Origin of the sequence: Flavobacterium esculini, assembly GCF_048284325.1 — a bacterium.
Lineage (GTDB): Bacteria > Bacteroidota > Bacteroidia > Flavobacteriales > Flavobacteriaceae > Flavobacterium.
Window position 1 is genome coordinate 173,015 of record NZ_JBLVPI010000002.1, and the last position, 57,671, is coordinate 230,685.

Consider the following 57,671-nt stretch of genomic DNA (forward strand, 5'->3'; position numbering starts at 1 on the left):
ACCATTGTTTTTCTAATGATTCTATTGATAAGCCGAATGGCGTAAAGGCCGACAAATAAAATAATAAAGGCTGAAATTACTTTAGGGGAATAGTCAATCAATTCTTTGATGAAAGTGTCTGCGTAACCAGTTAATTGATTAGGATTAAGGATCATTTTTTAAATAATAAAAAACCCTCTCAAAAGAGAAGGTTTAGGTTTGAAGCGCGAAAATACAAATAAATTATTTTTCTTTAAATTAATCGGCGTCTTCTTCTGTCTTATTTATGGTTTTTTTGGCAATTTCAGTAGCTTCTGAATCGGCATCATTAGCCAATGCGTTTGTTTTTTTAGAAATAGTTTCAGCATTTTCCGAAACTACTGCTTTGGTTTTACTGGCCGCATCTTCAACTTTGTCAGCGGTTACTTCAGTTTTTTCTTTTATGCTTTCTGCTGCTTTTCCTAAAGCATCACTTGTTGTATCTTTAGCATGACCCGTAAAATCTTCTACTTTAGCTATAATTGGCGCAGCAGTTTCTTTTACTTTATCAAAAGTGTCCTCGGCAAATGTCTCTACTTTTTCTAAAATTGGTGCGGCAGCTTCTTTTGCTTTATCAAATTTTTCTTCTGCGAATGTTTCCGCCTTTTCAATGTAAGGTGCTGCGGTTTCTTTAGCATGTTCAAAAGTTGTTTCGGCTTTGTCTGCTAATTCACTGGCTGTTTCTTTGGCTGAGCCAAACAAATTTTTTAAAAATGAAGATAGTCCCATGTTGTTTATATTTGATTAGACTTACAATATTAAGCAATTTTTTCTAAGAACGCTTTATTAAACCGTTAATAATTTGCTGAAAATCAGTGTTTGGCGCTAAATAAGTTTGGTTATGACAAACGAAAAAGGCGTTTCGTTATTTTTATATTGGGAAGCTAAAAAGAGAGGATTTTAAGTTTGTTTATTTTTGTGGAAATAGTAGCAGTGAAAAGATTGGAAGGATATCGGGAATCCTAAAAATAAATTATAAATAAAAAAAGCGTCTCAAATGAAACGCTTAAATTAATTGGGTCAAATTAATCTATTCGAGTTCGAAAGTTAATTTTAAGTTGACTCTATATTCTGTAATTTCTCCTCCACTTACGGCTGCACTATGGTCTTTAATGTATACAGAACGGATGTGTTTTACGGATTTAGCCGCCTTGGCAACTCCTTTTCGAGCTGCATCTTCCCAACTTATATCTGAACTGGAAAGCACTTCAATTACTTTTAATACTGACATAATTTCTATTTGTTAAGTTAAGGATTAAATGTACCTATTTTAATTTAAAATTTCTATTTAAAACGGCAATTATTTTATATAACTATAACATTATCAATTGTATATACGTATTTTTTTATTTTATGCGTTTATTGCTTCCACTTTAATTTCTTCATCGTTTAACATGCTTTTCAACATGTTTTCGATACCGCTTTTTAAAGTAAATGTTGAAGATGGGCAACCGCTGCAAGCTCCTTGAAGGATTACTTTTACGGTTTTGTCAGCTTCGTTATAAGAATCAAATGCAATATTACCTCCGTCAGCTTGTACGGCTGGTTTTACATATTCCTCTAATATATTGATGATTTGTTGTGAAGTGACATCCAGATTGTCAAATTCTTTTGCTTTAGTGTTTTCTTCAGCTGTTACGGCTTCAATGAAATTTTCATCTAAAACAGTTCCTCCATTTTCAATATATTGCTTGATGAAACTTCTTATTTCTAAGGTGATTTCCTGCCATTCATTGATTTCATATTTGGTTACGGAGATGTAGTTTTCGTCAATGAAAATTTCTTTTACGTAAGGAAATTTGAATAGTTCTTTTGCCAATGGCGAAGCGGCAGTTTGATCAATATTTTTGAATTCAATTGCATTTTTGGTCAACATTCGGCTCACTACAAATTTTAAAGCTGCAGGATTAGGAGTTGTTTCTCCATAAACGGTAATAGGTTGTTTTTTTGTTTTGTTTTCGTCTGGGGTAATGATTGTTCCGCCATCGTTTACGAATTTTTCTATTTGTTCTGCCACAGCATCTTTTACATCTTCCCATTCCACAATGCTATATTTTTCGATAGCGATGAAGTTTCCTGAGATGTAAATTGTTTTTACAAATGGTAAGTAAAATAGTTGTTGGGCAAGAGGGGAAGATTTTGCCTCATCTATATTTTTGAATTCAAAACTTTCATTTTGAGTGATAAAATCTGCAAATTCAAATTTTAATATCGCTATGTTTTGTGTTTCTTTTATGCTAACTTTAGTCATGATCTTAGTAAATTTTTACAAATTTAGTAAAGTTATTTTCCACTAATAGCTATATTTGAATTTTAATAAAATAAATTAACAATATTTTAGTTATTAACAAGGTATTTATACCTTTCATTGAGTCAGCAATTCCTTTATATAATAGTATTTCTATGTATAACAAAATTAAATTTTTTGTAATCCTGTTTTTTGTATATCAATATTCTTTTTCACAAGAAGGGGTTGCTGTCTATTCTGATTATCTGTCGGATAATTATTATTTGTTACATCCTTCAATGGCTGGAGCTGCAAACTGTGCAAAAATTAGACTTACTGCACGTAAACAATGGTTTAGCCAGGAGGATGCTCCGGAACTTCAAACACTTAGTTTCAATGGTCGAGTAGGGGAAAAAGCAGGAGCTGGGATTATTCTTTTTAATGATAAAAATGGGTATCATTCTCAAAAAGGAGTTAAGTTCACTTATGCGTATCACCTTATGTTTTCAAGAGATGAGATTGATTTAAATCAATTGTCTTTTGGTATTAGTGCAGGATTGATTCAAAGCCAACTGGACGAAACAGAGTTTTTGCAATCAGGCGATTTTGATCCTATAGTTGATGGAACTGTTGTGCAAAAAGATTCTTATTTCAATTTTGATATTGGAGCATCCTATAATTATTTGGATTTTTATGTTCATGGTACCGTAAAAAATGCCGTTGAGACCAGACGAGATATTTATACGGAATATGAAAGCGATAATTTGAGGAAATATTTGTTGAGTGCCGGTTACGTTTTTGGAGATGCGGATAGAATATTATGGGAACCGTCATTTTTATTTCAACTGGTGGATAAGACAAAAGAAAAATCAATTGACTTTAATATTAAGGCATATAAAAATATGGATTTCGGTAAGCTTTGGGGAGGTTTGTCCTACCGTAGAAGTTTAGACGGAGCAGAATATACTAATGGTTCAGGAGTTTCTAAGCAGAAACTTCAATATATTACTCCTATTGTTGGTGTTAATTTCAATAATTTCATGTTTGCTTACACGTATTCACATGTGTCAGGTCCTGTGAAATTTGATAATGGTGGCTTTCACCAAATTACTTTGGGAATCAACTTATTTTGTAAGCCTGAAAAATACGAATGTAAATGTCCGGCAATCAATTAATTTATTTTATTTATGTTAATTAAATCTGTTAACGGAAAAACACCTTCCATACCTGAGGATTGTTATGTAGCCGAAAATGCTACTATTGTTGGTGATGTTAGTTTTGGTACTTCATGTAGTGTTTGGTTTAATGCTGTAGTAAGGGGTGATGTAAATTTCATCAAAATAGGAAATAAAGTAAATATTCAGGATGGTGCCATTATCCATTGTACGTATAAAAAGCACCCAACAATTATAGGCAATAATGTTTCTATTGGCCATAATGCCATTGTCCATGGTTGTACTGTTCATGACAATGTATTGATTGGAATGGGCGCAATTGTTATGGATAATTGTGTTATTGAAAGTAATTCTATTATTGGGGCCGGAGCTGTTATTACTCAAAATACGGTTGTTGGTTCCGGTTCGATTTGGGCTGGTATTCCTGCTAAAAAGGTAAAAGACATCGATCAATCTGATTTTGCAGGGGAAATCGAGCGTATTTCGAATAATTACGTAATGTATTCCAATTGGTTCAAGGAAGAAGAGTAATCTATCTCACTTCTTGTCGAAAATACTTTTTAGCTTTAAAGAAAATTCTCTTATTGTCTCTTAATTGGTATAGATGGGATTTGGTTTGTCAAAAGAAAATTTGAATAGATTAAAAATCGTTTTCCTCAACAGCATATTTGTTTTCTAAAATTTCAGCTAAAACCTTTGAATTATTATTGGTATAGAAAATGGGTTCGCTTTTTTCGGCTGACGAAAGCCCTATTTTTTCTTTTAATATTTTTTGAGTCTGTTTGGCAACAGCTTCACCAGAATCGATGATGTGAATATGTTCTGGAAGTATCTTTTTTATTTGAGGAATCAGATACGGATAATGACTACATCCCAATACTAAATAATCGATGTTAGCTTCAATCATTGGAGTGAGATAGGAGTGAAGTAGTTTTGTCATTTCCGGCGAATTGATGTCGCCATTTTCAATCAGTTGCACTAATCCATGGCCTACTTGTTCAATTATTTTGGTATCCTGATACATTTCAGTAGTCTTATTAAAAAGCTCACTGTTTAATGTGCCTTGTGTAGCAAGTATTCCTATGATTTGAGTTTTAGAATGAGTCGCAGCAGGTTTTATGGCTGGTTCAATACCTATGAAAGGGACATCATATTTTTCTCGTAATTCTCGAATGGCATTGGTGGTTGCGGTATTACAAGCTACTACAATCAATTTACAGTTCATTTTTAGAAGAAAATCAGTGTTTTTCATGCTTAAGGCAACAATTTCATCTTTCGACTTTTGACCATAAGGAGCATTCTTGCTATCCGCTAAATAGATTGTTTTTTCATTAGGGAGTAAACCATGAATTGCTCTCCAAATTGAAGTGCCTCCAATGCCTGAGTCAAAAATTCCGATTGGTTTATTGTTGTTCATAGAAACAAAGTTAAGTGGTACCATTTAAATATCCTAAAAATTATTTTAACAAAAAAAACTGCTCGATCCCAAATTTGGGTGAGCAGTTCTAGAACTAGTATCGGTCTTTTAGAAACCTAAATCTTTTTTTACATCAATAGTCAAGTTTGTACCATCAGCAAGTAAAAGAGTAGAACCATCTAACACATATTGAAATCCTTTTGCTTTACCAACTTTTTGGATAGAAGCTCTTACTTTTTCCATTAAAGGTTTTACGATATCAGATTCTTTTTGTTGCAATTCTTTTTGAGCATTGTCTCTAAAATCAACAATTCTTTTTTGCATATCTTGAACTTCTTTAGAACGTTCTCCATTTACAGCTTCAGTTACTGTTGCAGATTCTGCTTCGTATTTTTTTAATTTTGTTTGGTATTCTTCAACCATTTTTTTGTAATCTGCATCATATGTTCCGCTCAATTTTTCCAATTGTTTTTGAGCGTCTAACATTGCTGGCATTTTTGCCATAATCTCACTTACATCAACATGAGCAGTTTTTGCTTGTGCATTAATAGTTTGGTTTGCACCAAAAAAAAGTATTCCGGCAATTAGTAAAGTTTTGATTTGTTTCATCGTTTTTAAAATATTTAGTATTAATTTTTGTTTGTATTTTCTTTTAATTTTTCTGCGGCTGCTTTTTTAAGTGCTTCCCTTTCTTCAAGAGTTTTTTTTCTTTTTTCTTCTAAAGCTTTTTTACGGTCTTCTAAAACTTTTTTACGGTCTTCTAAAATTTTTGTTTTTAGCTCCTCTTGTTTCAGTTTAGCATCTTCTACTGTTGTTGTTGAAGGCACTCCAGTTGAATCAGGGACTATCGTTTTAGTTTTTAAATCTTCTGTTTTAGCAGAGGCAGAAACCGTGCCATTTTTTTTAGCTTCTCTCTCGGCTACTATTTGTTTTCTCTTCTCTTCTAAAGTTTTTTTACGCTCCTCAATCAGTTTTTTACGATCTTCCAGTGTTTTTTCTCGGAGTTCCGCCTGTTTTTGCTTTGCTTCGGCAGCAGTTGTTTTTGCAGCTTCAATTTTTTGACCTTTATCACTTGTTGTTTTAATATCGGTCACAACTCCGGTTTTTTTCGCTTCTCTCTCAGATAGAAGTTGTTGTCTTCTTTCTTCAAATTCTTTTTTCTTTTCTTCTTGAAGTAATTTCCTGTCAGCTATAATTTTATCCCTAGCTGATTTTTTTTCATCCAATGCCTTTTGTCTGTCAGCCAAAAGTGGATTTTCATCCAAGGCGTCCTCTTTGTTTTCTTTTGCTTCCTCTTCTTTAAGTTGTTTTTTGCTTAATTGTTCTCTCTTCTCAGTTCGATTCAATACACGTACAACCTGATCGCTGATGTCAAATCTCTTTGCTGCAAAAAGCATTGTCAAATCAGAAGATTTGTCAAAAATGAAATCATATTTTTTTGCTTCTGCGATATCCTGTACAGCAGTAAAAACTTGATCTTGTATTGGCTTTGCCAGAACTGATTTTTGCTGAATCAAATCTCCGTTGGCTCCAAATCTTTTTTGTTGGTAATCTAAATTCTCGTTTTCAAGGAACTTAATTTCTGTTTCTCTTTCGTTAATAAGTTCTTTTGTCAATAAGGCTTGCTCAGCCCTTAATGCATTTTTCAACTTATCAATTTCATTTTTTTTAATTTCAATCTCTTGTTTCCATTTTTGGGCTTTTTGCTCTAATTGGATTGTTGCTTCGGTATAATCCGGTACATTCTGAAGAATATACTCCATGTCAATATAACCTACTTTGGTCCCCTTAGTTTGCGCATGGACTGAATTTACTACTGTCAGCGCTAAAAATATAAATAAAAATTGTTTTCTCATAACTTTAATGTATTAGAAAAATTTTTAACTAATTTTTTTAAAATTGTTGTCCAATGATAAAATGGGTTTCCCATCCGTTTGGCTTGGCTGTTCCAGGTAAGGCATCAAAACCATATCCGAAATCTATTCCTAATAATCCAAATGCAGGCATGAATACACGTAAACCAGCTCCTGCGGAACGACTTAATGCAAAAGGGTTATAACTTTTGAAATTAGCATAAGATGAACCTGCTTCTAAAAACGTTAATGCATATATTGATGCTGACGATTTTAGTGTTATAGGATAACGCATTTCCAATGAAAATTTATTATAAACTGTTGCTCCAATTTGCTCACCAGCACTGTTTACCGGAGTTAATGAGTTGTTTGGATATCCTCTCAACTGAATGGTTTCTCTACCATCCATAGAGTAATTTGCTAAACCATCACCACCTACATAGAATCTTTCGAACGGTACAACACCTCTGTCTTGGTTGTATGCTCCAAGGAATCCAAATTCAGTTAAAGTTCGGAGTACTAATTTACCATAAATTTTTGTGTACCAATCCGCTTTAAACTTAATTTTATAATATTCTAACCAATTAAATTTCTTCTGATCCACTTTAGCTGGGTCAGCAGCAGCATCTTGGTAATTAGTCACTTTATTTGGAGTAACATTTGTTGAACTAGGAATAGCTTCAACATAATCTCCTTCATTTACTTGTATTCCGTTTGAACCGGTATACGTTGCTCCAGTATACTTGTATTTATATTCTTGTTGGTCCCCTAATGTTGCATAATCAGTTCCATTTATCAAAGAGTATGGGGGAGTCACTTTTGCAGAAATACTAAACTCTGAACCATATGTTGGGAAAATTGGATTTACCCCTTTATTGCTTCTGGTTAAACCTATAGTGTAGGCTAAGTTTCTTGAAGTTCCATTTCCAAATGTAAATAATCCTGTGTTGTAATTATGTAAATCATAATGTTGGTAACTTATAGATTGTGACAAGACAAAGAAATCATCCGGCACCGTTAATCTTTTAGCTAAACCAACTGATAAAGTAAGGATGTTAAAACTTTTAGTTTTATCAACTCTTTGTGTTACGTAATTATTTAAAAACTGTTTGCTATACGATAAGGATGTGCTAAATTGTACTGGTTTTTTTTGTCCAAACCAAGGTTCAGAAAATGACATACTATAGGTTTGAAAGTACGTACTTCCTTGTAATCTCAGCGAAACTTTTTGACCATCTCCCATAGGTAATGGTTTGTAAGCATCTTTATTCAAAAGATTTCTGGCTGAGAAATTGTTAAATGATAATCCCAAAGTACCTATGAAACCACCTCCGCCGTAACCACCTTGCAGTTCTATTTGGCTAGAGCCTTTTTCAACAAGATTGTATTCAATATCAACAGTTCCTGCACTTGAATCTACATTTTTGAATTTTGGATCAATCGCTTCCGGATCAAAAAATCCTAATTGCCCGATTTCACGAATGGTTCTTACTAATTCTTCCTTACTGTATTTTTCTCCAGGCTTAGTTCGTAGTTCTCTATAAATTACACGGTCATTTGTTTTGTCGTTTCCTACAACCGTAATTTTATTAAAATAGGCCAATGGTCCTTCAGTAACTCGTACCTCGAAATCGATAGTATCGTTTGCAGTTTTTACCTCTACCGCATTTATATTTGAAAATAAATACCCGTTGTTTTGATATAAATTGGTAATATCTTCTCCATCTGGTTTAGATTTATCTGCAATTCTTTTTTCGAGAAGCACACCGTTATAGGTTTCTCCTCTTTTAACACCTAAGATTCTACCCAATAATTGATCTGAATAGACCGTGTTTCCTAAAAATTTAATATTTCCAAAATAGTATTTGTTTCCCTCTTCTACATTTATTTTAATTGATAATGCATTTTTGTCTTTGTTGTAAGTAACAGAATCAGAAAGTATTCGGGCATCACGATATCCTTTTTCTTTATAAGCGGCAATTACTTTTTCTAAATCGGTTTTGTATTTTGCTTGTATAAATTTAGATGCCTTCAAGACTCGAATAGGATTTTTCTGTTTCGTATCTTTCATTGCTTTACGCAAAATTTTATCTGATAATTTTGTATTACCAACAAAATCAATAGATTGTATTTTTATTTTTTGCCCTTTATCAATATTTACAAGCATGTTTACTTGATTTATTGTTGTAGTGTCTTTAATGGTATTTATAGTTACTTTGGTATTGTAGTAACCGTCTTTTTTGTATTTATTTTCAATATAATTTTTGGTGGTTGTAATTAAATTTTCGTTGACGATTTTATTTTTAGTAAGGCCATTATCTTTAATTAAGCCTTCAGTTTTGTTTTTCTTAATACCAACAAATTTCACCTCATTTAACTTAGGTAATTCTGCAATGTTTAAGTCAAGATAAATACTGTCATTTTGGATTTTATTAACGTAAAAGGATATCTCATCAAAAAGTCCTAGTTTTCCAAGTTTTTTGATTGCGCTGCTTATTTCTTCACCCGGAATAGTTATTTCCTGTCCTTTTTGAAGTCCTGCAAAAGTTACCACGGTCTGAGAATTGAAACTTATTTTTCCAACAACTGTTACATCGGCTAGAATGTATTTTTTTCCTTGGTCAAAAGGAACTCTTTCTTGAGCTTTAATTTGAGTAAAACTTCCAAAAATTAAAATTGTAAGGACTGTTTTTATGCTTTTATGTAACACTAAAAAATTATTTAATTTGTTCACTTGTTTTTCCAAATCTACGTTCTCTTTTTTGATAACTAATAATAGCCTCATATAAATCTTGTTCTTTAAAGTCTGGCCAAAGGATATCAGTAAAATATAATTCTGAATAGGCTATCTGCCACAACAAAAAATTACTTATTCTATGTTCTCCGCTGGTTCGTATTAATAAATCTACATCAGGTAAATTTTGCGTGTAAAGATGCTCATTTATAATTGAATCGTCAATAGTGTCTATTGAAATTATATTATTTTTAACTTTACTACAAATGTTTTTAACCGCATTGACTAATTCCTCTCTGGAACCATAGCTTAACGCCAGAGTCAATGTCATTTGCGTGTTGTCTTTTGTTTTATTTATTACATCCAGAAGTTCCTTTTGTGCCGATTTTGGTAATTTTTCCAGATTACCAATAGCATTCAGTTTGATGTTGTTCTTTTGTAGTGTTACCAGTTCTTTTTTTAGTGAATTGATCAGCACTCTCATTAAAGTTTCTACTTCCAGTTTAGGTCTGTTCCAGTTTTCAGTAGAAAAAGCATAAAGCGTAAGATATTCTATACCTAATGAAGCACTGGCTTCTATTATTTTTTTAACTGATTTTGTTCCACTTTCATGCCCTAAAGCTCTTAAAAGTCCTTTTTGTTTCGCCCAGCGACCATTGCCATCCATTATAATGGCTAAATGTGTGGGTAAATTTGTAGCGTCTATTGTAGGTAGTAAATCCATTTCTTTAATCTGCACAGTAACAAGGTTTGTTTCCAAAGGTATAAGTAAGGGTCAATCCCGAAAAAACATACCAATCATTATTATTTAAATTTCCAAATCTCAACATTTCTAAATTCTCATTCTTTGGATTGCTCCCGTCCAAATTGTCTGAAAGTGTATATCGTGCTCCAACCTCCGCGGCCAATATAAAATTAGGTGTAATATTTGATTTTATTCCTAAATTAATTGGAATGGCAAAAGAGCCTGAACCTTTGTCTTTCCTAGTTTCACCTGCTAAAATATATAATTCATCATATCTAAAATAGCTTATTCCGGAATATACATAAGGAGAGATTTTATTCCTCAATTCATGAAGATTAAAATCGAAGAAATTGAATTCAAGGCCTAAAGATACTTCTTTTATACTATTTTCAAAACGATATCCTCTTTGGTTTCTGCCAGCTTCTTCAGAATCCAAATCGTTTGAAGAGATTTTTGATTGTGTGTAGGAAAACCTGTAGGAATGTCTTGGGCTTTTATTCCATTTGTAAAGAAGTCCTAAAGCAGGCTCGTTTGGAGAAATATAGGTCGTGGAACCTACATCTCCCACGTAGTTACTACCTCCCACAAAAACACCAATCTCATGAATTTGAGCTTGGATTGCCAAGAAGGGAAATAGGCATAACAATAAATTAAAAACTTTGTTCATTTAGTTAAAATTGCGTGCAAATATAAGAATTATCGATACGATTCAATACCCATCTTGTTAATTGTCTTTTATTTTAAATAATTAACAACAAATAGGCGTTAGATAAATCCAAACGTGAAAAATAGATAGAATCGTATAGTGTTTAACTAAAATGATTTAATTCCTTTTGTCTTCTCCCCAAAGTAATTTGCTGCGAAGTGTTTTTAAAAATGTTTCATCGGGAATTTCAACCATATTGATTTGAAAAGGGGTTTTCTTAATGGTTAGGATAGATTCATTTTTTATGGTGGTTACCCTGGAGTCCAATGAAACTAAATAATTTTCCTCTCTACCGGAAACTTTTAATTTAATTTCGGTTTCATCCGGAACAACAAGTGGTCTTGCGGTAAGATTGTGAGGCGCTATTGGAGTAATAACTAAGCTTTTTACAGTTGGGGTCAAAATGGGACCGCCACAACTTAAGGAATATCCGGTAGATCCAGTTGGTGTAGAAATAATCAGACCGTCAGCCCAGTATGAGTTTAAATATTCATCGTCCAGATAGGTGTCAATGGTAATCATCGCAGTGGTGTCTTTTCGGCTTACCGTAATTTCATTCATTGCAAAATTAATTTCCTGAATCGATTCGTTTTCGGTAGTACAGGTTAAACTGAGTAAAGTTCTCTTGGAAAGCGTGTACTTTCTCTCAATAACAAATTGCATAAATTCTGCGATGTTTTCTTTCTGAACGGTGGCTAGAAATCCTAATCTCCCTGCATTTATGCCTAATATTGGAATCCCTGAATCCCGGACCAATGTAGCAGCTCTCAAAATAGTTCCGTCACCGCCGATGCTGATGAGCAGATCAAAGCTTTGGTCTAATTCAGTGTGGGAAGAAAAAGTTTTGTGTTTTGTTTCTACAATTTTTTTCTCGTTAACCATCGACAAAAAATTAGATTCGATGATCATCTCAACGTTATTCTTGTTAAAAAAATTAAAGATGTCATTTATAATAGGTTCTGTACTATTTTGATAATATTGTCCGTATATGGCTACTTTCATCTTTTTAATCGTTTAATCGCTGATATGTTTATTGAGTACGGCTTAAATGTTTATTTTTTTAAACAAACTGCTAAGCTATATATTAAGGTATTTGTCTAAATAATCAGAGCGTTCCTTTAAGTTGTTGATGTAATTGTCTTCTTGATGCTCTGATATGATTTCATAGTTATACCTTCTGAAAGTTTGGATAATTTCATTCATGGCTCCCAAACTTATTTTCATGGTTACTTGAACGCTTTCAACATCAGCATCAGATATAAATAAACCCAAAAGCTTCCCGTTATTGCTTTCAACAATTTGGGTTATCTGACTCATTGAATAATCCAAAATCGGTTTTTTGACAACAATAATTCCGCCTGGTTCTTTTAAAAATGGAGTTTCATGGAAAAATTTCATGATGTCCTCTATTTCATAATAGCCAACATATTTGTTGTTTTCATCTAAAACAGGTACTAAATTAGTGTGGTTTTTTGCGAAAATTTCTAAAACATCGAGCCAAATAGTATTGGTTCTGGTAAAAAAACCTTCAAGTGTAAATCTATAATCAATTACTTTTTTATCACTCTCAAAGGTTTCTAGATCATCGGATGCGATACTGCCAATATAAATTCCCTCTTCAATCACTGGAAAGTGTGAAAAGTGCAATTCATCAAAAAAGTCTTGAACAACCGCAATTGTATCTTGGCTGTCAATCGCTTTAAAATCATTGGTAATATAGTTTGTAATTTCTGTCATAAATCAATCGGCAATATTTTACGCAAAATAATCAAAAATAAGCAAAAACTCCTACCTTTTACTTTGTATTTTTGCTTCATTAAATAGTATTATCACAATCAAAAAGTGTTCCAATGACAAAGTTAAGTGTAAACATCAATAAAATAGCTACTTTACGAAATGCTCGTGGTGGAAATGTTCCAGATTTATTAAAAGTCGCAACCGACATTCAAAAGTTTGGAGCCGAAGGAATCACCATACATCCACGTCCGGATGAGCGTCACATTCGTTATCAAGACGCCCGCGATTTGAAATCCATTGTTTATACCGAATATAATATTGAAGGAAATCCTGAGAAAACCTTTATCGATCTCGTTCTCGAAATAAAACCGACTCAGGTTACTTTGGTTCCGGATGCTATTGATGCGATAACTTCAAATGCAGGTTGGGATACGATAAAACATGCCGATTATCTCAAAGAAGTGGTTCAGGAATTTCAACGCAACGGAATCAGAACGTCCATTTTTGTTGACCCGGTTCTCGAAATGATCGAAGGAGCGAAAAAAATTGGAACCGAAAGAATCGAATTATACACCGAAGCATTCGCACACGAATACAGTTTGGGTAACCAAAGAGGAATACAGCCGTATATGGAATCAGCGATTCTGGCCAATCAAATCGGATTGGGGGTCAACGCAGGTCATGATTTAAGTTTGGATAACATTCAGTTTTTCAAGGAAAATATTCCGGGATTACTCGAAGTTTCTATTGGTCATGCTTTAATTTCCGAAGCCATTTATCTGGGATTGGAGAATGTAATCAATATGTATTTGCAAAAACTAAAATAAAATAATTGGGGCGTGACCCGCTGAAAAAGCGGGTCGGGCTTTCAGCTTTATCTCTCCGTTTCACTACGAGGATATCGCTTTAATCCCTCACGCGATCAACAGGGTGCCTAACAGCCACCGGATGTTCACCTCTTAATCTCAAATCTCACGCACTCACCAAATCCCTTACGATGCTCTACTCAAAAATAGAAGGCGCTGGCCAACCACTTTTAATTCTTCACGGATTTCTTGGAATGTCTGACAATTGGAAAACATTAGCGGCTCAATTTGCTGCGGATTTTCAAGTTCACATTCTCGATTTACGCAATCACGGACGAAGCCTGCATTCCGAAGAATTCAGTTATGAAATAATGGTTCAGGATGTTTTCGAATATTGTCAAGCCCATACTTTAGAAAACATAAATGTCATCGGGCATTCCATGGGCGGGAAAGTAGCTATGCTTTTGGCAACAAAACATCCCGAATTAGTCGATAAATTAATCGTTGCAGACATTGGACCAAAATTCTATCCGCAACACCATCAGGATATTTTGGCAGGATTGAACGCCGTTGATTTTTCAATAAAACCAAGCCGAAACGAAGTCGAAGAAATCATGGCAAAATACATAACTGATTTTGGAACTCGACAATTCCTGATGAAAAATTTGTATTGGCAAGAGCCGGGACAACTCGCTTTCCGATTTAATTTGGCCGTATTCAATACTAAAATGGACGAAATAGGAGTTCCTTTACCAGAAAATTTAATTTTCGAGAAACCAACTTTGTTCATCCGTGGTGGAAATTCTAATTATATTTTGGACAGCGATTTCGAAAATATAAAACGCCATTTTCCAAATTCAAACATCGAAACAATTCCGAATGTAGGACATTGGCTTCACGCCGAAAATCCTGCCGGTTTTTATCAAATGGTTAGCTCATTTCTAAAATAAAGTTATTGAATTTAAATTTTTCTTACATTTATTAAAATTTTTAAATAAAAAAACCATGAATTTATTGATCAGAATTCTTGTTACTTCAGGATTAGTGTTGCTAATCGCTAATTTTATGCCAGGTGTACATGTGGCTGGATTTACTACAGCCTTAATTGTAGCGGTTGTTTTGGGTTTACTTAATATCTTTATTAAACCAATATTGGTAATACTAACTTTACCGGTTACCATTGTTACATTAGGATTGTTTTTATTGGTTATCAATGCATTGATTATCTTGTTGTGCACTAATATTGTAGGTGGATTTAGTGTTGATTCGTTTTGGACCGCCTTTATTTTTAGTATCATCTTGTCTCTTTCACAATCCATCATGAACGGGATATTAGGCGAAGGGAAATAATCAATTATTTAACAGCTATTTATGAGTGAATAAATTCCCAATGATTGTTGATTTAATACCTTTGTACTATAAATCGCTTGATAAATGTCGAAAAAGTTTTACATAGTGCTATTTGTTGTGTTTGGTTTCTTTATGACGCCAAGCATAGCTTTTGCATGTGGAACTAAATCGGAGAAAGCGTGTTGCAAAAAAGAAATTTCTTCAAAAACGAAAAAGGCTGACTGTTGTAACAAAGAGCATTCTTCAAAAAAGAAATCACATGAGGGTTGTAATGGAGCCTGTAAGAATATTTCTTGCAATGGTTCGACAGTTCATTTGGGATTAACTTCGTTATTTCACACCGATTTAAACAATAAAAACGTTAGTTTTTCTTCAGAAAAACAAAATTACTATTATTCAGAAATCTTTATTTCTTCTGATTTCCGATCCGTTTGGCTTCCACCCAAAATAAGCTAAATTCCTTTTTAGACAGCCATAGATGGGTTTAATTCAAAGCGTTAATGCTTTAAAATCATTAAATTTATAGTCAAATTCAATTTTTAGCAATGCAAACCATTGCTTTGATGTTGTTTGTGACAAACTCACTTCAAATTATTTAAACAATGAACTCAATAAAAAAAATAATGATGGCAATTATAGTATTGCTTTCAGTCACAATCGCTAACGCACAAATTAAAAACGCCAAAACCGAGACGGTGAAAATTTATGGGAATTGCGCAATGTGTAAAACAACAATAGAGAAAGCCGGAAATTTGAAAAAGGTAGTCCAAGTAGATTGGAATAAAGACACCAAAATGGCTGTGCTGACCTATGATTCGCAAAAAACAAACCAAGAGGAAATCTTAAAACGCATTGCTTTGGCAGGTTATGACAACAACAGCTTTCTTGCTCCAGAAGCCGCTTACAATAATCTTCCCGGATGCTGTCAATACGACAGAGAAGCTAAAGTGGCTGTTGCATCCGAAACTAAAACTCATCCGAGCGATAGCGAGCAGGCGAAGCAAATGGGAACTATGACAAATCATGAAAGTCACGATAAAAATTCAGGGACTCTAAATCAAGAACAAAAAACGAATAATCAATTGAAACCAGTTTTTGATAATTACTTTTTGTTGAAAGATGCCTTAGTTAAAACCGATGGTAAAGCGGTTTCTTTGATAGCGAAAGATTTATTAGCCTCATTGAATGGGGTAAAAATGGATGAACTGGCGATGGATGCTCACTTGGTTTGGATGAAAGTGATAAATGAGTTGAAAGAAGATGCCGAACATATTTCGGGAACGCAAGATATAAAACACCAACGGGATCATTTTGCTACTCTTTCAAAAAACATGTATGCTTTAATAAAAGTATCAAAAATGAGCGAGACAATTTATTATAATAATTGTCCAATGTTTAATGATGGAAAAGGCGCCAATTGGTTGAGCAAAGAGGATACGATTAAAAACCCTTATTATGGTTCACAAATGTTGAGTTGTGGTAAAACGGTCGAAACAATTAAGTAACTTGCAGTAGTAAATTACAGCAGTGTCTTTAAAATAGAACTAATCAGTAAACATAAAATATGAAAAATATAATCCTTTCGATTGCATGCGCATTCTTATTTACGGCATGTAATCAAAAAAGTAAGCAAGCCGAAACAATAAATCCTGAAACAGCTAAGAGCTCTTCGGAGTTATATGCCTGTTCCATGCATCCTGAAATTACAGGGAAAAAAGGAGAAGCATGTTCCAAGTGCGGAATGGAATTGACAGAACCTGTTGCTGAAACTCCAAAAACGGAAATAAAAACCACTATAGTTGCATCTGAAACGAAGCCAGTTATATCCTCTTCGTTTACTATTGATGGAATTGTGAGCGGCTATTTAAAACTTAAAAATGCATTGATAAAAGACGATTCTAAAGCTGCGGCCAATACGAGTAAATCAATTGTAGCCACTTTAAATGAGGCTGGCACAAATACATTGGATGCAAAACTAAAAAAGAAATACAATGATATTGCGGCTGATGCTAAAGAACATGCTGGACTTATTGGTAACAATGTAGGGAAAATCGATCAACAAAGAGCGCATTTTGCAATGTTGAGTAAAGACATAAATGATTTGATAAAAACCTTTGGAACAAAACAAAAATTATATCAGGATTATTGTCCAATGTATGACGAAGGGAAAAGTGGTTATTGGATAAGTGAGACCAAAGAAATTAGAAATCCGTATTATGGTTCCGAAATGTTAAGCTGTGGTAGAATAGAAAAAGCGATTCAATAATTATGAAGCTCTATATCAAAAATATGGTATGCGATCGCTGTAAAATGGTTGTGAAATCAGAACTCGAAAAAATTGAAATTTTCCCTGTTTCGGTGGAATTAGGTGAAGTTGAATTTTTAGGCGATTTCATAGGCAATCAGAAGCATGATTTAGAAAAAAAGTTGCTGTCACTTGGATTTGAATTATTAGAGGATAAAACAACGATAACTATTGAGAAGGTTAAATGCCTAATTGTTAATTTGGTTCATCATCAAAATAATGAATTGAAAACTAATTTGTCAAGCTATTTGTCAGAGCAATTAGAGCAAGATTATAATACATTGAGTAATTTATTTTCGGAAGTTCAAGGGACAACTATTGAGCATTATTTTATTGCTCAAAAGATTGAAAAAGTGAAGGAATTATTAATGTATAAAGAATTAACTTTAAGTGAAATTGCAATTAAATTGAATTATAGCGATGTAGCGCATTTGAGTAATCAGTTTAAAAAAATTACGGGCGTTACGCCAACTCATTTTAAACAATTAAAAGAAAATAACAGAGTACAAATTGATGGTTTGTAAAATTTACAAATCATTTCCAAAATTCTACAACGAGTCAAAATAATAGGTCTTGTACCTTTGATTTGTAGAAATGAATCTTTAGTTTAATATTTTAATAATAGAAAAAATGAAAAAATTAATTATCGTACTAAGCGTATTCTTAGCAGTGAATTCAATAGCATCAGCTCAAGAAGCTGTGAAATCTTCTCAAAAGGAAATGCATAAAGAAATGTATACGTGTCCAATGCATCCGGATGAAATGAGCAATAAAGAAGGAGAGTGCAGTAAGTGTGGAATGAAATTGGTAAAAACATTAAAACACGATACCTCGGGTAAAGGGAAAAAAACAGCAATAGTATCAAATTACGTTTGCAAAATGGATGGTACAACTTCTGATAAACCAGGGAAATGTTCTAAATGTGGAATGATAATGACTCATGAAAAAGTTGAAAAATTAGTCTATTCTTGTCCAATGCATCCGAAAGAAATGAGTGATAAATCTGGAAAATGTCCCAAATGTGGAATGCAAATGACTCCCACAGAAAGTGATAAAAAAGAAGAGAATCATCAACATTAAAGTTTTTTCAAATCGGTTCTGTAATTTTTTATAGAACCGATTTTTTTTAATTCAATATTATGAAACATACCTATATAGTCACCGGAATGTCTTGCGACGGTTGTCGTTCCAAAGTCGAAAAAACATTGAATGCTATCGATGGAATCCAAGCGACAGTTACTTTGGATCCGCCAATGGCAACGATAGCAATGGATAAACACATTCCTACAACTCAATTGCAAGAGGCATTGACAGCTGCCGGAAACTATACAATAGCAATGAATAATGGGGTTGATTTTCATGAAACAACTGAAAAGCCAATCGAGAAATCATGTTGCAGTTCGAATAAACAACAAGAGAAACCAACAGTGATTTTACCCAGTAATGCGCAAGGCAAATACTATTGTCCGATGCATTGTGAGGGTGAAAAAGTCTATGATAAGCCCGGAAGTTGCCCCGTTTGCGGAATGGATTTGGTCAAAGAAGCAGCGTTGGCAAATAGTAAAACGTTGTACACTTGTCCCATGCATCCCGAAGTAATCAAAGAAGGTCCAGGTTCTTGCCCTATTTGTGGAATGGATTTAGTGCCAATGGAACCTACCGATTCTGAAGAAAATAAGGTATATAATGACTTGGTGCGTAAAATGAAAATTGCAGTAGTTTTTACAGTTCCAGTGTTCTTAATTGCCATGTCAGAGATGATTCCGAATAATCCATTAATGAAAATGATGGATGCTTCAAAGTGGAATTGGGTACAACTCATTTTATCGCTTCCTGTAGTTTTTTATGCGTGCTGGATGTTTTTTGAGCGCGCTTGGAAATCCATCATTACTTGGAATCTCAATATGTTTACCCTTATCGGAATTAGTACAGGAGTGGCGTTTTTATTTAGTTTAATCGGAATGTTTTTCCCAACTATTTTCCCCAATGAATTTAAAACCCATAACGGAACGGTTTCACTCTATTTTGAAGCAACAACAGTCATATTAACTTTGGTTTTATTAGGTCAGTTATTAGAAGCCAGAGCGCACAGTCGAACCAGTGGCGCGATAAAAGAATTGTTGAAATTAGCACCTACCGAAGCCACTTTGGTTATCGACGGAGCTGATAAAGTAATTTCAATTCACGACATCAAAAAAGGAGATTTATTGCGTGTGAAACCTGGAGATAAAATTCCGGTGGATGGAAAAATTACTGATGGAGAAAGTACGATTGATGAATCGATGATTACAGGCGAACCCATTCCCGTTGACAAAAAAATAGGCGACAGCATTAGTTCAGGAACAATCAACGGAAATAAATCCTTTGTGATGATTGCCGAAAAAGTAGGTTCGGAAACCTTGCTTTCGCAAATTGTACAAATGGTGAATACTGCCAGTAGGTCTAAAGCACCAATCCAAAAACTAGCGGATAAAATCGCTAAATATTTTGTGCCAATTGTTGTTTTTGTATCGGTAATCACCTTTTTTGTTTGGGCACGATTTGGACCGGAACCCGCATTGGTTTATGGATTTATTAATGCGATTGCCGTATTAATTATTGCGTGTCCTTGCGCTTTGGGATTAGCGACGCCTATGTCGGTAATGGTTGGTGTGGGGAAAGGCGCACAATCAGGTGTTTTGATAAAAAACGCAGAAGCATTGGAAAATATGAACAAAGTAAATGTTCTGATTACCGATAAAACAGGAACAATTACCGAAGGAAAACCTTCCGTTGAAAAAGTATTTGCAATAAATAATGACGAGAATTCTTTATTGCAAAGTATTGCTTCCTTAAATCAGTACAGCGAACATCCTTTGGCGCAAGCCGTAGTCAATTTTGCGAAAGCGAAAGAAGTTTCATTAATCGAAGTAAAGGATTTTGAAGCGATTTCCGGTAAAGGAGTCATTGGTACAGTTACCAATAAAAAAGTAGCTCTTGGAAATAAAAAATTGATGGAGCAAGTGAATGTTTCAGTTTCTGAAGAATTAGAAAATAAAATCACAGCCGAACAAAAACTAGGAAAAACAGTTTCTTATATTTCAGTGGACGGAATCGCGGTGGGATTTGTATCGATAACCGATGCCATAAAAGCAACAAGTGTCGAAGCGATCAAAGAATTGATACGTCAGGGAGTTGAAGTAATTATGCTTACCGGAGATAATGAAAACACGGCAAAAGCAGTGGCGACACAATTGAATTTAAGTTCGTTTAAAGCGAGTTGCTTGCCCGAAGACAAGCTGAAAGAAATAAAACGATTGCAATCCGAAGGGAAAATTGTGGCTATGGCTGGTGACGGAATCAACGATGCTCCAGCTTTGGCGCAAGCCGACATCGGAATTGCTATGGGAACCGGAACGGATGTCGCTATTGAAAGTGCTAAAATTACTTTGGTAAAAGGTGATTTACAAGGCATCGTCAAAGCGAAAAACTTAAGTCATGTCGTGATGCGAAATATCAAACAAAATTTATTCTTTGCCTTTTTCTATAATGTGTTGGGAATTCCAATTGCCGCAGGTGTTTTGTATCCTTTTTTTGGGGTGTTGCTTTCGCCAATGATTGCGGCTTTGGCCATGAGTTTCAGTTCGGTTTCCGTAATTGTTAATGCGTTGCGATTGCGTGGGTTAAAACTTTAAATAAAAATATTTAAAGTTTCTTATAAAATTAAAAAACATGAAAAGTACTGTACTACTAATTGTATTCCTGATGTTTATTTCTCCTTTTGCAAAAGCAGAAAATAAAAATAGAATTACCATTTCCAGAAAAGCATCCATTCTTCAAACACAGCCTGTAACATACACTTGTGTGATGCACCCGGAAATTCATGCGAATAAACCCGGGAAATGTCCCAAATGTGGGATGGATTTAATCAAAGAAAAAGTTAAACCAGTAAAAAAAGCAGTTGCCAAAAAACAAGTGCCAAAAGCAATTGTTAAAAAGCAAATGCCGTTGCGAACCAGCGTGAATCAAAACAAAGCGGCAAGTGCGGATGCGCATCAAAATCATGTGGCTACTCCTATAGACAGCATCACAGTGAAAGCGGAGCCCGTTAAAAGAACAGCGAAAAATGCACCGCCTAGAACCGTTCGGTATGATTTATATGTTCGCGATACCATTGTCACTTTTGGCGATACGCCTAAAAGAGCAATAGCGGTAAACGGACAAATTCCGATGCCAACGCTCACCTTTACCGAAGGCGATATTGCCGAAATTTATGTGCATAATGAGTTAAATGAAGATACTTCGTTGCACTGGCACGGATTGTTTTTGCCTAATAAAGAAGATGGTGTACCCAATTTGACTCAAATGCCAATCAAACCACATACTACCCATAAATATACGTTCCCAATTATTCAACACGGAACACATTGGTATCACAGTCATACCGGTTTGCAGGAACAGATTGGAATGTATGGTTTGTTTATTATGAACAAAAGAAATGAAGATACCACTTTTAGAGAAGGAATTGATGATTTGCCAACGGTGCCAATTATTCTGAGCGAATGGACGGATATGAAACCGGAAAATGTACATCGGATGTTGCACAATGCGACGGACTGGTTTGCGATTCAAAAAGGAACTACACAAAGTTATGCAGAAGCTATAAAAGCGGGACATTTCAAGACAAAAGTCACCAACGAATGGAAACGAATGAATGCGATGGATGTAAGCGATGTGTATTACAATACGTTTCTGATTAACGGCAAAAATGAAAGTCAACTCTCGCAGTTTAAAGCGGGAGATAAAGTGCGATTGCGGATTGCCAATGGCGGCGCCTCTACCTATTTTTGGCTAACGTATGCCGGTGGGAAAATTACTGTGGTGGCCAGTGATGGAAACGATGTGGAACCAGTTGAAGTGGATCGTTTGATTGTTGCTGTATCCGAAACCTATGATGTTGTTGTGACTATTCCTGCCGAGAAGACCGCTTTTGAATTTTTAGTAACTTCTGAAGATCGAACAAAATCCGCGTCTTTGTATGTTGGGGACGGTGTGAAACAATTGATTTCGCCTTTGCCAAAATTAAAATATTTTGAAGGGATGAAAATGATGAACGGCATGATGAAAATGAATGGCGATTTAGATGATATGGGGATGAAAATGTCGCTGAATCAAATGGATATGAATGTAGTAATGTATCCTGAAATCACGGGGCCGATAGATTCTAAAGAAGAAGGACAACAAGAAGTTGAAATGGATCATTCGTCTCATGATATGGGAAAAATGAAAATGGAGGAAACCGCACCGAAGATGGATGGCATGAAAATGACGGAGGAGGATTATAATAGTAATGCATTATCTGACATTACTACTTTGAACTATGCGATGCTGAAATCACCCACGAAAACAATATTGCCAAAAGACGCACCGGTAAAAGAATTACGATTTGAATTATCAGGAAACATGAATCGCTACGTGTGGAGTCTGGACAATAAAGTAGTTTCGGAAGCCAATAAAATTCTAATTAAAAAAGGTGAGAACGTTCGAATTGTACTCTTCAATGGCTCCATGATGCGCCACCCGATGCATTTACACGGACATGATTTTAGAGTCCTGAATGGTCAGGAAGAGTTTGCTCCCATGAAAAACATAATTGACATTATGCCGATGGAAACTGATACGATTGAGTTTAATGCAAATGTCAAAGGCGATTGGTTTTTTCATTGTCACATTCTCTATCACATGATGGCGGGAATGGGAAGAGTTTTTAGTTATGAAAATCAAGAGCCTAATCCTTTGATTCCAAATCCAAAATTAGCGCAACGCAAATTGTTTGCTGATGATCGTGCTTTTCATTTGATGGCCGAAAATGATTTTGCCACTAATGGAAACGATGGAATGCTGATGATTCAAAACACGCGTTGGAGTATTGGTACCGAATGGCGTTTGGGTTATACCGATCATCACGGATATGAAACTGAAACACATATAGGACGATACATTGGGAAAATGCAATGGCTGATGCCGTTCATTGGTTTTGACTGGCGGTACCGAAAAATGGAAATGGGAGCAATGGAAGAAAATCTTTTTGGTCAAGCCAATACCAAAGATAATCGTGCTGTTTTCAGTGCCGGAGTCGAATATACCTTACCAATGCTCATCAAAGCACAAGCCGAAGTATTTACCGACGGGAATTTCAGATTGCAATTTGAACGTATGGATATTCCCGTTTCCAAAAGATTGCGCATGAATTTAATGTGGAATACCGATAATGAATACATGGCCGGTTTGCGGTATATTGTCAAGAGAAATTTTGGAATCACAACGCATTATGACAGTGATATGGGATTTGGTTTTGGATTGAGTTTGAATTATTAAAAACGGAATACTTTGTTTTTGTAATTTTGGGAAAAATATAGTGCTATGGTACAACTTTCAGAAATCTGGATTTATCCTGTAAAATCATTAGGTGGAATTAAATTGCAAGAAGCTCAAGTGACCGATCGTGGTTTGGAGCACGACCGCCGTTGGTTGTTGGTTGATGAAAATGGATCGTTTCTGTCGCAAAGGGAACATCCGGAATTAGCTCTTTTTCAACCTGAAATTACAGGGGATTTTCTGAATATTACACATCGCGTACAATTAGAAACGATACAATTTCCGTTGCAGCACTCTTTTTCGGAGACCAAAACTAAAATTGATGTGATGGTTTGGGAGGACTCGATTCAGGCGTATGAAGTCGATTCGGTTATTTCAGATTGGTTTTCCCGAATATTGGGATTTTCGGCTCGTTTGGTCTACATGCCCGAGGAAAGTCATCGAAAAGTAGAGGCTAAATATGCAGTCACGCAGGCTGATATTAATTCTTTTTCGGATGGCTATCCTTTTTTGCTGATTGGTCAATCGTCATTGGATGATTTGAATTCGCGTATGAAGGAAGCATTGCCTATGAATCGGTTTCGACCTAATTTTGTTTGTACAGGCGGTGACGCTTATGAAGAAGAATCTTGGAAAGAATTCACAATTGGTGAGCTGATTTTTTTTGGCGTAAAGCCTTGCGGAAGATGCGTAATGACAACAGTAGACCAAGAAAAGGGTGTAAAATCAGGAAAAGATCCTTTGCTGACTTTGGCAAAATACAGAACAGTAGGAAATAATGTTTTGTTTGGGCAAAATTTGATAGGTTCTGGAACTGGTCTTGTTACTGTTGGTGATGCTATTGCTGTTTTTATTTCTATTTAAATTTCGTTTTCGCGTCGCGAGTGTTTTATCCGTTGATGAAGTTTCTCGACTTCTTACTCAAATTTCTTGCTTATTGAAATAGCTAAAAAGTCGGGAGACGCCGTAGCGCAACCCGACTTTTAATAGTATTCTCGTTTATAGCTTGTATTATAATGTATTTACAAGCAATCAAATCAATCTTTTTTATGTTGTTCCGTGTGATTTTGATTTCGGTTAATAGTATGATCTCCCACGTTCATTCCGTTTGACATCCCAATCATAAAGGCGGTAATAATTAACATAATTTTTCTTTTTGCCCAAAGAACAGGGCGTTTAGATTGCTCTAAACGGGTTTTATTGTTGTGTTTATACATTTTGTAAATGATAAATGATTAGACATTTGGTATCCTCTTTATGCATGGAATTGCATAAATACGCAGAAATAATTTTCTAGGCTGTGTATAAACTTTTATAGGAATTTCGGGAACTAATCATCTCATTTACAAAAAGGTGTTGCGTTGCAAATGAACGTACTTTTTGATAAAGCAGTGTTTGTAATTTTAGAAGAACCGGAATTTGAAGAGTATAACTATCTTGAAATTGGAAATAAATTAAGTGAAAGCGGAATGCCGTTTTTTCAGACGAATTTACATGATGGAACACAAATGATTTCGAACGCTTATTGTTTAATTCTCTTCTTAGAATTACGTTCGAGAATTGATAATAATCTGCCGAATTTGATGGAAAATCTAAAACACCATCATTCACCATCAGGCCAAAAGCCAGAAAGAGTGAAAGGAGATATTTTAAATACTTTGTCAATCTATTTAATTTGAATTATCAATTTTGTGCAAAGCCACTAGATTTTTGTGGCTAAAATACCATTTATTTTGGATTAAGACTATTGTATAAATCCGGCTATCGAGTTGCAAATCCGATTTCATGGTTTTTATGCTTTGCAAAGTCTCCCGACTTTGTGCCAAATTCTATCTGCCATTAGCACTTTATATTCACATTATTATTAGCTCATTACTGTGGGCGCAAAGAGACGATTGCGCAGCTTGTTTATTGGGAATGTGTGAATTATACAATTATTGCCAAAAATTGTATTACATTTTTGCCAATGTATAAGGTTATTTTTGCTTCTCAGTAACAAATTATTTGAACCATCATTTAAAATTATTTTATATGAATAACCCCTCAGCACCAAAGAAAATAACCTGGATTATAGGGTTGATTTGTGGTATACTTGGAATTATTGGACATTTCACACATGTTCAAATTTTAACAGAACATAATTACACACTATTGCTTGTTGGTTTCTTTGTTTTGGCAGTAGGAACAACTGTAAAAGGAGTTTAAATAATTAGAAATTATGTTAGGATGAGAAACAAAGCCCAACAATTAAATGGTTTACAGATTATTGCTTAAAGTGTAAATTAATCTGTCTTCTCAGGGCAGGCTTTTTAGAATTAAATACAAGTATTAATATAAAAAATATATAATAATGTCAGAAAAAAACAAAAAACAATTTGGTGTTTGGATGGATTCACATCATGCAACTATTGTAGGAAGAGAAAATGTAGATTCAGGTGAGTTCGTAATATTAGGTCACGAAAAAGTTGATGGACAAGGTCGTAATTCAAGCGAAAACGCAGCAAACAATGCTGAAAGAGATTTACTTCATAAACTATTCAAAAACATTACGGCTCATATGCAAAATGTTGATGAATTGCATGTGACAGGAACTGGTACTGCTCAAGAACAATTTATTAAATATTTGAATGAGACTCCACAGTATAAAAATGTTGAGACTAAAGAAAGTACTTCTAATAAAATGGATGATGAAAGTTTAATTGAATATGTTGCTGCACAGTTCAACTAATCGCTTTAAAAAAAAGCTATTTTTTATTGGTTAAAATGAAATACCTCCAAAAAAGTCAACGGCTATTTGGAGGCATTTTTATGGAGAGAAAAGTCAGAGACACGAAAAATTTATTCTCAATCAATCAATCAATCAATCAATCAATCAATCAATCAATCAATCAATCAATTTCGTTATTTTTCAAGTAATTTGAACATTTCATTTTTCTTTTTCAAGAACCATTTCTAATTCTAATTTAGTACCCAAACTCCTACGCTGCGCAAAGTCTCCCGACTTTGTGCCAAATCCTACATGCCGTTAACACTTTACACTCAATATATATTTGCTCATTATTGTGGGCGCAAAGTCAGAGACGTTTGCGCAGCGTATACGGAAAATTTATTCTTTGAAAGAACACTTTGCGTAGCTGATTGTTTTGTAACTGTTGGCAGTAGTTATTCTTTTATATGGCATTTAGTTCGGCTTCGACAGTTGTCAATATTGGATGCAATGAATTTAAATAATTGGTCATTGTTGATGGTGCATTAAAAGTTGGCATAACACCGACTATTGAAGTATGTGCAGCAGGATTCCTCAAAGTCGAAAGTGAGCCAAGTTGTGAAACCAAAATTTGAAAAACTTCAAGATTAGTCAAACTATTTTCAAATCTCTCAACATTAGTCAAACCAATTATTTTTATTAGCATTGGTCGAAAATGAGCCTTGTAATCACAACCATAAGTTTTGCCAACAATTTCTTTTTCAAGCATTTCCCCTGCTGCGCAAAGTCTCCCGACTTTGTGCCAAATCCTATATGCAGGCAACACTTTATACTCACTTTATTATTTACTCATTATTGTAGGCGCAAAGTCAGAGACGTTTGCGCAGCGTATACGATAAATTTATTCTTTAAAATAACACTTTGCGGAGCTGGACTGTTGGCAGTAGTGTTTTTCATTTCTGTTGTTCAAGTTTTGCAATAAATTTTACAATTTTTTCAACTTTCTGATTTTCTGTTGCGACTGAATTTATGTTTTCAATTATTTCGTTTTGCTCTTCAATTTTTAGTTTTTCGAATATATTCAGCACTTCTGCGTCTTTAAAACATTCAAAAATTATTTCGTTTTCGTTCTTTTTTTCAAGGTTCGGATTTACGAGATAGAGAGTAACGTTTACAAATTCGCCACCGCTTTTTCCAATAAAATTTCTGATTTCAGAATTCAGGGACATTTTTTTGTCGGAATTTTTTAAAGGTCCTAAATTCTTATTTTCTATTTGGTAGTCATCAATTTTCCCAGAGACTTTTAAATCGCCCCATTTTCCCTTAATGTCTTTAGTATTTGGTATTATGAGTTGATAAGTCCACGCTCCATTTCCTGGAATATATTGAATTTCTAATTTTTCATTTTCAACTATATAATTCATTTTTTACAATTAAAATCGTTGTAAATTCCTTATTTTTCTCTCTTCTGCAGTAACATTACTGCCAACTTGTATATACCCGCTACAAAGTAGCGCTTATACACCTAATTTTGGATGGCTTTGCGCTACTTTGTTTCGTTTTATCTGTTTTCAAATATATAAATAAATTATTACAAATTTTCAAAGCAACTTTATAATGTTGAACACCACGACCCGCGTGAAGGATGGAAGTGGAGCTCTTTTATGGGCTGCCTTTTTTTGGCAGGTGATAAAAAGCGGGAACGTACAGCCTGGCCCGCAGTTTTTACGGAGGGACACGCCCAAATTATTTTCCTTTTCAGACCTCTGGTTTTTTCAAATAACCGCCTAAAATTCAATCCCGTCCCGTCCCGAAGCTTCGGGATTGGGATCGTGAATAAAAAGCTTGTTTGGGTTGGAAAAATTTTATAATTTTGCAGTCCAATTTTATTATGTAAATTAAAGAAGAAGATGGATATTAAAAGAGTAGCAACAGACGCTGTAACTGAGACAATTGTAATGACAGTTGTTCACATGGATTACAAAGGGCAAGTAGCAAAAAGAATAAACGAAAAAATGCCTTTGGCAACTGTTAAAGGATTTAGAAAAGGGGCTGTGCCTAAAGATCTTGTTGAAAAACAATACGGTAAAGGGATCAAGCAAGAAGAAGTTCAGAAAGTTGTGGATTTAGCTTTAGAGCGTTTCGTACAATCGGAAAGATTAAACCTTCTTGGAACGCCACTTGCTAAAGTAAACGAAGATTTCTCTTGGGATACTGAAGAATTGGTTTTTGAATATGAAATTGGTTTAGTGCCAAACTTCGAATTGGATTTAGAAGCTAAAAACGACATCGTTAAATATGTAGTTTCTGCTGATGATAAATTGATCGAAGGTCAAGTAGAACGTATCCAAAAACAATTTGGAAAAGCAATTCCTCAAGATGTGGTTGAAGCAGGTTCAGATATTACCGGAACTTTCACAAACGAAGAAAAAGGAATTAATAACGCCACCACTATTTCTTTGGATCTTTTCAAGGACAAAGCGACTGCTGATAAATTTATCGGTAAAAAAGTAGGTGATGTAGTGACTGTAAACACTAAAGGTTTATTTGAAGACGATCATCAATTGATGGATGTTATGAAAGTAAATCATGATGATGTTCACGGATTAGAAGTTGATGTAGATTTCACAATCGAAGCAATCAATACAGCTGAATTGGCTGAATTGAACCAAGAATTGTTTGATAAACTTTTTGGAGCAGGAACTGTTGCTTCACTTGAAGAATTGAAAGCAAAAATCAAGGAAGATGCTGAAAATCAATTTGCACAACAAGCTGACCAAAAATTATTGGCTGATGTTCAGGATTTCTTGATCGAAAATACAAAATTCGACTTACCATCTGAATTCTTGAAAAAATGGTTGCAAACTGTTGGAGAGAAAAAATTGTCTCCTGAAGAAGCTGAAGTAGAATATGCAAGATCTGAAAGAGGATTGCGTTTTCAGTTGATCGAAGGTAGAGCAATGGCTTCAAGCGACATCAAAATTACTTTTGAAGACTTGAAATCATTTACTACAAGATCAATCAAACAACAAATGGTGCAATTCGGGCAAACAAATCCTACTGACGAAGAAGTTCAAGGAATTGTTGCAAGAGTTTTGTCTAACCAAGACGAAGTAAAAAGACTTTCTGATCAAGTTGTTGCGGAGAAATTATTGGAATTGTTCAAAGAGAAAGCAAATCCTACTACTAAAGAAGTAACTTACGAAGAATTTATTGCCGCTTCATACGGAGAATAATTTCTAAAAAAATAAGTATATTTGAGCGTCAAAAGAATAATTTTTTTGGCGCTCTTTTATTTGAATTAATTTCAGGAGCCAATCCAGCTATACGTTACAAGTTTTTTCATTACTGCCTTTTTTGTAAGGTAAAAAAAGAGCTTCCTTTGGTCGCTTTTTTTTACCAACAAAAAAATGCCAGCCATTTCAAAAGCTTTTCACTGCTATCTGGGCTAAAAATAAGACATATTGACATCATTTGGAAATAGGTATGACCTTTGCATTAAATGGAATTCAAGATAATAAAGTAAAACTTAGAACAAATAAATATGAACTACGGTAAAGAATTTAAAAAATTTGCGACAAAGGACCACGGCGTAAACTCTATGTACTACGATAAAATCGTAGGCGCAATGACTCCTAAAAACATGACTCCCTATATCATCGAAGAGCGTCAGTTGAATATTTCACAATTAGACGTTTTCTCCAGGCTGATGATGGACAGAATTATATTCTTGGGGACAGGAATTGATGACCAAATTGCAAACATCGTTCAGGCACAGTTATTGTTCCTTGAAAGCGCTGATGCTTCAAAAGACATTCAGATTTATTTGAATTCTCCTGGAGGAAGCGTTTATGCAGGATTAGGGATTTATGACACGATGCAATACATCAAGCCAGATGTTGCAACTATTTGTACCGGAATGGCAGCTTCTATGGGAGCGGTGCTATTGTGTGCAGGTGCAGCTGGAAAACGTTCGGCATTGCCACATTCAAGAGTAATGATTCACCAACCGTCAGGTGGAGCTCAAGGAGTTGCAACTGATATGGAAATCAACTTACGTGAAATGTTGAAACTGAAAGATGAGTTGTACAAAATTATCTCTCACCATTCCGGACAAACTTTCGAGAAAGTACACAACGACAGCGAGCGTGATTATTGGATGATTGCCGAAGAAGCAAAAGCATACGGAATGATTGATGAAGTTTTAGTAAGAGGATAAATTTAGTATTCAGTTTGCAGTCGCAGTTTACAATATTGGAACTTCGACTGCAAACTGCGACTGAGAACTAAAAAAAATGGCAAAAGTAGTATTAGAGTGTTCGTTTTGTGGAAGAAAGAAGCCAGAAACCAATTTATTGATTGCTGGTATCAATGCACATATTTGTGATAAATGTATCGAACAAGCACATGGAATTGTTTTAGAAGAATTAAAATCCAGCGGGAGTTCAAAACTGGTTGGAGATTTGATTTTGAAAAAACCAAAAGAAATCAGAGCGTTCTTAGATCAATATGTAATTGGACAAGACCAAACTAAAAAAGTAATGTCGGTTGCAGTTTACAATCACTACAAGCGTTTGATGCAACAGCAATTAGACGATGAGGTTGAGATTGAAAAAAGCAACATCATCATGGTAGGACAAACAGGAACAGGAAAAACATTGGTTGCTAAAACCATTGCAAAAATGTTGGATGTGCCTTTAGCTATTGTTGATGCGACCGTTCTTACAGAAGCAGGTTATGTTGGAGAAGATGTCGAAAGTATTTTGACGCGTCTTTTACAAGCTGCTGATTATGATGTTGCGAAAGCGGAACGTGGAATTGTATTCATTGACGAAATAGATAAAATTGCACGTAAAAGTGATAATCCGTCTATTACGCGTGACGTTTCTGGGGAAGGTGTGCAACAAGCATTATTGAAATTATTGGAAGGAACTGTTGTGAATGTGCCACCAAAAGGAGGACGTAAGCACCCAGACCAAAAATTTGTTGAAGTCAATACACAAAACATTTTGTTTATAGCCGGTGGTGCTTTTGATGGAATCGAAAGAATTATTTCGAAACGATTAAACCGTCAAGCTGTTGGTTATTCTACTTCTAAAAATGTGGATAATATTGACAAAGACAATTTGTTGCAATACATTATTCCAAAAGACATCAAAGATTTTGGATTGATTCCGGAAATTATTGGTCGTTTGCCAGTTTTGACACACATGGATCCTTTAGACAGAGAAACTTTGCGTGCGATTTTGACACAACCTAAAAATGCGTTAATCAAGCAATACGAGAAATTGTTTTTGATGGATGATGTTGAATTTACCATTACAAATGAAGCCTTGGATTTTATTGTTGATAAAGCTTTGGAATACAAATTAGGTGCTCGTGGATTGCGTTCCTTATGTGAAGCCATCTTAACCGATGCAATGTATGAATTGCCAAGTTCTGATGATAAAATATTAGAAATTGACGTGGATTATGCAAAAGAAACGTTGAATAAAAACTTATTGAAACGTTTGGAGATTGCATCTTAAAGTTTTAAGAAAAATAACTTTGTCAAAGTTTTAAACCTTGACAAAGGATAGTACTAAACCTGTTCATTTTATTGAACAGGTTTTTTTATGGATTATTTTCTGCTAATTTTTTAAAGTGATATTTTCGATTATAAAACAGATCTAATTTTAAATAATGTGTAAATTTATAGTTGAAAATTTGGCTCCGAAATAGAAAATCCAGAAGTATTGCAACAACAAGGTTGGCAGGCAATTTTGGATAATTTTTAAAAAATAGGTCTAAGGTTTTAAATCTAAAATATAGAAAAAGATGATAAAAAAAGTCTGGCTTAATCTAGCCGTTAAAAATATTGAAATTTCGAAAAAATTCTTTCTTGAAATTGGTTTTTCATTTAATGGGCAGTACGATACGTCGCATTCTACATGCCTGTTAGTTGGAGAAACTAATTTTGGGGTCATGCTTTTTGAAGAAAATCAATTTGCAAGCTGTATTCAAAATAAGGTTACAGATACTACTGTAAGCTCAGAAATTCTAATTTCTATTGATGCAGAAAGTAAAGAAGAAGTGGATGAATTCGCGAAGAAAGTAGAAGCAGCCGGAGGTACAGTTTTCGCTAAACCAGCCGAAAATCAAGGTTGGATGTATGGTTGTGGTTTTGCAGACCTAGACGGACATCGCTGGAATATGTTATATATGGATTTTAGTAAAGTACCAAAACTATAGTTTTAAGTTAATCTAAAAAAACACAAAATGACAACACTGGAATTTAAAATCGAGATAAAAGCTCCAAAAGAAAAAGTTTGGGACGTTTTATGGAATGAAGAAACATACAAACAATGGACATCTGTTTTTTGTGAAGGGAGTTATGCGGTAAGCGATTGGAAAGAAGGCAGTAAAATTCATTTTTTATCTCCAAATGGGGACGGAATGAATAGCATTATTTACAAGAAAATTGATAATGAATACATCGCTTTTAAACATTTGAGTGAAATCAAAAACTTTAAGGAAATGCCTGTTGATGATGGGACTCAAGAATGGGCCGGCGCTATGGAAATGTATCGTTTGACCGAAGATAAAGGAACTACTGTTTTAGAAGCTAAAATGGATTCAGTCGAAAAGTATATCGATTATTTCAAAACGACATGGCCAAAAGCGTTAGATTTGGTAAAGAAACTTTCTGAAGAAAAATAAAATATTAATCTTAAAATAGCATTATGGCATCAATTAATCCGTATTTAATTTTTAATGGAAATTGCGAAGAAGCATTCCTATTCTATCAATCTGTATTTGGAGGGGAGTTCCCTTATATTGGAAAGTTTAAAGATATGCCGCCAGCAGAAGGTAATCCCGTACTTTCTGAAGCAGATGGAAATAAAATCATGCATGTTACATTGCCAATAGGTGATGGATCTGTATTAATGGGAAGCGACAGCAATTCAGCAAGTGGGGAAGTTGCTTTTGGACAAAACGTTTCACTTTCAATCAATGCTAAAAGTAAAGAAGAAGCTGATAAATTGTTTAACGGACTTTCGGCAGGAGGAACGGTAACGATGCCAATGAATCAAACCTTTTGGGGCGCTTATTTTGGAATGTTTGTAGATAAATTTGGAATCAGTTGGATGGTGAATTTTGATGAAAACGAGAAATAATTAGCATTAAAAAGCTTGAAGATTGCATAGTAAAGATTGCATTTTTCTTATAAATATAAACCTGTTCATTCATTTGGACAGGTTTTTTTATAGGGAATTTAAACTATTTGTTATTGTTTAAAAAAACAAACATTATTCTTTTTTATCACCATTAGAATGCCGATTTTTGTCGATTGTAAATCAATAGTAATAAAAATGGCAATAGAAGATAAAGAGATTATTTTGTTAAAAGTTTCTGGTCAGGATAAACCTGGAGTAACAGCTGGTTTAACATCCATATTAGCGACTTATGATGCCATTATTTTAGATATTGGTCAAGCCGATATCCATGATACGCTATCTTTGGGTATTTTATTTGAAATACAAGCAGGGTCTAGTTCGGCGCCTGTTTTGAAAGATTTATTGTTCAAAGCCTATGAATTGGGGATTAAAGTTAACTTTATTCCAATTTCTATTCCGGATTACGAAATTTGGGTTAAAGCACAGCGCAAACAACGCTACATCATCAATGTTTTGGGAGAAACATTGACAGCTGTACAATTGGCGGCTGTGACCAAAATAATGTCGGACCAAAATTTGAATATAGATTCTATAATAAGATTAACCGGTAGAATTTCTGTGGTTGAAAAAGAAGAATATCCTCGTTCCTGCGTGCAACTATCAGTAACGGGTAATATTGTCGATAAAACGTCGATGACTGCTAGTTTTATGGAAATTTCTAGAACTTTAGATGTGGATATCTCTTTTCAAGAAGACAATATGTATAGAAGAAACAGACGTTTGGTGTGTTTTGATATGGATTCTACCTTAATTCAAACGGAAGTAATTGATGAATTAGCTGAATTAGCGGGTGTAGGCGAACAAGTTAGAGCCATTACTGAATCGGCTATGAATGGCGAAATTGATTTTAGTGAAAGTTTTAAACAACGTATGGCTTTGTTAGAAGGCTTAAGTGAAGACGTACTGCAAACAGTCGCTATAAATCTACCCATAACACAAGGAGCGCATCGCTTGATGAAAGCCTTAAAATATTACGGATATAAAACCGCTATTTTATCGGGTGGATTCACCTACTTTGGTCATTATTTACAAAAGGAATTAGGGATTGATTACGTTCATGCCAATGAATTGGAGATTAAAGACGGTAAATTGACGGGAAAATATTTAGGTGAAATTGTTGATGGACAAAAGAAAGCCGAATATTTAAAAGCAATTGCGGAAAAAGAAGGTATAAATATCAATCAAACCATTGCTGTGGGTGATGGTGCAAATGATTTACCTATGTTGAACTTAGCCGGTTTAGGGATTGCTTTTCATGCCAAACCAACGGTCAAAGAAAATGCAGCTACTTCAATCTCTAGCCTGGGTCTCGACGGTGTTTTATACCTGTTAGGCTACCACGACAGGCATATTGACATGATGGATGAGGAGTAAATAGTGCAATGATAATACAAAAAAGGCTTCTAAAAAGTAATTTTTTAGACAGCCTTTTTTATGCCTTGATGGTAGTTATTTTTTCAGGTTTTTCCAATGTTTGCTTTTCGGGAGATTTACAAATTCCTCTGGCTCCACAACGCATTCTGTGTGGTCCGCAGGAATTTAGAAAAAGTAGCGTTATCAAGATGTAGAAGGTATTTTTCATCTTCCCGTTTTTATGCTGTTTGAAACTGCATGCTTTTCAATTGCTCCAGATAATCTCTTTGGTTTGATAATCTTGGAATTTTATGTTGTCCACCCAGTTTATTTTTTCCTTTTAGCCAGTCGTAAAACAAATTTTTCCGGGCTACATTAATTACTAACGGATTTAAAGTCATGTTATTGTAGCGTTTTGCTTCGTAATCAGAATTTAAGGATTGAATAGATTCGTCCAGTGCTTTCTGAAATTGGGATAAATCAGTAGGATTATCTTTAAATTCAATCATCCATTCATGGGCACCTTTTTCTTTTCCATTCATAAATACAGGAGCAACGGTATATTCAACGACTTCCATTTGCGTTATTTTACAGGCGTTGGCAATAGCCTGATCCGTATTTTCAACCATCAATTCTTCGCCAAAAACATTGATATGATGTTTGGTTCTACCAGTGACCCGAATTCTATAGGGATTTAATGAGGTGAAACGTACGGTGTCGCCTATCAAATAGCGCCATAAACCAGAATTGGTAGTAATCACTAATGCATAGTTTTTGAAAAGTTCCACATCAGCCAAACGAATTACTTTTTGATCTGGTGTGCCAAAAGTATCCATTGGAATAAATTCATAGAAAATTCCGTAATCCAGCATTAATAATAAATCACTGGAATAATTTAAATCCTGAATGGCAAAAAATCCCTCGGAGGCATTGTATATTTCGTAATATTTAAAATCTTTTTTCGGCAGTATTTTTTTATACTGTTCTCGATAGGGCTCAAAATTTACACCGCCGTGAAAGTACACTTCGAGATTGGGCCAGATTTCAAATAAATTTCCTTTCCCGGTTTCTTCCAGCATTTTATTCATTAAAACTAACATCCACGAAGGAACTCCTGCAAAACTGGTTACATTTTCGTTTTTCGTTTCGTTTATAATCGCTGCGATTTTTGTTTCCCATTCACTCATTAGGGAAATTTTGCTGCTTGGCGTGCTGCTAAACTCAGCCCAAATAGGCATATTTTCGATTAATATCGCAGACAAGTCTCCAAAAAACGTATTGTTGTCTTCATAGATTTGTGAGCTTCCGCCAAGGCGCAGACTTTTTCCAAGAAAGAGTTCTGATTCTTCGTTGTTGTTTAAATACAAACACAGCAAATCCTTACTTCCTTTATAATGGCAATCTTCCAGCGCTTCGTTACTTACCGGAATAAATTTACTTTTGGCATTTGTTGTTCCGCTAGATTTCGCGAACCATTTTATTGGGGTTTCCCAAAAAACATTTTGTTCGCCTTTACGAGTTCTTTCAATCAGTGGTTGCAGTTCTTCATAAGTAGCAATAGGAATTCGATCAGCAAAAGTGGCATAGGAATGTATAGAAGCATAATCATACTCTTTGCCTAAAACAGTGTTTTTTGAGGACTGAATTAAATTCATAAGCAATTCTTCCTGAACCTCGTTCGGGTATTTCAAGAAAAGTTCAATCTGATGGATGCGTTGTTTCAGAACCCAAGAGGCAAACGAATTGATTATGGTTAGTGGCATATAGATTTCAGATTGTTGATTAACGATTTTAAATTTCAGATTTTTTCTATTGGAAAAAGGTTGAAATTTAAGATTTGAATATCGATTGACAAATACTAACTTTGTCAAAGTATCAAAAATAGTGTTTTTTTATAAAAAACAATTCTATATTATAGTAAAGATTTTAACTCAGAAATGGGCTTCTGGTAATCAGAATTCTAAAATGGACAGAGTTATCTAAAATTATAAATCGTTAATCAACAATCTAAAATCGCAATGACTTACGAAGGTGTACTTACAAAAATGCAGACTGAATTTGGAAACCCAATTCAATATTATTTAGTTTTTGAGAATAGTTTTTTGAATGTGAATCAGTTGTTGAATAAAAACATCGAAATTAATTTTGTGGGGCACCAATGCTTGAATTGCAGAAAGAAGAAAAAGATATTCCGTCAGGGATTTTGCTATGATTGTTTTTATTCGAGTGCTGCTGTGGGAGATTGGATTATGAAACCGGAGTTAAGTACAGCTCATCTTGGGATTCAGGATAGGGATTTAGCGTATGAAGAAAAAGTACAATTGCAACCACATATTGTGTATTTGGCTTTGTCAAGCGAAGTAAAAGTAGGGGTAACAAGAAAAACTCAAATGCCAACCCGTTGGATTGATCAGGGCGCAACCCAAGCGATTTCGATTGTGGAAGTTCCAAATAGGTATTTGGCAGGCATTACTGAGGTAGCTTTGAAAAACCATTATGCCGATAAAACTAATTGGAGAAAGATGTTAACTAATAATGTCGAACAAATCGATTTAATTGCTGAAAGATTGAAAGTGGAAAATCTAATTCCAACAGAAGTTCAGGAGTATTTTTATTCACAAAAAAATGATTTATACGAAATGGATTATCCTGTTTTGCAATATCCAAATAAAGTAAATAGTCTGAGTTTAGATAAAACACCTCAGTTTCAAGGAAAACTCACCGGAATAAAAGGGCAATACCTTCTTTTTGGCGATGGGACAGTTTTCAATATCCGCGGTTCTGAAGGATATGTGGTGACGATTAATGTATAAAAAGAAAGCCTAAAAGTATTTGAACCTTTTAGACTTTTTTAGTTTAGAAGGAATCTTAAGGTGTTGTCTTAGGTTCTTCTGTTTTTTTCTTTTTATTAAATAATCCATTTAATAAATCGGTTGCTTTTGTTTTGACAGCATTGGTAGTTTCTGCCTTTGTTGCAGGAGTCGCTGTTTTTGTAGTATCGCTTGGTTTCTTATTTTTATTGATATAATCAGTTAAAGCCGAAGTCCCTTGTTTTACCAATCGTTCTTTTTGTTGTTTTACTAATTGAGAAGTCAGATTGTTTACAGCACTTTTTATATCAGTTGAAATTTTTGGATTAGTGAAGTTTCCGGTTAAAATGGCATTTATAGGGAGGTTTTCCAATTTAGCAGCATCAGCTGGAGACAATTTAGCAATTAATGCATTGGCTTCTGAACCCAGATATTTAGCCGGAACATCAAATTTGATATTGTAATTCATACTCTGGTCAAAACCATGAGAACCGCCAATTGTTGCTTTAATGTCTTGGTATTTGATGTTAAATGGTTTTACATTCACTTTTCCGTCTTTGAAAGTGATGGCAGCTTTCAAATCATTCAAATTAATTTTACTTACATCGATGAACTTCAGATTAGATCCTAATGCAGTTAGCAAAGTTGAATTACTCGAATTTATAGTGGTTGAAAGCAACTGGCCCAATAAATCTCCGGTCAGTGTTTTCAAATCAGGCGTTAGTTCTGTAGCATCAAGATTTCCATTCAATTTGATGTTTGAATTTAACTTCCCGTTGATGATTCCGGCAATTGGCGCAATTTTTTTCAACATATCAAGTTGCGTAAAGGATTGTGCAATATCGACTTGATTTAATTTTAAATCCATATTGAAAACTGGCGTTTTTCCTTTTGTGGAAACAGCTCCATTTACGCCAATTGTTCCTCCAAAAATTGAAGTTTTTACGTTTTCCAAAGTTACTTTTTCATCTTTCACTATTAGTTTTCCCGAAACATCTTTCAAGGTCAAATTATCATATAAAACCGTAGTCGCTTTTGCGGTAAGCGTACAATTTAAGAAAGCTGGAATCTTCATCGCTTCCGCTTTTTTTGTTTGCTTCGCCTGTTCGCTGTCGCTTGGGTCAGTTTTAGTTTTCTCACCGGTTGTCATAAAATCATCTACGGCTAATTGCTTGGAATTCATGTTGAAGTTTCCTTTCAATTCTTGGTTTTTAAAAACAAATCCGTAAAAATTTTCTAAAACTCCCGTTACGCTAATGTCGCTTTTTCCAGTTGTCGCATTAAGTTCTTTCAAATTGACCTGACTCGGGTTAAACTGAACTAAGGCATTGCTAATGTTCATTGTTTTGCCGTTTTCATCCACATAGTTGAAACCAGACAAACTCATCGTTCCTGCATTATTAATATTTTGATATTGACTTTTCTCTACAGATTGCATATCAAATTTTGTAGTTACATCTGCTTTTAAAATTCCAGATAATGGTTTGTCTAACTTTATAGGATATGCTTTGGAAAGATTTGCCAAGTTGATGGTTCCTTTTAAAGCCGCATCGACAATTGCATTTTGTGTGATGTTTTTGATATTGGCTTTAGCATTGAAAACATCTTGATCTATTTTGAAAGAAAGTTTGTCAAGGTTGACATACGTATCGTTCAGAATTCCTGTTTCATTAATGATTTTAGTGTCAATAATTATATTTTGAACCGATTTCGGTAAATTTGGATATTTAAATGAAGCATTGTTTGATGCAATTTTAATGTTGAATTTCGGAACAGTTGTATCAGAATATAATCCTTTTGCAAAACCCATAACTGTAAAATCACCAGTTGTTTTCACATTGTCCAAACTTGCCGCATAAGCCGCCGGAATAACTCCCAAGAAATTTTTGAAAGAAGAAGTTGGCGTTTTGAATTTCAAATCATATTGTTGACCCGCTTCAACCATTTGAATAAACCCATCAAATTCTAACGGTAATTGATTGATTAAGGCCTTGTTTTGTTTGAATGTGTATTTACTTTTTTCTAAATCAATACCCAGAACAGCATCTAAAGTCAAAGCGACATCTTTCATATAATTGACTTTATCCATGTCTAGCGTGACTTTTGCTGTTGACGTGGTAATCAAATCCAATTTTTTTGCGGCAAAATCTCCGGTTCCTTCATGGTTTAAGCTATCAATTACCATTTTTATTTTTGAACTTTCGTCAAAATATTTGAATTTGAAGTTCTCGATTTTGTAATTCTGAATTTTTAATGACAAAGGACTACTTTTACCGTCATCTTTAGTTTTGTCGTCTTTCAAAGCGATGTCATAATTCCCGATTCCGTCTTTATTGAATAGGATATTGATTAACCCATTTTTTGAAGTTATTCCGTCAATATTCATTGCTTCGTTTTTGCCCTTAAAAAGTTCTTTTATGGACATTTTTAAATTCAATTCGCCTAATGATATCAAAGTGTCGCCTTCAAAAGGGGCTTTGTTGATGATAACTAACTTATCCAACGTCACATTCGCGTTTGGAAAATTTTTGAATAAACTCAAATCGGCATCTGCAAAAGTGACTTTGGCATCTACTTTTTCATTGATAGCTGCGGCAATTTTGGCTTTTATTTGATCTTTAAAAAAATAGGGTATAGCAAATAAAGATAATGCAAGTAGGACAATTAGAATCCCAATGATTTTTAAAATTTTCTTTAGCATAATTTGTTTTCTTAAGAATTTATAAGTTTTGCAAAAACCCTGCCTGACTTCTTACAAAAATAGCGATTATAGTTTATGACATTTGTAATGTTTTCATAAATAACGAAAAGCACCCTTTTTTCTTTGAAAAAAAATCCGTTTAAGTTCACTTAAACGGATTTTCTATCAGATTTTGTAAGGATTTTATTTAATGTTAATTTCAAAAGGCATCATGGCTTGAACTCCTTTTTGAGCTTGTAATCTTTTTATTTCTTCGATGATTTTATAGTTTTCTTCACCAATTTCTTCCTTGATAAAAGATTCTTTAGACTTACCAAATGGCAGATTAGCTAAAAGATCATTAAAGTCTTTTTCGTATTCAGGATAGTTTTGTGTCGAGTAAGTGTTTGTTTTTGCCAAAGCAGCAGCTTCGTGTATAGCATCATTCAAACCTCCAATTTTATCTACAAGTCCAATTTTGACTGCTTCGGAACCAGCCCAAACTCTTCCTTGTGCGATAGCATCCACTTGCGTAAAAGTCATTTTTCTTCCTTGTGCCACATGCGTAACAAAAGTTTTATAAATGTGTTCAATCTCTTCAAGTGTAACTGCTTTTAGTTTTTCATCCAATGGGACAAAAGGACTGTATCTCGCAGCGTTTTCATGTGTTTTTACTTGTTCTACATTTATCCCGATTTTCTTTGTCAATTGACTGAAATTAGGTAATATCCCAAAAACACCTATTGAACCGGTAATAGTATTGTTTTCGGCAAAAATTTTATTCGCGTTACAGGCAATATAATACCCCCCTGAAGCCGCATAATTTCCCATCGAAACTACCACGGGCTTCACTTTTTTGGTTAATTCCACTTCTCTCCAAATCAAATCGGATGTTAAAGCACTTCCACCAGGGCTATTAATTCTAAGTACAATGGCTTTTATGTTCTTGTCTTTTCTCGCTTCTTGTAATGAACGCCGCATCGAACCTTCGCCTATAACGTCTACATCACCTTCCCCACTACGAATTTCGCCTTGGGCATAAATAATGGCAATTTTATCATTGGCATCAGTGTTTTTTGAAGTTGTAGCTACTTTTTTTGCATAATCCAAGATTGTTACTTTATTGTAATCTTCGTCTTTGTCTACTTTCAATCGGTTTTTAATAGCATTATGGTACACATCTTCGTAGGCTACAACATCAATCAATCCTTGTGTTTTTGCCATTTCAGGAGTTCGTGCCAAAAGTCCGTTTGCAATTTCATTCAATTTGGGGATTGATATATTTCTACTTTTTGAAATTTCTGTTACCACAGAATTCCAAATAGAATTCAATAAAGCGGAAGTTTGCTCCCTGTTAGCATCACTCATTTTATTTTCTAGAAAAGGTTCAACAGCACTTTTGTATTTTCCATGACGGATTACTTCCATTTTAACGCCTGATTTTTCCTGAAAATCTTTGAAAAATAAGATTTCCGCAGACAGTCCTTTAAAATCCATATCGCCAACAGGGTTTAGGTAAATAGGTTTGGCAACTGAATTTAAATAATATTCTTTTTGCGAATAGGAGTTAGCGTAAGCCATTACAAATTTGCCTGATTTTTTAAAATCTTCTAATGCGTCTCTTAAAGTTTTACTTTGGGCCATGCCTAATTGAGAATCATAATTCAAAATAGAAATTCCTTTAATATCATCGTCAGTTTTGGCATCTTCTATTGCATTGATAATATCAGTCAGACCTATGTTTTTCCCATCAGAAAAAATGGTTACCCATGGATCTTTGAATTTACCGGCGTAGTCATTTTTTATATCTTCTAAATTTAATTCGATAACTGAATTGCTTTTTACACTGACTCCTTCTGATTCACCTCCAAAAATGGCTCCTATAATTAGGATTCCAAAAAAGAACAGCATAAAAAAGATGAAAATACCTATGATGGTAGCCAATACATTTCCTAAAAACTTCATATTTATATTTTTTTAATAAGTCTAAAAAGAGGTTGAATTGTTACAAATTTTAGGTTTTTTAATTCCAGAATTAGTTATCAACACTCTTTGCAAAGATACTTCTATTCTAAAATTCTTTTAGTTAATTTGTGCTTAATATGAAATCACAGCATCAAGTTATTTTATCGATAGGAAGCAATCAAGGAAACCGATTAGAAAACATTGAGTGGTGCTTGCAATTGATACACCAGGAAGTGGGAACGGTAATCAAAGTTTCAAGGCTATATGAAACACCGTCTTGGGGTTTTGATAGTGATGCATTCTATAATTGCGCATTGGTAATTCACACTTTTAGCTCAGCAAATAAAATTCTGGCTCAGGTTTTGAAAATTGAAAAACGATTGGGCCGTATTCGTAGTGAAGAATTGGGATACCAATCCAGAATTATAGACATTGACTTGATTGCTTTCAATTCAGCAATTATTGAAACCGAAAAACTTCAGATTCCACATCCATTAATGCAAAATAGAAAATTTGTTTTGTTACCCATTCAGGATTTGTATTTAGATTGGAAACATCCTATTCTTAAAAAAACAATTTCGGAGTTACTTGAAATTTCTCCAGATGAAAGCGTTTGTGAAGTGGTACAAGATTTAGAAAGTCCTTTGCAAAGTATTGCTTTGGAGCAATTTAATTATGTTGCTTTTGAAGGGAATATTGGGGCGGGTAAAACAACTTTGGCTACAAAAATTGCGGAGGATTTTAATGCAAAAACAGTTTTAGAACGTTTTGCAGACAATCCTTTTTTACCTAAATTTTATAAAGATCAAAACCGATACGCTTTTCCGCTCGAAATGTCATTTCTCGCTGACAGGTACCAACAATTATCGGATGATTTAGCGCAATTTGATTTGTTTAAAGACTTTTTAGTAGCCGATTATCATATTTTTAAGTCTTTGATTTTTGCCAAAATAACACTGGCTGAAGATGAATACCGTTTGTATCGAAACCTATTTGATATTATTTACCGAGAAATGCCAAAACCAGATTTGTATATTTATTTATATCAAAATTCGGAGCGTCTTTTGCAAAATATTAAAAAGAGAGGCCGAAGCTACGAACAAAAAATCCCGGCAGAATATTTGGATAAAATTAATAACGGATATCTGGACTATATTAAATCACAAACGGAACTGAATGTTCTGATTATTGATGTTTCTAATCGGGATTTTGTTAAAAATCAAGCCGATTATCTTTATATTCTAGACCAAATTCGAAAGAAGATTAGTGAGTAATTTACCTTTTTAACGAAAAATGATCTTTTGCTTCTCTGCCATCTTCTAATTTTAAGGTAAACCAATAATCATCTGCTGGTGCAGGAATACCATTGAAAGTACCATCCCAACCTTGGTTTAAATTTGGAACCCATTGTTTGATGAGTTTTCCGTAACGATCAAAAATGTAGATTATTGATTTTGAATTGAAAGTTTCATTCACTCCTTTTACACTCCAATAATCATTATAACCGTCATTGTTTGGCGTAAAGAATTTTGGTGCACCTATAACGGCAATAGTTTTGCTAACTACGCCGCAGCCATTTTTGTCATTGATAAAAACTTCGTGAATTCCTGCGGGTACTTTATCAAAGAAATTGGAGTCTTGCCAAAATCCACTAGGTTCGTCTAAACTATATTCATATTTTCCTTTTCCTGTTACGTTTAGGGTAACTGTATTTATATCGGTCAAATCTATAATATCAATGCTTTCGATATGTGCCAAATTCGAAGCGGTAACTTTTATGGTTCGAATTGTATTGCAACCTGAACTATTTGTTACTTCTACAGCATAATTTCCTTCAGCGTTTACTGATAGCGTTGGGGCTATTTTGCCAATCAAAATAGTTTCGTCTTTTGACCAAATGTAGGTATAATTACTTGTTGGAGATCCGTCTTGAATTCCAGCAGCAAGTGTTACAAAAAAGCTTGGAAGATTAGAACAAACCAATTCATTTTCACCACCATTGGTATTCAAGTTAATTTTCGGAATTGGATTAACAACAAAGTTTAAAGTTATGGTGGCAGTACAAGAGGTATTCAGTGGATTTATTACTGTTGCTGTAATATTTTGAGTTCCTGTTATAAAAGTGGGTGAAAAATTTGAAAGTACAGTTCCGTTTTGTGAAGAATATGTCACTGTCATTCCAGTTTGTCCTCCTAGAATAGTGGCTTCGAATGTTGAAGTGTCGAATGCAAATTTTCCGTCTTGAATCAAAGGATCTGCTTCATCATCACAAGCTGTAGTTAAGGCAGAAGAGACTGCAAATGATTTTGGTGAAATGTCTACAATAAATGGAATGCTTGTTTGATCATAACATTTTGAAGTTGTTTTATTAGTTATAACGGCTTTTATAGTTTGCGAAGCAGTTGTGAAAGTATTCGGAAACGGACTTGGTAACGGATTATTGTTTTGGTCAAAATAAGTAACAATAACATCAGTAAGCATTTGTCCTTTTAATAATTTCGATTCAAGGGTAGTGGTATCAAAAGTGAATATTCCATCTTGATTGTCATCACATTGTCTTGGGATTATAACTGAATTAGCAATAGGTAAAGCTTCGACTTTTAAAGTAATGTAAGGCCCTAAACCAACGCAAGCGTTATTTAGACTACTTTCAACCCGTATCCAAATATCTTGAGAATCGCGATAACCAATATTTCTGTAATTTGAAATATCTGCAATTACATTGATTTCGGCTAAGGCATCAGCTTGGTTTCTGTAATAGTTTATAGTGTAAACTTGATTTATGGGGAGTTGAGTTTGTATTGTGGCTTTCGTCCAAGAGAAATCAAAAGTTGCAATTCCGTCTCTATTATTGTTAATAGCGTCTAAAAAATCATCACAAACAGGAGGAACTGTGATTTTATAGGAAGAAAGAAGATTAGTAGCTGGAACTTTTAATGTTAATTTGGAAACGCTATAACAACCGCTAATTTTATTGGCAACTCTCACCCAAACATTCATTGTTGATGGCGTTGTGTTTTCGAAAGTCAAATCATTTGAAATTAAATCGGTTGTAAGGCCGTTATTAGCTCCTGATTGTGAAGTATAATAGGTAAAGTTTTCATTGGTATAATTTGCGGAAATTAGATTGTTATTTACTGTCAAATTAAAAAGAGTTTTCCCATCAGAAATTAAATCAGTATCGCATTGAATAATTGTTACATCATAGACAATTGGCAAAGGATTTACAACAAAATTCAAAGTTGCAGTTGTGGTGCACCTTGTGTTTGCGGTATTTGTAACTGTTACTAAAACATTTTGAGTTGCAGTTACAAATGGATTTGGGAGCGGACTTGATAATGAATTTCCATTTTTATCAAAATATTTAACTGTCATTCCGGTTTGCCCTTTTAGAATTGAAGTTTCGAATGTAGCCGTGTTAAAAGCAAATTTACCATCTTGATTTAATGGGTTTGTTTCGTCATCACAAGTTGTGGTTAAGGATGTTGGAACGGCAAAAGCTTCGGGTAAATCATCAACTATTAATGGAATATTTGTTTCGTTAGAACAGAATAGCGCATTTTTTGCAACGGCTTTTATCGTTTGCGATGTTGTTGTGAAGTTAACAGGAAACGGACTGGTTATCAAATTTCCGTTTGAATCTTTTAGCGGATTATTGTTTTGGTCAAAATAAGTAACGGTTATGTTTGTTTGATTTCCTAATAAAGTAGATTCAAGAGTAGCAGTAGTAAAAGTGAATATTCCATCTTGATTGTCATCACATTGTCTAGGAATTATTACCGGATTTGCAATAGGCAATGGATTTACAGTTACTATAATTGGAGTTCTCGGAGTACAGCCGTTATCAATATAATAGGTTGTGGTCGTATACAGTGGAGGAGTCGTAAAACTATTGCCAGTCCCAATAGAAACTCCATTTGTTGCAGTATCATACCAGTTGATTTCTCCGGTTGTTGCCCCTGCTTGAAGTGTACATGTCGCTGAAGCACAAATGGGACTTGGTGTTGTGGCTGTAATTTTTGCGATTGTAATTGTAGTACTTGTTGAGATTTCAATAGGAAGGTCTCCTGGCATTCCGCCATATTCTACAATATAACCTTTGGGTTGATAATTACCACTTGGTCTACCTGCATCAGGTAAATCATTCCAAGAGCCAGCAATTCCAACACCGGGGGCTGTAATGTGGGCATAATCTTCGTTGCCTGAATTATTAGGTTCATTTGGGGCATTCCAAAAAGCAAAATTTGGGGTAGAGCCATTGGCCACTCCGTTCCAAAATACGGTACCGCTCTCTGGTCCGGTAACCCATTTCCAGACTCCTTCTGTTTCAGCATCGCTACCTCCAATCCAACCCGCGCCTGGGGCTTGCTTTCCTGCTAATTGTGCCTCATCTGCGGCAGTAATTGTGGCTAAATAGCCCTTTAGGCCATAGTATGTTTTTGTTTCTGCCAATGCTTTTGCCGCTGACCACATGATGGCTAAATTGGCTACATATTCATAGAAATGACCATTTCTCGGTAAATAATTCGCTTGTCCTGTGCCTAAACTGATAGAAAAGTTTCTAATTCCTGATGGTGAAAGAGATGAATTATAAAACTCAACATTTTTTATTGCAGTTTCAAAATCACTGTAGGGAACTAAACTAGTTGTTGAACTGGATAATATTAGTTTTCCTTCCGCAGGAATCCAATTGGATATGATATTAGGATAAGAGCCTGTTAAAGTAAGTATATCTTGTCCGGTTATATAACCTGATGAAATTTGAATGTAAATGGCATCAGTGCTGGTGTCATCAGGATCAGTTATTATAACATCAGTTGCAATTTTTATATTGGTTTGAGGGCAGTATATTGGATTAAGATTATTGGTTGCCGAAATTATTGGGGCGACATTAGATGCTATTTTGCTGCAGTTTTCAGAATAACTGGCGGAAGGGTCTTTTTTGGAAGACCAATTAGTGTTGGAATACGCTTTATTATCTACTTCTATACAAATTAAATTTTTGTTTTGTGTTAAATCTAAGGTGGTAAGTTTTGTGTTATTTCTGTTTTTTAGGTTGGCTATAGCCAAATTGTTATTGTTACAAAGCAAAATTTGTAAATCAATGTTTTTGGAAATATCTATATCTTTTAATTTGCTGTTATAAATGGATATTTTAGTTAATGAAATGTTTTTAGAAAAATCAATAGTTGTTAGTAGGCTACCTATACATCCAAATTCTGTTAAAAAAGTATTCTTAGAAATGTCTAATGAAGTAAAGGGATTACCACCACAAGAAAGATATGTTAAACTTACGAAATCTTGTATGCCAGTTAAATCAAAAATATTCAAATCGTGAACACTTATGGCGCTTATGGTACTAATATTTGCTGTAAGCACTCGCTTGTCAATAATGTCATCAAAACCTTTGTTTATCAAAGCTTTTTCAAAATTTACATCTGGTATTGCAGTATATTGAGCATACCCAAAAAAATTAGAAAATAGTAAAACAAGAAAGAATAGTTTTTTCATAGCAAATTAATTCGCAAAAAAATAATCAGTTAAATTGTACGATAAATCTGCTAATTGAGTAGTTTTGCATAAAACAAATGTTTTAACAAATCTACAAATTATAACTCATTTTTTTGAATAAATCCCAAACTACAATCCCTGCACTTACCGAAATATTTAAAGAATGTTTTGTTCCTAATTGTGGGATTTCGATACATCCATCGCATAATGCCACAGCTTCCTGAGAAACACCATAAACTTCGTTTCCAAAAACTAAAGCGTATTTTTTGTTTTTTTTAACTTCAAAATCTTGAAGAAAAATAGCACTTTCAACTTGTTCAATAGCGAGTGTAGTAATGTTTTCTTCTTTTAATTTTTCAATAACTTCAATAACGCTTTCGTTATGTTCCCAAGTCACAGTTTCGGTAGCGCCAAGTGCAGTTTTATGAATTTCTTTGTTTGGAGGTGTTGCAGTAATACCGCATAAATATATTTTTTCTATCAAAAAGGCATCCGCCGTTCTAAATACAGAACCAATATTGTGCAAACTTCTAATGTCGTCCAAAACTAAAATAAGAGGTGTTTTTTCAGATTGTTTAAATGCTTCAATAGATTTTCTTTCGAGTTCGCTGTTTTCCAGTTTTCTCATATTTTTTTGGGTTTATTTCAATAAAAAAAGCTTCCGCGAAGTTATGGAAGCTTTTTTTATTATAAATTAATTTAGAATTTAGCTTTTTGCATCATCTCCTAAAACAGTTCCTTTTATAGTAAGTACTTTAGTTGGTTGTCCTGCAGCATTTGAAGTTACAGTTACAGTTTTTGTAAATGCACCAACTCTGTCAGTAGCATATTTAACACCAATAATACCTTTTGCTCCTGGAGCAATTGGCTCTTTTGGAGTAGTAGGAACTGTACATCCGCATGAACCTTGAGTATTTGTGATAATTAATGGTTTGTTACCGTTGTTAGTAAAAACAAATTCACGTTTACCATCTGCATTGTGAGCAATTGTTCCATAATCAATAACTTCAGTTACAAAGACCATTCCTGCGCCATCTACTTTTGGAGTTGAAACTTTAGCAGTTGTAGCTTTTATTTTTTTTGTAACCTTTGATGTTTCTTGTGCATTAGAAGCTGTAACGCCTAATACTAATAATAACACTAGTGTAACTATTTTTTTCATTTTCTTATTTTTTTAATTAGTTAAACAAATTTAAAGAAAAAATCATGCCATTAGCCTAATTTTTCCTTAAAAAAATTAATTTTTTGAAGTGTTACTTATTCGCATTAAAATATTTAAATTCGCTGACACATTTTTTTTCATTTTTTAAATATAAAATAACTTGGCATCTAAAGAGAAAATAGTTAAAGAAACGCCTTTAATGAAGCAGTATAATGAGATCAAAAGGAAATATCCGGATGCGTGTTTATTGTTTAGAGTAGGGGATTTTTATGAAACTTTTGGAGAGGATGCCGTTCGTGCTTCAAGAATCCTCGGAATAACATTAACCAAAAGAGGGGCAGGTTCAGAAACGGAGACTGCATTGGCAGGTTTTCCGCATCATTCCATAAATACCTATTTACCAAAATTAGTCAAAGCGGGACTCCGTGTGGCTATTTGCGATCAGCTTGAGGATCCAAAAATGACCAAAACTATTGTGAAACGGGGTGTTACTGAACTTGTGACTCCTGGTGTTTCTATGAATGATGAGGTTTTACAATCTAAAACGAATAATTTTTTAGCCTCTGTTTTCTTTGCTAATAAATCAATAGGAATTTCATTTCTGGATGTTTCTACAGGGGAGTTCCTTACAGCACAGGGAAATGCGGAATATATCGATAAGTTATTGCAGAATTTCAATCCTAGCGAAGTTTTAATTCCAAAAAATAATAAAAATGACTTCCGAGAAATTTTCGGAGATGATTACCATAGTTTTTACTTGGAAGATTGGATTTATAAAGAAGATTATGCATTCGAAACCTTAACCAAACATTTTCAAACTGTTTCTTTGAAAGGATTTGGAATCGAAGAACTGAAAGAAGGAACTATTGCTTCGGGAGCAATTTTATATTATTTGTCCGAAACGCAACATAATAGAGTACAACACATAACAGCAATTCAGCGTATCGCTGAAGATGCTTATGTCTGGATGGACCGATTTACAATTCGAAATCTGGAATTGTATCATAGTTATAATCCTAACGCGGTGACGCTTCTCGATGTGATTGATAAAACGCTTTCGCCAATGGGTGGACGGCTGTTAAAAAGATGGTTAGCGCTTCCTTTGAAAGACAGTAATAAAATAAAAAGCCGCCATCAGGTTGTCTCGTATTTAAAAGAAAATCAAGATGTTCTAAAAAATATTCAGAATCAAATTAAGCAAATCTCAGATCTGGAACGTTTGATTTCGAAAATTGCTGCCGGAAAAGTTTCGCCTCGCGAAGTGGTTTATTTAAAGGAATCATTAGACGCTATTATTCCAATAAAAACCTTGGCATTAGAAAGTCCGCAAGAAGCAGTAAAAGTAATTGGGGACAGTTTGCACAGCTGCGAATTATTGCGAGAAAAAATTAAAACTGTTTTAAATCAAGATGCTCCTGTGGCTATAGCCAAAGGAAATGCTATTGCTAAAGGAATCAATGCGGAATTAGATGATTTACGGGCGATATCAACTTCTGGGAAAGAATTTCTGGAAGGAATAGAAAAACGAGAGTCGCAATTGACGGGAATCTCCTCATTGAAAATTTCCTTTAATAATGTTTTTGGATATTATATCGAAGTTAGAAACTTACACAAGGACAAAGTTCCTGTTGAATGGATTAGAAAGCAAACTTTAGTGAATGCGGAGCGCTATATTACGGAGGAATTAAAAGAATACGAAACTAAAATACTTGGTGCCGAAGAAAAAATTCATAAGATAGAAGTAGAGTTATTTGAGCAAATGGTGAGTTGGATTGCCACTTATATCAAACCGGTTCAGATGAATGCTAATCTGGTAGCGCAATTGGATTGTTTGTGTTCTTTTACTCAATTGGCTATTGAAAATAAATATGTTTGTCCTGAACTTGACGAAACATTCGAACTGGAAATCAAAAACGGAAGACATCCCGTTATCGAAAAACAATTGCCGGTAGGGATGCCTTATATTGCCAATGATGTTTTCTTGGATAGAGAAATGCAGCAATTGATCATGATTACAGGTCCCAATATGTCAGGAAAGTCGGCTATTTTGCGTCAAACGGCTTTAATCGTGCTTTTGTCTCAAATGGGGAGTTTTGTTCCTGCGGACAGCGTGAGAATGGGAATTGTGGATAAAATATTCACCAGAGTAGGGGCAAGTGATAATATTTCGATGGGGGAATCTACTTTTATGGTTGAAATGAATGAAACAGCCTCTATCTTGAACAATATTTCAGATAGAAGCCTAGTGCTGTTGGATGAAATAGGGAGAGGAACGAGTACCTATGACGGTATTTCTATTGCTTGGGCAATTGCAGAGTTCTTACATGAGCATCCTTCAAAGCCTAAAACATTGTTTGCAACGCATTATCACGAGTTGAATGAAATGAGTGAATCTCTGCCTAGGATTCAGAATTATAATGTTGCTGTCAAAGAATTGAAAGATACCGTGCTTTTTATTCGGAAATTAGTAAAAGGAGGAAGTGCGCATAGTTTTGGAATACATGTGGCTAAAATGGCTGGAATGCCTCAAATCGTTATTTTGAAAGCACAGAAGCTTTTAAAAAAATTAGAAAAGAATCATTCAAGCGATGCGCTGAACGGAATTAAAGCTGCAAAAGACGAAATGCAAATGAGTTTCTTTAATCTGGACGATCCTTTATTAGAGGAAATCAAAGCAGAGATTATAAGTTTAGATATAAATACCATTACGCCTATGGAAGCGTTGATGAAACTTAATGAAATTAAAAGAATGTTGACCAGAAAATAATTTATTTTGTTTTAAAGTTTACGTTATCAGAAAGTTAACTTTTATCTGTTATTTTTTTATCTAAAAGGCTTGTTTAATTCAATAAATGTCCTAAATTTGCATCCGCAATACAGAACAAGTATCGCGGTTCTTTCTAAGAATTGAAAATGCGAAAATAGCTCAGTTGGTAGAGCGCGACCTTGCCAAGGTCGAGGTCGCGGGTTCGAGCCCCGTTTTTCGCTCCAACACCACATAATGCTCGGATGGTGAAATTGGTAGACACGCTGGACTTAAAATCCAGTGAACAGCAATGTTCGTGCGGGTTCAAGTCCCGCTCTGAGTACTAAAAAAGCTTCAAACTATGTTTGGAGCTTTTTTTATTAAATAATTTTTTAAATGTATTTTATTTATATAATTTATTCTGAAAAATTAGACAGATACTACGTAGGAACTACGGATGATGTTAAAAAAAGATTGGATGAGCATAATTCAGTATTTTATAACGAAGCGTTTACTGCAAAAGGAATTCCTTGGGAATTGAGTTTAAGTTTTGAGTGTGAATCGAGTGAGAAGGCTTATGGATTAGAGAAGTTTTTGAAGAGAATGAAATCTAGAGTTTTTTTGGAGAAAGTGATGGTTGATCCAAGTATCTTATTAGATATTCAAAATAAAATATAATGTACGGGTTCAACTCCGAAGCTTCGGAGCCGCTCTGAGTACTAAAAAAGCTTCAAACTATGTTTGGAGCTTTTTTTTATTTTATAACAAATCCATTTAATTTTAGGATGTTGACCTAAAGAGAGCTTTACTTACAGTGATTTTAATGCCACTAGAGTGAGAAAGTGTATTTGTTGAACGATTCTTCGGTTTTGGTAATTAGGTGTGTTTAAAAGTATGTTATGGGGGCTTTTGTGATTAGTAAAAGAAATAATGATGCGTATAAATTTGTTTTCACTTCTAGAAAGGGAAAAATTATTTTTACGAGTTTAAGCTATGAACTTAAGTTTGAGTGTGAAGAAGAAATTGAAAAGTTTAAAGAAGATATTACTTCTGCTGATTTTTTAAAGTTTAAATCCTCTAGTGGTAAGTATTTCTTCAAATTGATGTTGAAAGGCAATCATTTTGCAACAAGTAGAAAATATACCACTTCGTTGCGTCTTCAAAAAGGAATTGATGAAATTGTACGCTACGGTTCACAGTCAGAAATATTAGATTTCTCAGAGAATGATTTTGTTTTTTTAGATTAAGATTTATATTTATAAAAAAAAGAGAGCATTGGTAACTTTACCAATGCTCTCTTTTTTTACTATTTATTTGGGTTTCTTTGGAAACACATTAATGATAATAATTAAAAAAGCCATCTCGCTAGGCGGATGGCTTTAAAATTTTTAGAATTTGAGTTCTAATTATTTTTTTGCAGCTTCAGTAGCAGTTGCAGCAGCTTCAGTAGCAGCAGCAGCAGCAGAGTCAACAACAACAGCAGCAGAATCAACTACAGCAGCAGCAGAGTCAACAACAGCAGCAGCAGAATCAACTACAGCAGCAGCGTCTTCAGCAGGAGCGTCAGCTTTTTTACATGATACAACAGTTAAAACAGCAACAACAGCTAAACTTAAAAATACTTTTTTCATCTTACTTTATTATAAAAGGTTAATTATTAATTCGTGGCAAAGATATAAATTTTTTAATATGTAAAATATTTTTTTATTTTTTTTTTAAAAAATAATGCTTTTTACCAATATCCTCATTTTTAACAACTATTATGCCAAAAGACTTAAAGGGTAAAATATAGTATAACTAATTTAAGGAATGCTACTCTTACAAATTTTTTATAATTCAATTTCGTTGATTATCAATGCTTCCTGCAGAAAGGTATGAAGCGTTTCCTTAAAAATGGATTGTTTGTACAAAAAAAGAAAATCTTTGGGTGAACTTATTGTCAAGATATTCTAAAAATTTAAATAGTTTTCATAATTACATTTGTAGCACCTTTATTCATTTGCACAAAAGTGCTGCAAATATGTCCTCTTTCCTGTCGTTCTATCTCGTTTAGGATTAAGTTTGTGAAAGCAGCATTCAGTTCTTTTTTATTGGAAACAGAAACGCAGCCTTCCATATTCACTAAAGCTGTTGCTTCGGCAAAATGGGAATAGTTTGGCCCTATTACTATTGGAATACCAAAGGTGGCAGGTTCAAGGATGTTATGCACACCAGGGTTTCCAAAGCCACCACCAACATAAGCAATATCAGCATAACTGTATATTTTGGTCAGAATGCCAATGGTATTAATGATTAAAACATCATATTCAGCAAGAGCCGCATTTTCTTTTTCAGAATAAAGAATCGTTTTTTTAGTAATGCTGTTTTTTAGCTGCAGAATCTGTTCGTTTTTTATGTTATGTGGCGCAATTATAAATTTAACATTGTAGTTATTCGATTTTATAAAATCGACTAATAAATTTTCATCTTTTGGCCAAGAACTGCCAATCACAATAGTTAAGGTATTATTTTTAAAATTGGCGATGAAATCCAAAGTATTGTCTTTTTCTAAAATTGCGGCAACCCTGTCAAAACGGGTGTCTCCGGAAACGGCTGTATTGGTTTTGCCTAATTGGAGCAATAATTTTTTCGAGTTTTCATTTTGCACAAAAAAATAAGTGAAGGTGTCTAATGCTTTTCTGTAAAACCCGCCGTACCATTTAAAAAACATTTGAGTCTCTCTTAAAATCCCTGAAATCAAATAAGTTGGAGTGTTTAGCTTTTTAAGTTCGTTTAAATAATTCAGCCAATATTCATATTTGATGAAAAACACTAAATCTGGATGAACAAGTTTTAAAAATTCCTTCGCATTTTTTTTAGTGTCTAAAGGCAAATAAACCGTGACATCAGCAACGGTATTGTTTTTACGTACTTCATAACCTGATGGCGAAAAAAAGGTAACTACAATTTTATGTTGAGGGAATTTTTCTTTGATCTTTTCAATTACAGGTAAGCCTTGTTCGTATTCACCTAATGAGGCGGCGTGAAACCAAATTGTTTTGTCAGAAGGTTTTATTTTTTGTTCCAAAGTAAGGAAAACTAGTTTCCGACCTTCAATAAAAAGTTTGATTTTTGGAATGAAGAAAGCTACGATTTTTAATAAAAACCCGGCAATCCGAACAATAAGATTATAGAGAAAAAGCATCATTGAAATTTTGGGGCTAAAATACGTTTTCTTTATATTAATTTCTTCTGAAAGAAATATTTAAATTTTGGGTATCAGGAACCCACTTTTTTATTTCATTGGAAGATTATTTTTTAATTTGGGTTTCATTGGTTTAAACTCATTAAATAACTATTTTTGTTCTTCGTTTTAAGAAAGTCTCAGTTGTTTGCAGAAACGCTAAACTTTCGAACTTTAAACAAAAATTTCAATGAAAAAAATCCAAATGGTTGACCTAAAAAGTCAATATGATAAAATTGCAGCCGTTGTAAATACCTCTATTCAGGAAGTTTTAGACACAAATACTTATATCAACGGACCTCAAGTTCATCAATTTCAAAAGTCTTTGGAAGATTATTTAGCAGTAAAGCATGTAATTCCTTGTGCAAATGGGACTGATGCCTTGCAAATTGCTATGATGGGATTGGATTTAAAGCCTGGAGATGAGGTTATTACTGCCGATTTTACTTTTGCAGCGACAGTGGAAGTGATTGCTTTATTGCAATTAACGCCTGTTTTAGTTGATGTTGATAGGTATAATATGAATATTTCTATCGAAGGAATTAAAAAAGCGATTACGCCAAAAACCAAAGCGATTGTACCCGTGCATTTATTTGGTCGTGCTGCCAATATGGAAGCAATTATGGCTATTGCCAAAGAACATAATTTATATGTTATTGAAGATAATGCACAAGCGATAGGAGCTAATTGTAAATTTTCGGATGGGACTAAAAAGAAAGCGGGGACTATAGGACATGTAGGAGCAACTTCTTTTTTTCCTTCAAAAAATCTAGGCTGTTATGGTGACGGTGGAGCGATTTTTACTAATGACGATGCATTGGCTCACAAACTTCGTGGAATTGTAAATCACGGAATGTACGAACGTTATCATCATGATGTAGTGGGGGTGAATTCTCGTTTAGATAGTATTCAGGCAGCAGTTTTAAATGCTAAATTGCCTTTATTGGATGAATATAGCAAAGCAAGACAAGATGCTGCGAGAAAATATTCTGTTGCTTTTGAAGGGCATAAAAATATAATTGCGCCAAGTATTTGTGATAGTTGTGATTGCCACGTTTTTCATCAATACACGTTACGTATTATTGATGCTGATAGGAATGGTTTAATGCAACATTTATTAGATAAAGGTATTCCATGTGCTATTTATTATCCAATTCCGTTACATTCTCAAAAAGCTTATTTGGACTCGCGTTATAAAGAAGAAGATTTTCCAGTGACCAATCAGTTAGTTAAAGAAGTACTTTCTTTGCCCATGCATACTGAACTGGATGATGAGCAAATCAAGTTTATTACCGATAGCGTCTTAGATTTTTTTAAGTAAATAATATGAAATCGCTCTAACAAAAAGTTTGCGTATGCAAATACAGATAAAAAAGCGATACGCTTATGACCAATAAAAAATAACTTTTACATAATGAAATGTTTTTTTGCAACCATTGCTGTAGTTTTATTTCAATTTTCAAGTTTAGCCCAAAATAGCTCTAATAGTAGAGAAGAAATAGCTGTTGCTTCTCGTGTAGAAACTTTGCGGCAAGCTATGATTGATGCGGATGTAAATAATCTTACAGCAGTAACATCTACAGCTTTAAGTTATGGACATTCTGATGGGCATCTCGAAAATCAATCCGTGTTTATTGGGAATATTGTTAGTGGAGCGTCTGATTTCGTGACAATCGAATTTCAAAATCAAAGCATTAGGGTTGTTGGCGACGTTGCTATAGTAAGACATACTCTTGCAGCTCATACCAGAGATAGTGGAGTTGACAAGGACATAAAAATTGGAATAATGCTTGTTTGGCACAAGCAAAAAAATAAATGGTTGTTAATTGCCAGACAAGCTTTTAAATTACCATCACCAAGCGATAAAAAATAAAATATGAAAATAGTAGTAACAGGAGGGTTGGGTTTTATCGGTTCGCACACTGTTGTCGAATTACAAAATCAGGGCTTTGAAGTACTCATTATCGATGATCTTTCAAATTCCTCTTTGAAAGTACTGGACGGAATTCAGAATATTACTGGAAAAGTTCCTGCTTTCGAAAAGCTAGATTTGCGCGACAAAGATAGAGTACAGGATTTTTTCAAAAGACATCCCGATATTTCAGGGGTGATACACTTTGCGGCTTCAAAAGCAGTTGGTGAAAGTGTTGGGAATCCATTGTTGTATTATGAAAATAATGTTAATACGTTAGTTTACTTACTTCAAGAATTGCAACAAAAACCAGAAGCTAGTTTTATTTTTAGTTCATCTTGTACCGTTTATGGTCAAGCTGAAAAAATGCCAATTACTGAAGATGCTTCCATTCAAACGGCAATATCTCCTTATGGGAATACCAAACAAATTGGGGAGGAAATTATCAACGACACTGCCAAAGTAACCAATATTAATGCAATTTTATTGCGTTATTTCAACCCGATTGGAGCACATCCCTCGGCTGAAATAGGTGAATTACCCATTGGAGTACCGCAAAATTTAGTGCCATTTATTACTCAAACTGGAATGGGTTTGAGAAATGAACTATCCGTTTATGGTGGTGATTACACAACTCTTGATGGAACTTGTATTCGAGATTATATTCATGTAGTTGATTTGGCAAAAGCCCACGTTATTGCCTTACAAAGATTGTTAAATAAAAAAAATACAGCTAAGGTAGAGACTTTCAATCTGGGTACGGGAACTGGAAGTTCCGTTTTAGAAGTCATTTATGCATTCGAAAAAGTTAGCGGTAAAAAATTACCTTACAAAATAGTTGCCCGTAGAGAAGGTGATGTTGTAGAGGCTTATGCCAATACTGATAAAGCGAATACTATTTTAGGTTGGAAAGCGCAATCCACTTTAGAAGAAGCTATGGCAAGTGCCTGGAAGT

54 protein-coding genes and 2 tRNA genes (2 of these 56 running past the window's edge) are annotated in these 57,671 nt (G+C 34.4%); 32 read left to right on the forward strand and 24 right to left on the reverse strand.

Going from position 1 to position 57,671, the window contains the following annotated elements; genetic code table 11:
- From ACNQGG_RS02430 to ACNQGG_RS02445, 4 genes are all read right to left on the reverse strand, one after another.
- Positions 1 to 155: the start of a mechanosensitive ion channel family protein gene (locus ACNQGG_RS02430; RefSeq protein ID WP_417961195.1), read on the reverse strand. 673 nt of this gene lie to the left of the window's left edge; the window shows 155 of its 828 coding nt (coding positions 1-155); the start codon lies at positions 153 to 155; the stop codon falls past the left edge of the window.
- 82 nt (positions 156 to 237) lie between these two features.
- Entirely contained in the window at positions 238 to 747 is a 510-nt protein-coding gene (locus ACNQGG_RS02435) for a YtxH domain-containing protein (RefSeq protein WP_417961197.1), read from the reverse strand.
- Between the two features lie 301 nt (positions 748 to 1,048).
- Positions 1,049 to 1,249, reverse strand: coding sequence for a dodecin family protein (locus tag ACNQGG_RS02440; protein WP_416845068.1), 201 nt, complete (start codon positions 1,247 to 1,249; stop codon positions 1,049 to 1,051).
- A gap of 120 nt (positions 1,250 to 1,369) precedes the next feature.
- Positions 1,370 to 2,269 (reverse strand): NifU family protein, encoded by a 900-nt coding sequence (locus ACNQGG_RS02445; protein WP_417961199.1) that lies wholly within the window; start codon positions 2,267 to 2,269, stop codon positions 1,370 to 1,372.
- 152 nt (positions 2,270 to 2,421) lie between these two features.
- On the opposite strand from ACNQGG_RS02445, the gene ACNQGG_RS02450 reads away from it, so the two are divergent.
- Both ACNQGG_RS02450 and ACNQGG_RS02455 read left to right on the forward strand, forming a co-directional pair.
- The gene (locus ACNQGG_RS02450; protein ID WP_417961201.1) at positions 2,422 to 3,420 is read left to right on the forward strand and encodes a PorP/SprF family type IX secretion system membrane protein; all 999 of its coding nucleotides are present in this window, start codon (positions 2,422 to 2,424) and stop codon (positions 3,418 to 3,420) included.
- Positions 3,421 to 3,432: 12 nt separating this feature from the next.
- Positions 3,433 to 3,951, forward strand: a complete 519-nt coding sequence (locus tag ACNQGG_RS02455) for a gamma carbonic anhydrase family protein (RefSeq protein WP_417961203.1) — start codon at positions 3,433 to 3,435, stop codon at positions 3,949 to 3,951.
- 109 nt (positions 3,952 to 4,060) lie between these two features.
- On the opposite strand, the gene murI is transcribed toward ACNQGG_RS02455, so the two are convergent.
- From murI to ACNQGG_RS02495, 8 genes are all read right to left on the reverse strand, one after another.
- Positions 4,061 to 4,837 (reverse strand): glutamate racemase, encoded by a 777-nt coding sequence (gene murI / locus ACNQGG_RS02460; RefSeq protein ID WP_417961205.1) that lies wholly within the window; start codon positions 4,835 to 4,837, stop codon positions 4,061 to 4,063.
- A 108-nt stretch (positions 4,838 to 4,945) separates the two neighbouring features.
- The gene (locus ACNQGG_RS02465; RefSeq protein WP_417961207.1) at positions 4,946 to 5,446 is read right to left on the reverse strand and encodes an OmpH/Skp family outer membrane protein; all 501 of its coding nucleotides are present in this window, start codon (positions 5,444 to 5,446) and stop codon (positions 4,946 to 4,948) included.
- 20 nt (positions 5,447 to 5,466) lie between these two features.
- Positions 5,467 to 6,693 carry an OmpH/Skp family outer membrane protein gene (locus ACNQGG_RS02470; protein WP_417961209.1) on the reverse strand — a complete coding sequence of 409 codons (1,227 nt, stop codon included), beginning with the start codon at positions 6,691 to 6,693 and terminating at the stop codon, positions 5,467 to 5,469.
- Between the two features lie 37 nt (positions 6,694 to 6,730).
- The gene (locus ACNQGG_RS02475) at positions 6,731 to 9,475 is read right to left on the reverse strand and encodes a BamA/OMP85 family outer membrane protein (RefSeq protein WP_417961211.1); all 2,745 of its coding nucleotides are present in this window, start codon (positions 9,473 to 9,475) and stop codon (positions 6,731 to 6,733) included.
- On the reverse strand, positions 9,408 to 10,148 hold the full coding sequence (locus tag ACNQGG_RS02480) for an isoprenyl transferase (protein ID WP_417961563.1): 741 nt from the start codon (positions 10,146 to 10,148) through the stop codon (positions 9,408 to 9,410). The genes ACNQGG_RS02475 and ACNQGG_RS02480 overlap by 68 nt, the downstream gene beginning before the upstream one ends.
- A 4-nt stretch (positions 10,149 to 10,152) precedes the next feature.
- Positions 10,153 to 10,836 carry a type IX secretion system protein PorG gene (porG, locus tag ACNQGG_RS02485; RefSeq protein WP_417961213.1) on the reverse strand — a complete coding sequence of 228 codons (684 nt, stop codon included), beginning with the start codon at positions 10,834 to 10,836 and terminating at the stop codon, positions 10,153 to 10,155.
- 156 nt (positions 10,837 to 10,992) lie between these two features.
- Positions 10,993 to 11,877: an NAD kinase gene (locus tag ACNQGG_RS02490; RefSeq protein WP_417961215.1), complete on the reverse strand. Its 885-nt coding sequence runs from the start codon at positions 11,875 to 11,877 to the stop codon at positions 10,993 to 10,995.
- 75 nt (positions 11,878 to 11,952) lie between these two features.
- Positions 11,953 to 12,612, reverse strand: coding sequence for a CBS domain-containing protein (locus ACNQGG_RS02495; RefSeq protein WP_417961217.1), 660 nt, complete (start codon positions 12,610 to 12,612; stop codon positions 11,953 to 11,955).
- A 113-nt stretch (positions 12,613 to 12,725) separates the two neighbouring features.
- Between ACNQGG_RS02495 and ACNQGG_RS02500 the strand changes: the two genes are divergently transcribed.
- The 10 genes from ACNQGG_RS02500 (at position 12,726) to ACNQGG_RS02545 (ending at position 24,294) form a co-directional block, all read left to right on the forward strand.
- Complete coding sequence (locus ACNQGG_RS02500; RefSeq protein WP_417961218.1) at positions 12,726 to 13,439, forward strand: pyridoxine 5'-phosphate synthase; 714 nt, start codon at positions 12,726 to 12,728, stop codon at positions 13,437 to 13,439.
- 170 nt (positions 13,440 to 13,609) lie between these two features.
- A complete protein-coding gene (locus ACNQGG_RS02505) occupies positions 13,610 to 14,368 on the forward strand; it encodes an alpha/beta fold hydrolase (RefSeq protein ID WP_417961220.1) in 759 nt (252 codons plus the stop codon).
- 55 nt (positions 14,369 to 14,423) lie between these two features.
- Positions 14,424 to 14,768, forward strand: coding sequence for a phage holin family protein (locus tag ACNQGG_RS02510; protein ID WP_416857163.1), 345 nt, complete (start codon positions 14,424 to 14,426; stop codon positions 14,766 to 14,768).
- A 602-nt stretch (positions 14,769 to 15,370) separates the two neighbouring features.
- Positions 15,371 to 16,273 carry a DUF3347 domain-containing protein gene (locus ACNQGG_RS02515; protein ID WP_417961222.1) on the forward strand — a complete coding sequence of 301 codons (903 nt, stop codon included), beginning with the start codon at positions 15,371 to 15,373 and terminating at the stop codon, positions 16,271 to 16,273.
- A gap of 59 nt (positions 16,274 to 16,332) precedes the next feature.
- The gene (locus ACNQGG_RS02520) at positions 16,333 to 17,034 is read left to right on the forward strand and encodes a DUF3347 domain-containing protein (RefSeq protein ID WP_417961224.1); all 702 of its coding nucleotides are present in this window, start codon (positions 16,333 to 16,335) and stop codon (positions 17,032 to 17,034) included.
- A gap of 2 nt (positions 17,035 to 17,036) precedes the next feature.
- Positions 17,037 to 17,597, forward strand: a complete 561-nt coding sequence (locus ACNQGG_RS02525) for a helix-turn-helix domain-containing protein (protein WP_417961226.1) — start codon at positions 17,037 to 17,039, stop codon at positions 17,595 to 17,597.
- Positions 17,598 to 17,703: 106 nt separating this feature from the next.
- Positions 17,704 to 18,153 carry a heavy metal-binding domain-containing protein gene (locus ACNQGG_RS02530; protein ID WP_417961228.1) on the forward strand — a complete coding sequence of 150 codons (450 nt, stop codon included), beginning with the start codon at positions 17,704 to 17,706 and terminating at the stop codon, positions 18,151 to 18,153.
- 59 nt (positions 18,154 to 18,212) lie between these two features.
- Positions 18,213 to 20,747, forward strand: coding sequence for a heavy metal translocating P-type ATPase (locus tag ACNQGG_RS02535; RefSeq protein WP_417961230.1), 2,535 nt, complete (start codon positions 18,213 to 18,215; stop codon positions 20,745 to 20,747).
- 37 nt (positions 20,748 to 20,784) lie between these two features.
- Positions 20,785 to 23,430: a multicopper oxidase domain-containing protein gene (locus ACNQGG_RS02540; protein WP_417961232.1), complete on the forward strand. Its 2,646-nt coding sequence runs from the start codon at positions 20,785 to 20,787 to the stop codon at positions 23,428 to 23,430.
- 45 nt (positions 23,431 to 23,475) lie between these two features.
- Positions 23,476 to 24,294, forward strand: coding sequence for an MOSC domain-containing protein (locus tag ACNQGG_RS02545; protein ID WP_417961234.1), 819 nt, complete (start codon positions 23,476 to 23,478; stop codon positions 24,292 to 24,294).
- Positions 24,295 to 24,467: 173 nt separating this feature from the next.
- Here ACNQGG_RS02545 and ACNQGG_RS02550 read toward each other — a convergent pair whose 3' ends face one another.
- The gene (locus ACNQGG_RS02550) at positions 24,468 to 24,647 is read right to left on the reverse strand and encodes a hypothetical protein (RefSeq protein ID WP_417961236.1); all 180 of its coding nucleotides are present in this window, start codon (positions 24,645 to 24,647) and stop codon (positions 24,468 to 24,470) included.
- Between the two features lie 150 nt (positions 24,648 to 24,797).
- Here ACNQGG_RS02550 and ACNQGG_RS02555 point away from each other — a divergent pair, with 150 nt between their 5' ends.
- From ACNQGG_RS02555 to ACNQGG_RS02565, 3 genes are all read left to right on the forward strand, one after another.
- A complete protein-coding gene (locus ACNQGG_RS02555) occupies positions 24,798 to 25,109 on the forward strand; it encodes a hypothetical protein (protein WP_417961238.1) in 312 nt (103 codons plus the stop codon).
- A gap of 352 nt (positions 25,110 to 25,461) precedes the next feature.
- Complete coding sequence (locus tag ACNQGG_RS02560; protein WP_416857151.1) at positions 25,462 to 25,635, forward strand: hypothetical protein; 174 nt, start codon at positions 25,462 to 25,464, stop codon at positions 25,633 to 25,635.
- Positions 25,636 to 25,780: 145 nt separating this feature from the next.
- Positions 25,781 to 26,158, forward strand: a complete 378-nt coding sequence (locus tag ACNQGG_RS02565) for a hypothetical protein (protein ID WP_305628466.1) — start codon at positions 25,781 to 25,783, stop codon at positions 26,156 to 26,158.
- Between the two features lie 442 nt (positions 26,159 to 26,600).
- On the opposite strand, the gene ACNQGG_RS02570 is transcribed toward ACNQGG_RS02565, so the two are convergent.
- Both ACNQGG_RS02570 and ACNQGG_RS02575 read right to left on the reverse strand, forming a co-directional pair.
- The gene (locus ACNQGG_RS02570; RefSeq protein ID WP_417961241.1) at positions 26,601 to 26,906 is read right to left on the reverse strand and encodes a hypothetical protein; all 306 of its coding nucleotides are present in this window, start codon (positions 26,904 to 26,906) and stop codon (positions 26,601 to 26,603) included.
- Between the two features lie 184 nt (positions 26,907 to 27,090).
- Positions 27,091 to 27,561, reverse strand: coding sequence for a DUF1905 domain-containing protein (locus tag ACNQGG_RS02575; RefSeq protein WP_417961243.1), 471 nt, complete (start codon positions 27,559 to 27,561; stop codon positions 27,091 to 27,093).
- A 486-nt stretch (positions 27,562 to 28,047) separates the two neighbouring features.
- On the opposite strand from ACNQGG_RS02575, the gene ACNQGG_RS02580 reads away from it, so the two are divergent.
- The 7 genes from ACNQGG_RS02580 (at position 28,048) to serB (ending at position 34,728) form a co-directional block, all read left to right on the forward strand.
- On the forward strand, positions 28,048 to 29,373 hold the full coding sequence (locus ACNQGG_RS02580) for a trigger factor (protein WP_417961244.1): 1,326 nt from the start codon (positions 28,048 to 28,050) through the stop codon (positions 29,371 to 29,373).
- A gap of 308 nt (positions 29,374 to 29,681) precedes the next feature.
- Positions 29,682 to 30,356, forward strand: a complete 675-nt coding sequence (gene clpP, locus ACNQGG_RS02585; protein WP_416842697.1) for an ATP-dependent Clp endopeptidase proteolytic subunit ClpP — start codon at positions 29,682 to 29,684, stop codon at positions 30,354 to 30,356.
- A gap of 76 nt (positions 30,357 to 30,432) precedes the next feature.
- Positions 30,433 to 31,665, forward strand: coding sequence for an ATP-dependent Clp protease ATP-binding subunit ClpX (gene clpX, locus ACNQGG_RS02590; RefSeq protein ID WP_416836066.1), 1,233 nt, complete (start codon positions 30,433 to 30,435; stop codon positions 31,663 to 31,665).
- 289 nt (positions 31,666 to 31,954) lie between these two features.
- Positions 31,955 to 32,368, forward strand: coding sequence for a VOC family protein (locus tag ACNQGG_RS02595; protein WP_417961246.1), 414 nt, complete (start codon positions 31,955 to 31,957; stop codon positions 32,366 to 32,368).
- A gap of 27 nt (positions 32,369 to 32,395) precedes the next feature.
- On the forward strand, positions 32,396 to 32,836 hold the full coding sequence (locus ACNQGG_RS02600; RefSeq protein ID WP_417961248.1) for an SRPBCC family protein: 441 nt from the start codon (positions 32,396 to 32,398) through the stop codon (positions 32,834 to 32,836).
- A 23-nt stretch (positions 32,837 to 32,859) separates the two neighbouring features.
- The gene (locus ACNQGG_RS02605) at positions 32,860 to 33,294 is read left to right on the forward strand and encodes a VOC family protein (protein ID WP_417961250.1); all 435 of its coding nucleotides are present in this window, start codon (positions 32,860 to 32,862) and stop codon (positions 33,292 to 33,294) included.
- 195 nt (positions 33,295 to 33,489) lie between these two features.
- Complete coding sequence (serB, locus tag ACNQGG_RS02610; RefSeq protein ID WP_417961252.1) at positions 33,490 to 34,728, forward strand: phosphoserine phosphatase SerB; 1,239 nt, start codon at positions 33,490 to 33,492, stop codon at positions 34,726 to 34,728.
- A gap of 58 nt (positions 34,729 to 34,786) precedes the next feature.
- Here serB and ACNQGG_RS02615 read toward each other — a convergent pair whose 3' ends face one another.
- A complete protein-coding gene (locus tag ACNQGG_RS02615; protein WP_417961254.1) occupies positions 34,787 to 34,936 on the reverse strand; it encodes a hypothetical protein in 150 nt (49 codons plus the stop codon).
- Positions 34,937 to 34,946: 10 nt separating this feature from the next.
- A complete protein-coding gene (locus tag ACNQGG_RS02620; protein ID WP_417961256.1) occupies positions 34,947 to 36,470 on the reverse strand; it encodes a GH3 auxin-responsive promoter family protein in 1,524 nt (507 codons plus the stop codon).
- Between the two features lie 255 nt (positions 36,471 to 36,725).
- Here ACNQGG_RS02620 and ACNQGG_RS02625 point away from each other — a divergent pair, with 255 nt between their 5' ends.
- Positions 36,726 to 37,520 (forward strand): DUF2797 domain-containing protein, encoded by a 795-nt coding sequence (locus ACNQGG_RS02625; RefSeq protein WP_417961258.1) that lies wholly within the window; start codon positions 36,726 to 36,728, stop codon positions 37,518 to 37,520.
- A 55-nt stretch (positions 37,521 to 37,575) separates the two neighbouring features.
- Here ACNQGG_RS02625 and ACNQGG_RS02630 read toward each other — a convergent pair whose 3' ends face one another.
- Positions 37,576 to 40,218, reverse strand: a complete 2,643-nt coding sequence (locus tag ACNQGG_RS02630; RefSeq protein WP_417961260.1) for an AsmA-like C-terminal region-containing protein — start codon at positions 40,216 to 40,218, stop codon at positions 37,576 to 37,578.
- A gap of 183 nt (positions 40,219 to 40,401) precedes the next feature.
- Positions 40,402 to 42,162 carry a signal peptide peptidase SppA gene (sppA, locus tag ACNQGG_RS02635; RefSeq protein WP_417961262.1) on the reverse strand — a complete coding sequence of 587 codons (1,761 nt, stop codon included), beginning with the start codon at positions 42,160 to 42,162 and terminating at the stop codon, positions 40,402 to 40,404.
- Between the two features lie 137 nt (positions 42,163 to 42,299).
- Here sppA and folK point away from each other — a divergent pair, with 137 nt between their 5' ends.
- A complete protein-coding gene (gene folK / locus ACNQGG_RS02640; protein WP_417961264.1) occupies positions 42,300 to 43,436 on the forward strand; it encodes a 2-amino-4-hydroxy-6-hydroxymethyldihydropteridine diphosphokinase in 1,137 nt (378 codons plus the stop codon).
- A gap of 1 nt (position 43,437) precedes the next feature.
- Here the strand turns inward: folK and ACNQGG_RS02645 are convergent, their stop codons facing one another.
- From ACNQGG_RS02645 to ACNQGG_RS02655, 3 genes are all read right to left on the reverse strand, one after another.
- Positions 43,438 to 47,673 (reverse strand): T9SS type B sorting domain-containing protein, encoded by a 4,236-nt coding sequence (locus tag ACNQGG_RS02645; protein WP_417961266.1) that lies wholly within the window; start codon positions 47,671 to 47,673, stop codon positions 43,438 to 43,440.
- Between the two features lie 91 nt (positions 47,674 to 47,764).
- On the reverse strand, positions 47,765 to 48,301 hold the full coding sequence (locus tag ACNQGG_RS02650) for an RNA methyltransferase (protein ID WP_417961268.1): 537 nt from the start codon (positions 48,299 to 48,301) through the stop codon (positions 47,765 to 47,767).
- A gap of 78 nt (positions 48,302 to 48,379) precedes the next feature.
- Positions 48,380 to 48,835, reverse strand: coding sequence for a DUF1573 domain-containing protein (locus ACNQGG_RS02655; protein ID WP_417961270.1), 456 nt, complete (start codon positions 48,833 to 48,835; stop codon positions 48,380 to 48,382).
- Between the two features lie 160 nt (positions 48,836 to 48,995).
- Between ACNQGG_RS02655 and mutS the strand changes: the two genes are divergently transcribed.
- The 5 genes from mutS (at position 48,996) to ACNQGG_RS02680 (ending at position 52,828) form a co-directional block, all read left to right on the forward strand.
- The gene (gene mutS, locus ACNQGG_RS02660) at positions 48,996 to 51,602 is read left to right on the forward strand and encodes a DNA mismatch repair protein MutS (protein WP_417961272.1); all 2,607 of its coding nucleotides are present in this window, start codon (positions 48,996 to 48,998) and stop codon (positions 51,600 to 51,602) included.
- 148 nt (positions 51,603 to 51,750) lie between these two features.
- Positions 51,751 to 51,826, forward strand: a tRNA-Gly gene (locus ACNQGG_RS02665).
- Between the two features lie 12 nt (positions 51,827 to 51,838).
- Positions 51,839 to 51,924: transfer RNA gene (locus ACNQGG_RS02670), tRNA-Leu, on the forward strand.
- Positions 51,925 to 51,977: 53 nt separating this feature from the next.
- Positions 51,978 to 52,259 carry a GIY-YIG nuclease family protein gene (locus tag ACNQGG_RS02675; RefSeq protein ID WP_417961274.1) on the forward strand — a complete coding sequence of 94 codons (282 nt, stop codon included), beginning with the start codon at positions 51,978 to 51,980 and terminating at the stop codon, positions 52,257 to 52,259.
- A gap of 221 nt (positions 52,260 to 52,480) precedes the next feature.
- Positions 52,481 to 52,828 (forward strand): DUF1508 domain-containing protein, encoded by a 348-nt coding sequence (locus ACNQGG_RS02680; RefSeq protein WP_417961276.1) that lies wholly within the window; start codon positions 52,481 to 52,483, stop codon positions 52,826 to 52,828.
- Positions 52,829 to 52,987: 159 nt separating this feature from the next.
- On the opposite strand, the gene ACNQGG_RS02685 is transcribed toward ACNQGG_RS02680, so the two are convergent.
- Both ACNQGG_RS02685 and ACNQGG_RS02690 read right to left on the reverse strand, forming a co-directional pair.
- Positions 52,988 to 53,212 carry a PG1828 family lipoprotein gene (locus ACNQGG_RS02685; protein WP_417961278.1) on the reverse strand — a complete coding sequence of 75 codons (225 nt, stop codon included), beginning with the start codon at positions 53,210 to 53,212 and terminating at the stop codon, positions 52,988 to 52,990.
- A gap of 326 nt (positions 53,213 to 53,538) precedes the next feature.
- Positions 53,539 to 54,765 (reverse strand): 3-deoxy-D-manno-octulosonic acid transferase, encoded by a 1,227-nt coding sequence (locus ACNQGG_RS02690; RefSeq protein WP_417961565.1) that lies wholly within the window; start codon positions 54,763 to 54,765, stop codon positions 53,539 to 53,541.
- Between the two features lie 229 nt (positions 54,766 to 54,994).
- Here ACNQGG_RS02690 and ACNQGG_RS02695 point away from each other — a divergent pair, with 229 nt between their 5' ends.
- The 3 genes from ACNQGG_RS02695 to galE form a co-directional block, all read left to right on the forward strand.
- Complete coding sequence (locus ACNQGG_RS02695) at positions 54,995 to 56,125, forward strand: DegT/DnrJ/EryC1/StrS family aminotransferase (RefSeq protein ID WP_417961280.1); 1,131 nt, start codon at positions 54,995 to 54,997, stop codon at positions 56,123 to 56,125.
- Between the two features lie 93 nt (positions 56,126 to 56,218).
- Entirely contained in the window at positions 56,219 to 56,677 is a 459-nt protein-coding gene (locus ACNQGG_RS02700) for a nuclear transport factor 2 family protein (RefSeq protein WP_417961282.1), read from the forward strand.
- A 3-nt stretch (positions 56,678 to 56,680) separates the two neighbouring features.
- A protein-coding gene (galE, locus tag ACNQGG_RS02705) for a UDP-glucose 4-epimerase GalE (protein WP_417961284.1) crosses the window boundary here: on the forward strand, positions 56,681 to 57,671 show its 5' portion. The gene runs 23 nt beyond the window's last position; the window shows 991 of its 1,014 coding nt (coding positions 1-991); the start codon lies at positions 56,681 to 56,683; its stop codon lies beyond the right edge, outside the window.

Excerpts from the sequence above, each read along its gene's own strand:
- ACNQGG_RS02435 (WP_417961197.1), bottom strand. The coding sequence starts at position 747 with ATGGGACTATCTTCATTTTTAAAAAATTTGTTTGGCTCAGCCAAAGAA.
- ACNQGG_RS02440 (WP_416845068.1), bottom strand. The coding sequence starts at position 1,249 with ATGTCAGTATTAAAAGTAATTGAAGTGCTTTCCAGTTCAGATATAAGT.
- ACNQGG_RS02445 (WP_417961199.1), bottom strand. The coding sequence starts at position 2,269 with ATGACTAAAGTTAGCATAAAAGAAACACAAAACATAGCGATATTAAAA.
- ACNQGG_RS02450 (WP_417961201.1), top strand. The coding sequence starts at position 2,422 with ATGTATAACAAAATTAAATTTTTTGTAATCCTGTTTTTTGTATATCAA.
- ACNQGG_RS02455 (WP_417961203.1), top strand. The coding sequence starts at position 3,433 with ATGTTAATTAAATCTGTTAACGGAAAAACACCTTCCATACCTGAGGAT.
- murI (WP_417961205.1), bottom strand. The coding sequence starts at position 4,837 with ATGAACAACAATAAACCAATCGGAATTTTTGACTCAGGCATTGGAGGC.
- ACNQGG_RS02465 (WP_417961207.1), bottom strand. The coding sequence starts at position 5,446 with ATGAAACAAATCAAAACTTTACTAATTGCCGGAATACTTTTTTTTGGT.
- ACNQGG_RS02470 (WP_417961209.1), bottom strand. The coding sequence starts at position 6,693 with ATGAGAAAACAATTTTTATTTATATTTTTAGCGCTGACAGTAGTAAAT.
- ACNQGG_RS02475 (WP_417961211.1), bottom strand. The coding sequence starts at position 9,475 with ATGAGGCTATTATTAGTTATCAAAAAAGAGAACGTAGATTTGGAAAAA.
- ACNQGG_RS02480 (WP_417961563.1), bottom strand. The coding sequence starts at position 10,148 with ATGGATTTACTACCTACAATAGACGCTACAAATTTACCCACACATTTA.
- porG (WP_417961213.1), bottom strand. The coding sequence starts at position 10,836 with ATGAACAAAGTTTTTAATTTATTGTTATGCCTATTTCCCTTCTTGGCA.
- ACNQGG_RS02490 (WP_417961215.1), bottom strand. The coding sequence starts at position 11,877 with ATGAAAGTAGCCATATACGGACAATATTATCAAAATAGTACAGAACCT.
- ACNQGG_RS02495 (WP_417961217.1), bottom strand. The coding sequence starts at position 12,612 with ATGACAGAAATTACAAACTATATTACCAATGATTTTAAAGCGATTGAC.
- ACNQGG_RS02500 (WP_417961218.1), top strand. The coding sequence starts at position 12,726 with ATGACAAAGTTAAGTGTAAACATCAATAAAATAGCTACTTTACGAAAT.
- ACNQGG_RS02505 (WP_417961220.1), top strand. The coding sequence starts at position 13,610 with ATGCTCTACTCAAAAATAGAAGGCGCTGGCCAACCACTTTTAATTCTT.
- ACNQGG_RS02510 (WP_416857163.1), top strand. The coding sequence starts at position 14,424 with ATGAATTTATTGATCAGAATTCTTGTTACTTCAGGATTAGTGTTGCTA.
- ACNQGG_RS02515 (WP_417961222.1), top strand. The coding sequence starts at position 15,371 with ATGAACTCAATAAAAAAAATAATGATGGCAATTATAGTATTGCTTTCA.
- ACNQGG_RS02520 (WP_417961224.1), top strand. The coding sequence starts at position 16,333 with ATGAAAAATATAATCCTTTCGATTGCATGCGCATTCTTATTTACGGCA.
- ACNQGG_RS02525 (WP_417961226.1), top strand. The coding sequence starts at position 17,037 with ATGAAGCTCTATATCAAAAATATGGTATGCGATCGCTGTAAAATGGTT.
- ACNQGG_RS02530 (WP_417961228.1), top strand. The coding sequence starts at position 17,704 with ATGAAAAAATTAATTATCGTACTAAGCGTATTCTTAGCAGTGAATTCA.
- ACNQGG_RS02535 (WP_417961230.1), top strand. The coding sequence starts at position 18,213 with ATGAAACATACCTATATAGTCACCGGAATGTCTTGCGACGGTTGTCGT.
- ACNQGG_RS02540 (WP_417961232.1), top strand. The coding sequence starts at position 20,785 with ATGAAAAGTACTGTACTACTAATTGTATTCCTGATGTTTATTTCTCCT.
- ACNQGG_RS02545 (WP_417961234.1), top strand. The coding sequence starts at position 23,476 with ATGGTACAACTTTCAGAAATCTGGATTTATCCTGTAAAATCATTAGGT.
- ACNQGG_RS02550 (WP_417961236.1), bottom strand. The coding sequence starts at position 24,647 with ATGTATAAACACAACAATAAAACCCGTTTAGAGCAATCTAAACGCCCT.
- ACNQGG_RS02555 (WP_417961238.1), top strand. The coding sequence starts at position 24,798 with ATGAACGTACTTTTTGATAAAGCAGTGTTTGTAATTTTAGAAGAACCG.
- ACNQGG_RS02560 (WP_416857151.1), top strand. The coding sequence starts at position 25,462 with ATGAATAACCCCTCAGCACCAAAGAAAATAACCTGGATTATAGGGTTG.
- ACNQGG_RS02565 (WP_305628466.1), top strand. The coding sequence starts at position 25,781 with ATGTCAGAAAAAAACAAAAAACAATTTGGTGTTTGGATGGATTCACAT.
- ACNQGG_RS02570 (WP_417961241.1), bottom strand. The coding sequence starts at position 26,906 with ATGCTTGAAAAAGAAATTGTTGGCAAAACTTATGGTTGTGATTACAAG.
- ACNQGG_RS02575 (WP_417961243.1), bottom strand. The coding sequence starts at position 27,561 with ATGAATTATATAGTTGAAAATGAAAAATTAGAAATTCAATATATTCCA.
- ACNQGG_RS02580 (WP_417961244.1), top strand. The coding sequence starts at position 28,048 with ATGGATATTAAAAGAGTAGCAACAGACGCTGTAACTGAGACAATTGTA.
- clpP (WP_416842697.1), top strand. The coding sequence starts at position 29,682 with ATGAACTACGGTAAAGAATTTAAAAAATTTGCGACAAAGGACCACGGC.
- clpX (WP_416836066.1), top strand. The coding sequence starts at position 30,433 with ATGGCAAAAGTAGTATTAGAGTGTTCGTTTTGTGGAAGAAAGAAGCCA.
- ACNQGG_RS02595 (WP_417961246.1), top strand. The coding sequence starts at position 31,955 with ATGATAAAAAAAGTCTGGCTTAATCTAGCCGTTAAAAATATTGAAATT.
- ACNQGG_RS02600 (WP_417961248.1), top strand. The coding sequence starts at position 32,396 with ATGACAACACTGGAATTTAAAATCGAGATAAAAGCTCCAAAAGAAAAA.
- ACNQGG_RS02605 (WP_417961250.1), top strand. The coding sequence starts at position 32,860 with ATGGCATCAATTAATCCGTATTTAATTTTTAATGGAAATTGCGAAGAA.
- serB (WP_417961252.1), top strand. The coding sequence starts at position 33,490 with ATGGCAATAGAAGATAAAGAGATTATTTTGTTAAAAGTTTCTGGTCAG.
- ACNQGG_RS02615 (WP_417961254.1), bottom strand. The coding sequence starts at position 34,936 with ATGAAAAATACCTTCTACATCTTGATAACGCTACTTTTTCTAAATTCC.
- ACNQGG_RS02620 (WP_417961256.1), bottom strand. The coding sequence starts at position 36,470 with ATGCCACTAACCATAATCAATTCGTTTGCCTCTTGGGTTCTGAAACAA.
- ACNQGG_RS02625 (WP_417961258.1), top strand. The coding sequence starts at position 36,726 with ATGACTTACGAAGGTGTACTTACAAAAATGCAGACTGAATTTGGAAAC.
- ACNQGG_RS02630 (WP_417961260.1), bottom strand. The coding sequence starts at position 40,218 with ATGCTAAAGAAAATTTTAAAAATCATTGGGATTCTAATTGTCCTACTT.
- sppA (WP_417961262.1), bottom strand. The coding sequence starts at position 42,162 with ATGAAGTTTTTAGGAAATGTATTGGCTACCATCATAGGTATTTTCATC.
- folK (WP_417961264.1), top strand. The coding sequence starts at position 42,300 with ATGAAATCACAGCATCAAGTTATTTTATCGATAGGAAGCAATCAAGGA.
- ACNQGG_RS02645 (WP_417961266.1), bottom strand. The coding sequence starts at position 47,673 with ATGAAAAAACTATTCTTTCTTGTTTTACTATTTTCTAATTTTTTTGGG.
- ACNQGG_RS02650 (WP_417961268.1), bottom strand. The coding sequence starts at position 48,301 with ATGAGAAAACTGGAAAACAGCGAACTCGAAAGAAAATCTATTGAAGCA.
- ACNQGG_RS02655 (WP_417961270.1), bottom strand. The coding sequence starts at position 48,835 with ATGAAAAAAATAGTTACACTAGTGTTATTATTAGTATTAGGCGTTACA.
- ACNQGG_RS02675 (WP_417961274.1), top strand. The coding sequence starts at position 51,978 with ATGTATTTTATTTATATAATTTATTCTGAAAAATTAGACAGATACTAC.
- ACNQGG_RS02680 (WP_417961276.1), top strand. The coding sequence starts at position 52,481 with ATGGGGGCTTTTGTGATTAGTAAAAGAAATAATGATGCGTATAAATTT.
- ACNQGG_RS02685 (WP_417961278.1), bottom strand. The coding sequence starts at position 53,212 with ATGAAAAAAGTATTTTTAAGTTTAGCTGTTGTTGCTGTTTTAACTGTT.
- ACNQGG_RS02690 (WP_417961565.1), bottom strand. The coding sequence starts at position 54,765 with ATGCTTTTTCTCTATAATCTTATTGTTCGGATTGCCGGGTTTTTATTA.
- ACNQGG_RS02695 (WP_417961280.1), top strand. The coding sequence starts at position 54,995 with ATGAAAAAAATCCAAATGGTTGACCTAAAAAGTCAATATGATAAAATT.
- ACNQGG_RS02700 (WP_417961282.1), top strand. The coding sequence starts at position 56,219 with ATGAAATGTTTTTTTGCAACCATTGCTGTAGTTTTATTTCAATTTTCA.